At 35.9% G+C, this 57671-nt stretch carries 55 protein-coding genes (1 of these 55 cut by a window edge); 30 read left to right on the top strand and 25 right to left on the bottom strand.

All coding sequences use genetic code 11. The annotated features are described in order from the left end of the window. The 3 genes from ACMAYL_RS01910 to ACMAYL_RS01900 all read right to left on the bottom strand — a co-directional run. A protein-coding gene (locus ACMAYL_RS01910) for a hypothetical protein (RefSeq protein WP_412470658.1) crosses the window boundary here: on the bottom strand, positions 1–973 show its 5' portion. It extends 179 nt beyond the left edge of the window; 973 of the gene's 1152 nt are visible here — the first part of the coding sequence; its start codon is at positions 971–973; its stop codon lies beyond the left edge, outside the window. Beyond that, positions 973–2307 (bottom strand): aminopeptidase P N-terminal domain-containing protein, encoded by a 1335-nt coding sequence (locus ACMAYL_RS01905; protein ID WP_158246821.1) that lies wholly within the window; start codon positions 2305–2307, stop codon positions 973–975. Before ACMAYL_RS01905 ends, ACMAYL_RS01910 begins: the two co-directional genes overlap by 1 nt. A 132-nt stretch (positions 2308–2439) precedes the next feature. After that, the gene (locus ACMAYL_RS01900; RefSeq protein ID WP_103217289.1) at positions 2440–3102 is read right to left on the bottom strand and encodes a hypothetical protein; all 663 of its coding nucleotides are present in this window, start codon (positions 3100–3102) and stop codon (positions 2440–2442) included. A 264-nt stretch (positions 3103–3366) separates the two neighbouring features. Here ACMAYL_RS01900 and ACMAYL_RS01895 point away from each other — a divergent pair, with 264 nt between their 5' ends. Further along, positions 3367–3876, top strand: coding sequence for a hypothetical protein (locus ACMAYL_RS01895; RefSeq protein WP_412470657.1), 510 nt, complete (start codon positions 3367–3369; stop codon positions 3874–3876). A gap of 6 nt (positions 3877–3882) precedes the next feature. Here the strand turns inward: ACMAYL_RS01895 and lysS are convergent, their stop codons facing one another. Continuing rightward, positions 3883–5460 carry a lysine--tRNA ligase gene (lysS, locus tag ACMAYL_RS01890; RefSeq protein WP_103217287.1) on the bottom strand — a complete coding sequence of 526 codons (1578 nt, stop codon included), beginning with the start codon at positions 5458–5460 and terminating at the stop codon, positions 3883–3885. A gap of 114 nt (positions 5461–5574) precedes the next feature. Between lysS and ACMAYL_RS01885 the strand changes: the two genes are divergently transcribed. Continuing rightward, positions 5575–5793, top strand: coding sequence for a hypothetical protein (locus ACMAYL_RS01885; protein ID WP_103217286.1), 219 nt, complete (start codon positions 5575–5577; stop codon positions 5791–5793). 80 nt (positions 5794–5873) lie between these two features. Beyond that, complete coding sequence (locus ACMAYL_RS01880; protein WP_103217285.1) at positions 5874–6584, top strand: hypothetical protein; 711 nt, start codon at positions 5874–5876, stop codon at positions 6582–6584. Positions 6585–6642: 58 nt separating this feature from the next. Here the strand turns inward: ACMAYL_RS01880 and ACMAYL_RS01875 are convergent, their stop codons facing one another. Then, positions 6643–6975 (bottom strand): hypothetical protein, encoded by a 333-nt coding sequence (locus ACMAYL_RS01875; RefSeq protein ID WP_103217284.1) that lies wholly within the window; start codon positions 6973–6975, stop codon positions 6643–6645. A gap of 148 nt (positions 6976–7123) precedes the next feature. Continuing rightward, complete coding sequence (locus ACMAYL_RS01870; RefSeq protein ID WP_103217283.1) at positions 7124–7333, bottom strand: hypothetical protein; 210 nt, start codon at positions 7331–7333, stop codon at positions 7124–7126. Between the two features lie 165 nt (positions 7334–7498). Between ACMAYL_RS01870 and ACMAYL_RS01865 the strand changes: the two genes are divergently transcribed. Then, complete coding sequence (locus tag ACMAYL_RS01865; protein ID WP_412469581.1) at positions 7499–9022, top strand: alanine/glycine:cation symporter family protein; 1524 nt, start codon at positions 7499–7501, stop codon at positions 9020–9022. A gap of 27 nt (positions 9023–9049) precedes the next feature. On the opposite strand, the gene ACMAYL_RS01860 is transcribed toward ACMAYL_RS01865, so the two are convergent. Beyond that, positions 9050–10234 (bottom strand): exo-beta-N-acetylmuramidase NamZ domain-containing protein, encoded by a 1185-nt coding sequence (locus tag ACMAYL_RS01860; protein WP_103217281.1) that lies wholly within the window; start codon positions 10232–10234, stop codon positions 9050–9052. Positions 10235–10357: 123 nt separating this feature from the next. Here ACMAYL_RS01860 and ACMAYL_RS01855 point away from each other — a divergent pair, with 123 nt between their 5' ends. Beyond that, the gene (locus tag ACMAYL_RS01855; protein WP_103217280.1) at positions 10358–11155 is read left to right on the top strand and encodes a thymidylate synthase; all 798 of its coding nucleotides are present in this window, start codon (positions 10358–10360) and stop codon (positions 11153–11155) included. After that, positions 11152–11640, top strand: coding sequence for a dihydrofolate reductase (locus ACMAYL_RS01850; protein WP_199177521.1), 489 nt, complete (start codon positions 11152–11154; stop codon positions 11638–11640). The genes ACMAYL_RS01855 and ACMAYL_RS01850 overlap by 4 nt, the downstream gene beginning before the upstream one ends. 1 nt (position 11641) lies before the next feature. Here ACMAYL_RS01850 and ACMAYL_RS01845 read toward each other — a convergent pair whose 3' ends face one another. Together ACMAYL_RS01845 and ACMAYL_RS01840 are read right to left on the bottom strand one after the other, a co-directional pair. Then, complete coding sequence (locus tag ACMAYL_RS01845; protein ID WP_103217279.1) at positions 11642–13258, bottom strand: YiiX/YebB-like N1pC/P60 family cysteine hydrolase; 1617 nt, start codon at positions 13256–13258, stop codon at positions 11642–11644. Between the two features lie 95 nt (positions 13259–13353). Then, the gene (locus ACMAYL_RS01840; RefSeq protein WP_103217278.1) at positions 13354–13929 is read right to left on the bottom strand and encodes a Maf family protein; all 576 of its coding nucleotides are present in this window, start codon (positions 13927–13929) and stop codon (positions 13354–13356) included. Positions 13930–14022: 93 nt separating this feature from the next. On the opposite strand from ACMAYL_RS01840, the gene ACMAYL_RS01835 reads away from it, so the two are divergent. The 3 genes from ACMAYL_RS01835 (at position 14023) to ACMAYL_RS01825 (ending at position 16734) form a co-directional block, all read left to right on the top strand. Further along, positions 14023–14877 (top strand): class I SAM-dependent methyltransferase, encoded by an 855-nt coding sequence (locus ACMAYL_RS01835; protein ID WP_103217277.1) that lies wholly within the window; start codon positions 14023–14025, stop codon positions 14875–14877. Between the two features lie 107 nt (positions 14878–14984). Beyond that, positions 14985–16403 (top strand): DUF4105 domain-containing protein, encoded by a 1419-nt coding sequence (locus ACMAYL_RS01830; protein ID WP_412470656.1) that lies wholly within the window; start codon positions 14985–14987, stop codon positions 16401–16403. Between the two features lie 10 nt (positions 16404–16413). Beyond that, the gene (locus tag ACMAYL_RS01825) at positions 16414–16734 is read left to right on the top strand and encodes a hypothetical protein (RefSeq protein WP_103217275.1); all 321 of its coding nucleotides are present in this window, start codon (positions 16414–16416) and stop codon (positions 16732–16734) included. Positions 16735–16761: 27 nt separating this feature from the next. On the opposite strand, the gene ACMAYL_RS01820 is transcribed toward ACMAYL_RS01825, so the two are convergent. From ACMAYL_RS01820 to ACMAYL_RS01800, 5 genes are all read right to left on the bottom strand, one after another. Further along, positions 16762–17412, bottom strand: a complete 651-nt coding sequence (locus ACMAYL_RS01820) for a hypothetical protein (RefSeq protein WP_412469576.1) — start codon at positions 17410–17412, stop codon at positions 16762–16764. A 100-nt stretch (positions 17413–17512) separates the two neighbouring features. After that, positions 17513–19882 (bottom strand): ribonucleoside-diphosphate reductase subunit alpha, encoded by a 2370-nt coding sequence (locus tag ACMAYL_RS01815; protein ID WP_103217273.1) that lies wholly within the window; start codon positions 19880–19882, stop codon positions 17513–17515. Between the two features lie 3 nt (positions 19883–19885). Continuing rightward, positions 19886–20857, bottom strand: coding sequence for a ribonucleotide-diphosphate reductase subunit beta (locus ACMAYL_RS01810; protein ID WP_233189698.1), 972 nt, complete (start codon positions 20855–20857; stop codon positions 19886–19888). 440 nt (positions 20858–21297) lie between these two features. After that, the gene (locus tag ACMAYL_RS01805; protein WP_412462635.1) at positions 21298–22254 is read right to left on the bottom strand and encodes a tyrosine-type recombinase/integrase; all 957 of its coding nucleotides are present in this window, start codon (positions 22252–22254) and stop codon (positions 21298–21300) included. A gap of 100 nt (positions 22255–22354) precedes the next feature. Next, positions 22355–23218 carry an acyl-CoA desaturase gene (locus ACMAYL_RS01800; protein ID WP_392991886.1) on the bottom strand — a complete coding sequence of 288 codons (864 nt, stop codon included), beginning with the start codon at positions 23216–23218 and terminating at the stop codon, positions 22355–22357. 149 nt (positions 23219–23367) lie between these two features. Between ACMAYL_RS01800 and ACMAYL_RS01795 the strand changes: the two genes are divergently transcribed. From ACMAYL_RS01795 to ACMAYL_RS01785, 3 genes are all read left to right on the top strand, one after another. After that, the gene (locus tag ACMAYL_RS01795; RefSeq protein WP_103217270.1) at positions 23368–24909 is read left to right on the top strand and encodes an FMN-binding glutamate synthase family protein; all 1542 of its coding nucleotides are present in this window, start codon (positions 23368–23370) and stop codon (positions 24907–24909) included. Positions 24910–24991: 82 nt separating this feature from the next. Next, positions 24992–25966 (top strand): DUF4423 domain-containing protein, encoded by a 975-nt coding sequence (locus ACMAYL_RS01790; protein ID WP_392991890.1) that lies wholly within the window; start codon positions 24992–24994, stop codon positions 25964–25966. Between the two features lie 135 nt (positions 25967–26101). Beyond that, positions 26102–26575, top strand: a complete 474-nt coding sequence (locus tag ACMAYL_RS01785) for a hypothetical protein (RefSeq protein WP_103217268.1) — start codon at positions 26102–26104, stop codon at positions 26573–26575. A gap of 36 nt (positions 26576–26611) precedes the next feature. Here ACMAYL_RS01785 and ACMAYL_RS01780 read toward each other — a convergent pair whose 3' ends face one another. After that, positions 26612–27175: an HNH endonuclease gene (locus ACMAYL_RS01780; RefSeq protein WP_103217267.1), complete on the bottom strand. Its 564-nt coding sequence runs from the start codon at positions 27173–27175 to the stop codon at positions 26612–26614. Between the two features lie 293 nt (positions 27176–27468). On the opposite strand from ACMAYL_RS01780, the gene ACMAYL_RS01775 reads away from it, so the two are divergent. Next, positions 27469–29664 (top strand): hypothetical protein, encoded by a 2196-nt coding sequence (locus tag ACMAYL_RS01775; protein ID WP_412470655.1) that lies wholly within the window; start codon positions 27469–27471, stop codon positions 29662–29664. 12 nt (positions 29665–29676) lie between these two features. Beyond that, positions 29677–30435: a hypothetical protein gene (locus ACMAYL_RS01770; protein WP_103217265.1), complete on the top strand. Its 759-nt coding sequence runs from the start codon at positions 29677–29679 to the stop codon at positions 30433–30435. On the opposite strand, the gene ACMAYL_RS01765 is transcribed toward ACMAYL_RS01770, so the two are convergent. After that, positions 30436–31380 carry an NAD(P)H-dependent flavin oxidoreductase gene (locus tag ACMAYL_RS01765; protein WP_412470654.1) on the bottom strand — a complete coding sequence of 315 codons (945 nt, stop codon included), beginning with the start codon at positions 31378–31380 and terminating at the stop codon, positions 30436–30438. It lies immediately after the preceding gene. Continuing rightward, positions 31370–32122 carry a tRNA (5-methylaminomethyl-2-thiouridine)(34)-methyltransferase MnmD gene (gene mnmD, locus ACMAYL_RS01760; protein WP_412470653.1) on the bottom strand — a complete coding sequence of 251 codons (753 nt, stop codon included), beginning with the start codon at positions 32120–32122 and terminating at the stop codon, positions 31370–31372. The genes ACMAYL_RS01765 and mnmD overlap by 11 nt, the downstream gene beginning before the upstream one ends. A 77-nt stretch (positions 32123–32199) precedes the next feature. On the opposite strand from mnmD, the gene ACMAYL_RS01755 reads away from it, so the two are divergent. Beyond that, positions 32200–32910, top strand: coding sequence for a hypothetical protein (locus ACMAYL_RS01755; protein ID WP_412470652.1), 711 nt, complete (start codon positions 32200–32202; stop codon positions 32908–32910). A gap of 34 nt (positions 32911–32944) precedes the next feature. Here the strand turns inward: ACMAYL_RS01755 and ACMAYL_RS01750 are convergent, their stop codons facing one another. Further along, the gene (locus ACMAYL_RS01750; RefSeq protein WP_392991900.1) at positions 32945–34705 is read right to left on the bottom strand and encodes an acyl-CoA dehydrogenase family protein; all 1761 of its coding nucleotides are present in this window, start codon (positions 34703–34705) and stop codon (positions 32945–32947) included. 60 nt (positions 34706–34765) lie between these two features. On the opposite strand from ACMAYL_RS01750, the gene ACMAYL_RS01745 reads away from it, so the two are divergent. Then, positions 34766–35374, top strand: a complete 609-nt coding sequence (locus ACMAYL_RS01745) for a tRNA-uridine aminocarboxypropyltransferase (RefSeq protein ID WP_412469570.1) — start codon at positions 34766–34768, stop codon at positions 35372–35374. Between the two features lie 13 nt (positions 35375–35387). Here ACMAYL_RS01745 and ACMAYL_RS01740 read toward each other — a convergent pair whose 3' ends face one another. The 3 genes from ACMAYL_RS01740 to ACMAYL_RS01730 form a co-directional block, all read right to left on the bottom strand. Then, entirely contained in the window at positions 35388–35822 is a 435-nt protein-coding gene (locus ACMAYL_RS01740) for a Dps family protein (protein ID WP_103217260.1), read from the bottom strand. Positions 35823–35924: 102 nt separating this feature from the next. Then, a complete protein-coding gene (gene trhA / locus ACMAYL_RS01735) occupies positions 35925–36557 on the bottom strand; it encodes a PAQR family membrane homeostasis protein TrhA (RefSeq protein ID WP_103217259.1) in 633 nt (210 codons plus the stop codon). Between the two features lie 76 nt (positions 36558–36633). After that, positions 36634–37470: a hypothetical protein gene (locus tag ACMAYL_RS01730; protein WP_412469569.1), complete on the bottom strand. Its 837-nt coding sequence runs from the start codon at positions 37468–37470 to the stop codon at positions 36634–36636. 93 nt (positions 37471–37563) lie between these two features. Between ACMAYL_RS01730 and ACMAYL_RS01725 the strand changes: the two genes are divergently transcribed. Beyond that, positions 37564–38040, top strand: a complete 477-nt coding sequence (locus tag ACMAYL_RS01725) for a GreA/GreB family elongation factor (protein WP_146037798.1) — start codon at positions 37564–37566, stop codon at positions 38038–38040. A 10-nt stretch (positions 38041–38050) separates the two neighbouring features. Here the strand turns inward: ACMAYL_RS01725 and ACMAYL_RS01720 are convergent, their stop codons facing one another. After that, entirely contained in the window at positions 38051–38779 is a 729-nt protein-coding gene (locus ACMAYL_RS01720) for an SOS response-associated peptidase family protein (RefSeq protein ID WP_412470651.1), read from the bottom strand. 70 nt (positions 38780–38849) lie between these two features. Here ACMAYL_RS01720 and ACMAYL_RS01715 point away from each other — a divergent pair, with 70 nt between their 5' ends. Further along, positions 38850–39125 carry an acylphosphatase gene (locus tag ACMAYL_RS01715; RefSeq protein WP_103217255.1) on the top strand — a complete coding sequence of 92 codons (276 nt, stop codon included), beginning with the start codon at positions 38850–38852 and terminating at the stop codon, positions 39123–39125. Here ACMAYL_RS01715 and ACMAYL_RS01710 read toward each other — a convergent pair. Further along, the gene (locus ACMAYL_RS01710) at positions 39122–39424 is read right to left on the bottom strand and encodes a metal-sensitive transcriptional regulator (RefSeq protein ID WP_158246820.1); all 303 of its coding nucleotides are present in this window, start codon (positions 39422–39424) and stop codon (positions 39122–39124) included. The two genes, ACMAYL_RS01715 and ACMAYL_RS01710, sit on opposite strands and share 4 nt — an antisense overlap. A 174-nt stretch (positions 39425–39598) precedes the next feature. Between ACMAYL_RS01710 and ACMAYL_RS01705 the strand changes: the two genes are divergently transcribed. Then, positions 39599–41254, top strand: coding sequence for a S8 family serine peptidase (locus tag ACMAYL_RS01705; RefSeq protein ID WP_392991906.1), 1656 nt, complete (start codon positions 39599–39601; stop codon positions 41252–41254). On the opposite strand, the gene ACMAYL_RS01700 is transcribed toward ACMAYL_RS01705, so the two are convergent. Together ACMAYL_RS01700 and ACMAYL_RS01695 are read right to left on the bottom strand one after the other, a co-directional pair. Continuing rightward, positions 41247–43550 (bottom strand): hypothetical protein, encoded by a 2304-nt coding sequence (locus tag ACMAYL_RS01700; protein WP_412470650.1) that lies wholly within the window; start codon positions 43548–43550, stop codon positions 41247–41249. The genes ACMAYL_RS01705 and ACMAYL_RS01700 overlap by 8 nt on opposite strands. Then, positions 43550–44023: a hypothetical protein gene (locus ACMAYL_RS01695; RefSeq protein WP_103217251.1), complete on the bottom strand. Its 474-nt coding sequence runs from the start codon at positions 44021–44023 to the stop codon at positions 43550–43552. The genes ACMAYL_RS01700 and ACMAYL_RS01695 overlap by 1 nt, the downstream gene beginning before the upstream one ends. A 95-nt stretch (positions 44024–44118) precedes the next feature. Here ACMAYL_RS01695 and ACMAYL_RS01690 point away from each other — a divergent pair, with 95 nt between their 5' ends. The 11 genes from ACMAYL_RS01690 to ACMAYL_RS01640 all read left to right on the top strand — a co-directional run bounded on the left by ACMAYL_RS01690 (position 44119) and on the right by ACMAYL_RS01640 (position 57621). Continuing rightward, positions 44119–45474, top strand: a complete 1356-nt coding sequence (locus ACMAYL_RS01690) for a hypothetical protein (protein WP_412470649.1) — start codon at positions 44119–44121, stop codon at positions 45472–45474. A gap of 169 nt (positions 45475–45643) precedes the next feature. After that, positions 45644–46090: a hypothetical protein gene (locus ACMAYL_RS01685; protein WP_103217249.1), complete on the top strand. Its 447-nt coding sequence runs from the start codon at positions 45644–45646 to the stop codon at positions 46088–46090. Between the two features lie 119 nt (positions 46091–46209). Then, the gene (locus ACMAYL_RS01680; RefSeq protein ID WP_412470648.1) at positions 46210–47190 is read left to right on the top strand and encodes a PHB depolymerase family esterase; all 981 of its coding nucleotides are present in this window, start codon (positions 46210–46212) and stop codon (positions 47188–47190) included. Positions 47191–47264: 74 nt separating this feature from the next. Beyond that, complete coding sequence (locus ACMAYL_RS01675; protein ID WP_103217247.1) at positions 47265–47840, top strand: hypothetical protein; 576 nt, start codon at positions 47265–47267, stop codon at positions 47838–47840. Between the two features lie 132 nt (positions 47841–47972). Next, the gene (locus tag ACMAYL_RS01670) at positions 47973–48905 is read left to right on the top strand and encodes a hypothetical protein (protein ID WP_412470647.1); all 933 of its coding nucleotides are present in this window, start codon (positions 47973–47975) and stop codon (positions 48903–48905) included. A gap of 12 nt (positions 48906–48917) precedes the next feature. Further along, a complete protein-coding gene (locus ACMAYL_RS01665; protein ID WP_412469563.1) occupies positions 48918–50258 on the top strand; it encodes a cytochrome P450 in 1341 nt (446 codons plus the stop codon). 25 nt (positions 50259–50283) lie between these two features. Next, positions 50284–51861: a hypothetical protein gene (locus ACMAYL_RS01660; protein WP_412470646.1), complete on the top strand. Its 1578-nt coding sequence runs from the start codon at positions 50284–50286 to the stop codon at positions 51859–51861. Continuing rightward, on the top strand, positions 51861–52442 hold the full coding sequence (locus tag ACMAYL_RS01655; RefSeq protein WP_412470645.1) for a hypothetical protein: 582 nt from the start codon (positions 51861–51863) through the stop codon (positions 52440–52442). The genes ACMAYL_RS01660 and ACMAYL_RS01655 overlap by 1 nt, the downstream gene beginning before the upstream one ends. A gap of 37 nt (positions 52443–52479) precedes the next feature. Further along, positions 52480–53049, top strand: a complete 570-nt coding sequence (locus ACMAYL_RS01650; protein ID WP_103217242.1) for a hypothetical protein — start codon at positions 52480–52482, stop codon at positions 53047–53049. Between the two features lie 70 nt (positions 53050–53119). Beyond that, entirely contained in the window at positions 53120–54037 is a 918-nt protein-coding gene (locus tag ACMAYL_RS01645) for a hypothetical protein (protein ID WP_412469560.1), read from the top strand. Between the two features lie 107 nt (positions 54038–54144). Next, positions 54145–57621, top strand: a complete 3477-nt coding sequence (locus tag ACMAYL_RS01640) for a DUF3857 domain-containing protein (protein WP_412469559.1) — start codon at positions 54145–54147, stop codon at positions 57619–57621. The last annotated feature ends 50 nt before the right edge of the window (positions 57622–57671 follow it).

Genomic DNA, 57671 nt, shown 5'->3' with positions numbered 1-57671 from the left:
CTGAATCGATAAGCTTTAAGCCTCTGTAAGCAATATAGTCTAGTGTTAGAGGGTTGCGGTTAGCTGCAAATGTTTGTCTTTCATTTGTTGGCCCTGGGTTTTTAAGCCAAGGATTTAGGTGATTAAATAATCTTCTAAGAACAACAGAACCTGGATTATTCATATAGATTGAAGTGTTGAAATCACCCATGATGATGACTCGATCTTCTTTATGAATTGGTTTTAAGTGTGCATACTTCTTTGGAAGTTTTACATTGAAGTTTGTTGCTCCCGTTACATACCACTCTAGAAATCGCAGTTGATCGCGATTTCTTTCATAGTTTGGAGTTTGGCGGTTTCCAAAGTGATAACTTGGAACAGTGTGAAGAAGAATGATGTGTACATCTTGATCGGCCACTTCAACAACTAGGTGAGTGAAGCTCTTATCAAAAAGCTCCATTTCTTTAGGCAGTTTTTTTCCTGCACCATCACGAAATTTTGAAAAGTCAGCGGCCGGGTTAAACTCTTTCCACTGAAGATCTTTTACAATAATTTCCTCTTTGATTGGATGCTTTGAGGCAAAACCAGTTGAGTACTGTCCAGGAAATAGGCCGTAGTTAACTTGATCGGCATTCTTTCTATCTTTTGAATACTTGCCATTAACTTTCTTTGCTTTATTTCCTGTGTTGGCCTGAGTGAAGCTAAAGGCAAATTCACTCGTATCTTCTTTTAATTGTCCTAAAAGTTTTTCTAGGTTTTTTCCATTTGGTAGATCGTATTGGATCTCATTTACACTAATGGCATCAAAGTCTAGCTTTTCCAGAATATTCTTAACACTTGTTAGCTGATCATTTTTTTTACTAAGTTTTGTGTTGTCTAGTTCTTTAATATTCCAATGAACGAGATGAATTTCATCATCTCGTCTATCATTAGTAGCACATGAAGCACCTAAGAAAATAAATAGTGTAACTAAAAGAAGATTTGTCGTTTTCATTACAGTAGGAAGTCCTTTACATCTTTTGCACAAGCTTCTTCAACTTCTTCAACAGTTTTAGGGATCATGTGAGATAGGTTCTCATGTCCATTATCTGTAATTAGAATATTGTCTTCAATTCTAATTCCAATTCCTTTTAGTTCTTCTGGAATATTTGTGAATTCATTTGAGAAGTAAAGTCCTGGCTCAATAGTGAAGATACAGCCTTTAGTAAATGGCATCGGATCACTTGTTCCATCAACTAGGTATGGGTTTTGATCGTGAACATCGAGACCTAACCAGTGTCCTGTTCCGTGTGGGAAGAACTTTCTGTGATTCGATTGTTCAATATTTGAGCTAACACTTCCTTCAAGAACCTTAAGATCAATTAGTCCTTGAGTTAGAATCTCACTAACTTTGTTATGAAGAATTGTAGCGTTGTTGCCTGGCTTTGATAATTCAATGGCCGCTAATTGTGATTCTAAAACAATATTATAAACTTCTTTTTGAATTCCAGTATACTTTCCACTTACAGGGAAAGTTCTAGTGATATCTGTCGCATAACCATTTAACTCACTACCAGCATCAATTAAAAGCAGATCTCCTGCATTTAGAATTTCATCGTTTTTAATATAGTGAAGGCAGTTAGCATTATTTCCACCTGCAATAATATTATCGTAAGCACTTCCTTGAGTTGGTCCTTTCATGAAAAGGTAAGTCATCAGGGCGTTTACTTCCTGCTCTGAAACACCTGGGTTTGCAAGGGCCATTGCCGCACGATGGGCGCGATCTGTAACAATCATGGCTTCTCTCATTTGTGCGATTTCAGTTTCATCTTTGATGAATCTCATTTTCTCAATTAAATGCCCAACATTCTTAAATGTCTCTGGTGGCAATTCTTGTTGTGCTCTTTTTTTGCTAAATAAAGAGGCCGCAATTTTTCTAGCTTTGTCAGCGATATCTGTGCGCTCACTTAGGTGAACGTATAGGCTTTTGTGTCCAGGAAGAAGTTCTTCTAATTTCTTATCAAGATCTTCAATTGAGTGACCTTCATCTGTTCCTAAAAGTTCACTTGCTTTATGTGGCCCAAGTCTTTTTCCGGCCCACATCTCAGCAATTTCATCTTTTGGACGAACGAAGATAATTTGTTTTTCAACACCATTCTTTTTAGAAAGAATTAGTGCACTATCTGCTTCCGTTAATCCAGTTAGATAACGAAAGTTTGAGTTTTGGCGAAATGGAAATTCCGTATCATTACTTTTATGTGCATATTTAGCTGAAGCGATAATGGCAATTCCATCATCCATCATATTTAGAAGTTGTTTACGACGATTACTATAGACATTATTTGTCATTTGATACCTCACTTTTATGATTGGCATCATATCAAATTACGCCCAAAACGCAAAGAGGGCGCCCTGGAAAAGGCGCCCTCTGCTACAACCAAAATCTAATGGAGTATTAGATTTTCTATAAAAATTGGATAATTAGTATCTTCTCATACAAGTATCACGACGTTGGCTATATCTGGCATCCATTGCACAGTCACTTGTTGCTTTTTGACAAGCACGGCTTTCAGCTTCGTATGCTGACATTGCAGTTGCACTTGACGTATAAGTTTGTACGACACGTCCTGATATTGATCCATTTGCGATTCTATCTACTGTACAAAATCTTGTTACAGTTGGGTTTGGTCTTGGTGTTGGTCTTGAACCTCCACGGATTTTTTCACATGAGAATTTCCATGGGTTTTGCTTCGTGTATCTTGCATCAAAACATTTATCATCTGCTTTACGACAAGCTTGGTGCTCGTTATTTGCTTGAGCTGTAAATGTATCAACAACTCTTCCGTTTTGTGTGTTAACTAAGTTGAATGAACAAACTTCTTTTCTCTGGTGTGGTGGTGGAACTGGCCTTCTTGAAGTTACATTACAAGTCGCTCTTGAAACAACTGGATCATATGATCTTCTATCTTGTTCGCGTGTACATTGCCTAAGGGCCTGGCGGCAAGCGGCTTCAAAATCATAATCATAAGATGAGAATTTATCGATTGAGCGACCATTTCTGGCAACCATATCAACATGACAAGTTTCGGCCATGGCCATTGCAGATGTAACGAATAAAGCAGCAGCAACTAAAAATTTTTTCATAAATAAAACCCCTCTCGTTTTTTTTTATTTTGTTAATTATGTTTTATGAACAAAGAAGAAGTGTGACAATTTCAATAATTTAGAGGCGCAATATTTAGGCCCATTGTAAGAAATTCTGAGATTTTTCACAAAAAATGACATTTAAATCGAGGAGTTTTTACAAAAAATCAAGATTTTTGGGCCCCTAATGCCACTATTTTTCCCATTGTGACCAATATTTAAGATTTATTCACATTGATTTATAACTTCACCGAAAACTTATTTATGGAAATGAGCTTCTTTGAAAGAGTTAAAATTCACGCCTTAAGTAATGAGTACGTCAATCTAAAAACTGTGGGGCAGCAGGTATACTGTAATGATCAAATGGTTTGTGGCGCTACTCGTTGGGACAAGAAATTATTAAGACACTCATATGCACTATACGGAGTAATTAAAAGGGAAGTGATGCAGATTCGCTTTCATCTGGAAGGAAATATCATTCTCGAGTCAAAGATATTTAAAGGCTCTTCTCGTAGTGTCTCTGACTATAAAACGATAATGAATACAATGCTTGAACTTGAGAGTGAGGCCAGAAAGTGTGGCCTTGCGATTATAAAGGCCGAAATAGCACATACTCATTTAAGCTCATGCTATATTGATCGCAAAAAGTTTAAACTATGCTTATTATCAAAGAATGACCTTGAAGTGGCCAAAAGATTAAAACAATTTAGAGAGTACCCAATTGAAATAAAGGCCATCGCTAAGGATGGCCTAGTATTTAAAAAGATTTTTTAAGTATTCTTACTTAAGAAGTTTAATTACACGCTCTTTCCCGATTGTACGGATGAAACCAGCAAGCTTAGGGCCTTTTTCACGTGAAATTAGTTTTTGATAGATCGGTGCAAAGATATCTGCTGGCTTAAGTTCTAGCTCGTGCATAATCTCATACATTTTATCATTGAATTCTTTATCGTCTGCAATAGAATCCCATTCAGATTCACATAGTGAAACAAGTTTATCTAAGTATGAACGAACATTACTTTCTAGCTCCATTTCAACTGCTTCTTTATTGATAGCAAATTTAAATTCTTCTGGAGCATTCTCTTGTAGCCAATGAAGAGCACAAGTACTTCTTTCTCTAAAGCGTCTCTCGTCTCTTTCAGTTTTGATTTGATCAGCATAGTAGGCACGTGCAGCTTCAATATTTCCATCATTAATTTGAAGAACGTTACAAAGGTGTCTAAAAGATGGTTGGAATGGGCACTCTGTTGGATGCTCTCCAATTTGAGAAAGTTCAATAACTCTCTTTGCCATTGCAACTTTCTTCTCATTTCCTGGCTCAAGCCCATAAGCTAGACGCTCTTGACGATCAAAGTCCTCATAAGTTTTTAGTACATCTAAATCAAATGAGATCGCAAAATCTACATTGGTCTTATAAGAAGCAAAAATCCAACGAACCATTTCTGGCTCATATACTTTTAGAATATCATTAACTGTAACAAGGTTACCTTTTGATGAACTCATTTTGCCACCAAGACCTTTAATTGATACGAAATCGTATTGAAGGTAAATTGGTGCTTCCCAATCAAAGATTTTTACAATGTCTTTGGCCGTTGTGAAAGATCCACCTTGAGAAGAGTGGTCCTTACCACCTGGTTCAAAGTCAACTTTTTCAAATGCCCATCTCATTGGCCAGTCGACACGCCATGGTAGTTTCACTAGACTTGTTGTGTTGATATCGATTTCACCTTCATAGTCGTGCTCATTGTGCTTATAACGCAACTTACTCTCGCCATCCCATGAAAGGATTGTCGTCTTATCTGTTTTATATTTTTCACAGTAGACAGATACTGGATAGTAATCATCACCATACGGCTCTTTTCTGTGTTGGTTTAAAATATCACGAATTTCAAACCTCTTATTAAGTGCAAGTTTGATTTGGTCTTTATAATCACCAGCGCGGTATTTCTTTGCTTGATAGATTGGTTCTACTTCAACTCCAACTTTCTTAAGTTGCTCTTCGAAATTATGCTCGTGGTGAGCGGCATAACTTTCGTGCTCTCCAAATGGGTCTGGAGTATCAACGATTGGTTGGAATAAGTACTGAGCTAATTCGTCTTGTTTTGGTAGATTTGCTGGGATCTTTCTAAATGTATCGTAATCATCCCATGAGAAAATAAAGCGAACATTCTTGCCGCGAGCACGAAGGCCTCGAGCAACAAGGTCAGTTGTGATTACTTCTCTAAAGTTACCAAAGTGAACAACACCAGATGGTGTGATCCCACTTGCGACTACATAGTCGTTTTTGTCGCCGTGTTGACGAATGATGCGGTCTGCCGTCATGTCGGCCCAGTGAACTAGATTCAGTTTTTCTGTCATATGATACCTACTGCTTAAATAATAATTTCGAAATCGCTCACACTATAACAAAATAATTTCACGTAGTTAAGATTTTTAATGATATTTTTGCTACTTTTATGCTAGATTTTAAGCATGTTTGCAGCATTAATTAAGGCCGCCATTTTTTATTTTATCTTTATTCAGATAAGAAAGATTCTTAGAAACACTGGCGTTTTGTCTGGTTCTAAGCCGACGACTCAAAAATACCAACAACATGAGCATACCTCTTATCGCTCAGGTCAAAATCAATCTGGTACAGGCCCAGCTAGTGATAAAGATGTGATTGAAGCCGACTATCGCATTATCGATTGATTAATTGTAAGAAATTAACAGAACTCAATTTCTTTTTATTCGTTAGAATAATATAACGATCTATTTTATTGGAGAATTTGATGTTTAAGAGCCTTTTTGTCGTTTTACTATGGCCTATATTTTTTGTTTTAACTTTATCTTCTTGTGAAGATTATGGAAAGGATGAACAAAATGATCGTGGTGTAATCCGTGCGGGTGAGGCGTTGCAGATATCGAATGTGGCCTTAAGTGAAGTTAGTTTAACTCGATTAACTAGAATGTGTGAAGGACTTGAAGAGTATCACGATAATATTTTACGTGGTGTATTTTCAGAAGACTTTATATTTTCTCGTCGTCAAAAAGTTTATGGGGACCCAACGATAAGAGATATTTCAAATATCGGTGTTTATATTGAAGTGCCTAATGACTACAATACAACTCCAACTTTCAAGGGGACGAAGGGTGTTGTTAAGAATTTTATCACTAAAATTCCAACAGAAAATAATCTCTATATGGCGTCACTATGTGATTACACGCTCAATAATGTCGGTGCGCCACCGAAAGTTCAGCAATTAGTTGGATCTCAGTATTACGTTTATAATGTCATTTCTGATGATCGATTTGATGTAGGTATCTATACAAAGCACAACGACTCTAAATACTACCTTTATCGTTCTTATCAGTATCGTTTCGATATCAATAAGGACTCTCGTTATTACGGGATGGCCATCGAACAAAGTGAAATCTTCATTAGTGATCACTCTGGTAAAGACTATCGATTAATTTATCAAAAATTTTTAAGAGCTGATTAAAAAAAAGACCGAATTAATTCGGTCTTTTTTTGTCTTATTTTTTCTTTGGGGGGAGGGGTTATCTCATCTCGATTAAATCTTGATGGATATATTCAATATCTTCTTCTAATGCTTTTAAATACTCTGGTGAAAGCTCACTTGTGTGGTCATTTAAATGAGTTAACTCAGATGCAATATTATTTAACTCTAAAGCGTAGTCCTGATCAGCTAGGTCTCTAACTTTTGCATATTCAAAAATTGCTAGATTTAGCTTTTTTGTCATCTCTTTAAGCTGCACATTCTGCATGGCCATCTTAGAGATATTGTTAATTGATCTCTCATCATCTCCACTTAGTGGAATGGCCGCTAGTGTATGAGTTGAAATGAATAGAGCTAGTAGTAGTGCTTTCATAGGTTTATTTTAGCACTTAAGCGGTTGGGATTCTTTGTTTGGTGTAAGGCTTACAAGGGTGTATAGAAAATAAGCGAGTGGGTTCAGTTTCGCAGATTCCTGTAGGTCTTTCTCATGACTTAGACAAGAATCTGCACTGATTTGAAGATTAAAGCCCTAGGCGAGCGTTCACTTCTTTTTCATCTGCTTGGCCTGCTTCGATTGAAGTCTTAATAACCATTAGCGCCTGTTGGCTAATAAATCTCTTATCGGCCGTAGCAACTGTTAGATCGATATGTTTTTGATTATCAATTGTTGAATACTTAACAAGTGGTTTTACGATTTCAATCGCTTCTTCAAGCGTTGGTAACTTACTCACTTTTTACTCCTTTTAAATCTTTATAAGAAATAAGAATACACGATTTTAATGGGCCCGAAAATAAAAAAGGTGACAAGATCAATAAAGTTTCTATAAAATTTACTGTGACACAATAAAAAACGCATACGAATTTTGAGAGAGTAAACTAAAACAAAGGATTGTTTAATGATTAAAATCGCAATGTCTCGCACGTTGATGGGGATTATTTTTTCTATCATCACCCTAAGTACCTACGCCCAAGACTACGCTCAAAGCGAGCTTGATCTACAAGATAAAGTGAATAATATTTTTGGTGTCATAAATGGAAAATACTATCCATTTCTTTTTTGGAATATTCCAATTATTGATATGCCATTAATCTTGTTCGTCATGGTCTTTGGTGGTGTTTTCTTCACGCTAAGACTTGGATTTATTAATATTCGACTTTTTAAGCACGCCATTGATGTAATTCGTGGAAAGTATGACAACCCTGAGGATGAAGGGGATATTACTCACTTCCAAGCGCTAACATCCGCACTTTCAGCAACTGTTGGTCTTGGTAATATTGCAGGTGTTGCTCTTGCCATTGGTAAAGGTGGTCCAGGAGTTGTGCTTTGGCTATGGATTATCGCCTTTTTTGGGATGTCGATGAAATTTGCTTCTTCTACATTTGGTCAAATGTTTAAGCATAAGACTTCAAATGGAGATATGTTAGGTGGGCCAATGGTTTACTTAACTGAAATGTTTAAGAAAACTAAGCTCATTTGGGTAGGGAAGTTCCTAGGTATCTTTTATGCCATAATGACTATTGGAGCATCATTTGGTGGTGGTAACTTATTTCAAGCAAACCAAACTTTCAAAATTATTGCCGATCAGCACCCTGGTACTTCACCGTGGATCGTAGGGATTATCCTTGCATTCTTAGCAGGTGTTGTTCTTATTGGTGGGATCAAAAAAATCGGAACGGTTACTTCAAAGCTAGTTCCAATAATGTGCGCATTCTATGTTTTTACTTGTCTCGCAATTATTCTTTCAAATTATAGTAATATTCCTCATATGTTTTCGATGATCTTTAGAGAGGCAATGACACCTGACGCTGTTTTTGGCGGTGCTTTCGCTGTTATGCTTGTAGGGATTCAAAGAGCATCTTTTTCAAATGAGGCGGGGCTTGGATCAGCTGCCATTGCCCACTCTGCGGCCAAAACAAGTGAGCCTGTTAGAGAAGGTGTTGTTGCGATGATTGGGCCAGTTATTGATACTCATATTGTTTGTACAATTACTGCCCTAACTCTTCTTGTTACTAACGCTCACATTGAACCTAGTGTTGCAGGTAAAGGTGTAGAGATGACGGCATATGCTTTTGCGACTCTTGGTGATTGGGCACCTTATTGTTTATTAATGGCCATTTGTGTTTTTGCTTACTCGACAGTTATCTCTTGGTCTTATTATGGTGAGAGAGCAACTTTATTTCTATTTGAAAAATGGATTGGTTTTAAAAGTGTGAAGTTCTATCGTCTTTGTTACGTATTTATTATTATATTAGGTCCTGTTCTTGAAATTGGTCACGTACTAGACTTTGCAGACTTAATGCTTCTTTCAATCGCGTTTCCTAATATTATCGGAATGGTTTGTTTCTCAAATCTTCTTAAAGCGAAAGCGGATGATTATATTACACGTTTTAAGTCTGGTCAGATGAAAACTTATAATTAATAAAAAAGGCCTCGAAAGAGGCCATTTTTATTTATAAATTTTTATTGATTCAATTTCTTCTAAGTACTCTTTATGATTTTTAATTTCAAACTCACGAAGTTCACTCATGCTACCTAGACGCTCTACCCAGTCTTTGACAAATTCACTTCCGTTAATAAGATCAATGGCCAGCTTGCCAAACGCATATTCATAGTCTTTAGCATCCCACTGGAATTTGTCTCCTAGGGCGCGCTTAAACTCACGACAAAGATATTGAGAAACTTGCCATGAATTGAATTCTTTTTCATTCGTCACGTGAATGTGAACTCCGCCACATGCATTTCCTGCATGTTTATTAAAAGTCGGCATGAAGTTTACCGGACGTAGAATAAAGCTTCCGTTATCAATTTCATTAAGTGTCTCTTTAAGTGAGTCTACAAAAGAGTAGGCTTCTATTGCTGGGTGGCCAACAACTTCAAGGGAGCGAGTTGTACCTCGTCCTTCACTTAAGTTTGTTCCTTCATAAAGAACGGTTCCGCAAAATGTAAGTGATCCTTCAGGTGTTGGTAGGTTTGGAGATGGATTAACCCAGGCAAGTCCTGTGTCTTTCCAAAACATTGCTCTTGTTAGCCCTTCAACTTCGATAATATCAAGTTCAACGTTAATACCTAGCTTCTTTTTGGCCAAGAGTGCGTATTCTCCCATTGAAAGTCCATGGCGTTGTGGAATTTCTAGTGCACCTACAAATGACTTATACTCAGTTTCTAATATATTTCCTTCTATCTTTTCAAGTCCCACAGGATTAGGACGATCAAGGATAACGACCTTAATACCGTGCTTTGAACATTCTTCAAGTAGATATGTAACTGTTGTAATATAAGTGTAGACACGTGTTCCAACGTCTTGAAGATCCACAACAAAAGTATCAATACCTTCAAGCATCTCAGAAGTCGGCTTTCTTGTTTCACTATAAAGTGAGTAAACTGGCACACCAAAGAATGGGTGAGTGTAGTGATCAGTCTCAACCATATTGTCTTGTACGTCACTAACGAAGCCGTGTTGAGGGCCAAATAATTTTTTGAATCGATCTCCAAAAATTTCCTTGAAAATAATTGGGGCAACCTTGAAGTTTGTATCGACGCTTGCGCTGTGACAAAGTAATGCAATATTTCCTGTAATTTTATTTTGTAAACTTGCGTCATCTCTTAGACGCTCTAATCCTATTTTTATCATAATATATTTCCTTATTTGTAATATTTTATGGGCCTTTTTGACGAGTTGCAAGCTATTAAAATCGTGCTTATTTCGTTATAATTGAGTTTAGAGAAAACACACACAACCTTGGGAGACACACGGATGAGACAATACTTAGATCTTATGAAACACGTGCTTGAAAACGGTCAAAAGAAAGAAGATCGCACAGGTACGGGAACAATTTCAGTTTTTGGTTATCAAGCTCGTTATAATTTAGAAGAAGGATTTCCTTTAGTTACTACTAAGAAATGTCACCTTCGTTCAATCATTCATGAACTTCTTTGGTTTCTAAAAGGTGATACAAATATTGCATATCTTAAAGAAAATAAAGTTCGCATCTGGGATGAATGGGCAGATGAAAACGGTGATCTTGGACCTGTTTATGGATACCAATGGCGTCACTGGAAAACTCCAAATGGAGACGAAGTTGACCAAGTTGCAAATCTTGTAAAAGGTTTACGTGAAAATCCATTTTCTCGTCGTCATATTTTAACTGCATGGAATCCGGCCGATGTTGATAATATGGCACTTCCACCGTGTCACTCATTTATTCAATTCTATGTTTCACCTGATATGAAATTATCTTGTCAGCTTTATCAAAGATCTGCAGATATCTTCTTAGGTGTTCCATTTAATATCGCTTCATACGCATTATTCACAATGATGCTAGCGCAAGTTACAGGTCTTAAGCTTGGTGATTTTGTTCACACAATGGGTGACGCTCACCTTTACTTAAATCACCTGGATCAAGCAAAGCTTCAGCTAACGCGTGAGCCACATCCACTTCCAAAGATGTGGGTAAATCCAGAGATCACATCTATTTTTGAATTTACTTATGAAGACTTCAAGCTTGAAGGCTATGAGGCCCATCCACATATTGCAGGAGAGGTTTCAGTTTGATCCTTTCGTTAATTGTTGGAATAGGGAAGAATCGTGAAATAGGCAAGGGCAATGATCTGCTTTGGCATATTAGCGAGGACCTTAAAAATTTTAAAAAAATAACAAGTGGCAAGCCGATTATTATGGGAAGAAAAACCTATGATTCAATCGGCAGGCCTCTGCCAAAAAGACGCAATATTGTCGTCTCTCGTGATCCTTCTTTAACGATAGAAGGTTGCGAAGTTTTTTCTAATCCACTAGAAGTCTTAGATAATTTAAAAGCTGCTGGAGTAGAAGAGGCCGTGGTTATTGGTGGCTCATTCATTTACGAATATTACCTACCAATGGTTGATAGAATCTATTTAACTGAAGTTGATTTTGAAGGAGAAGCCGATGTGTTCTTTCCTGAGTTTGACCGAAGTGAATTTAGTGTAAGTGAAGAGGTATTCTTTGAAAAAACAGAGAATTCCCCAGCTTGGAAATTCTCTGTTTTAAATCGATTGTAATCTATTTAATTAAAGTACTATCTTTCATAAGTTGAGCAAAGTTTCCATTGAGATCCTTTGCTACTTCTTTTCCGTCGTGAATCAGTAGAACTGTTGTAAATGATTTATCATCTCCAACTTTTTCACCAACGTTATCAGGTGAGATTGTATAGCGCCCAGCGGCCTTGGCCACAGGCCATTCCATATCATCAAATGTGACGTAAGCAAGTTCTGAACAAACAATTCTCTCATCAGTCTCAACATCAAAGTTAAAGTCATAGACCTTACCAACTTGTTTGAAAGCATTGATTAAGTAATCCTGTTTTTGCTCACGAGTTAACTCTCTTTGGTAGCGAACAGCAGCTAGGTCATCAATGTCCATAAAGTGATGAAGAGTATTGTACTGAACACCTGGTCTAAGTGCTTCAATAATTCGCTTTCCTTTATTTTCGATCTCATCGTGGAAAGGGACGACCTCAGGATGATCCCATATTCCTAATTCTTGAAGCTGGGCCTTATTTCCAGTCCAAATGGCAACGTGTCCCCAGTGACCAGGAATGAATTTATCTGTAAGTCTAAATGGTGTCTTTTCTAGTAAAACATCAAGAGGTTGTAGTTGTGCCTCAAGCTCCTGAATTTTTTCTGGAGATGGATCATAAAGCTTTCCACGTCTTGTTTGAACAAGACCTGCAGTGTTTCCAAAACCTTTTGAAATAACATGGGTGGCATTATTTTTACTCTCTTTAAAGTAGTCGCCAATATAGCGCCAGATCATCGAAATCTTTCTGCCAAGAATTCCTTTTTTAAATTCCTTATTTAATTTATCAAAACTAATAGATGATTGAATGAGAGAATCTAGGTAGTAATTAGCACGGTCTGTTGCAATATTATTTTCAGCATAGAACTTTAGAAGGTTTTGGTATTGTTCTAAGCCTCGTTCAACGCGATTGTAATTGTCATATTTGTTGTAGCTAAAAGTAATCTTTGCTAGTTGATTTTTTAATTCAGCATTATCGTAGTTAATGAGGTGGCGAATCTTTTTCATCTCTTGTATTTGTGAAAGTACAATCATGTAATTATCGTACATAACAAGAGCTGTAGCGATAGACATCTTCATGTCATAGATAAGGGCCTTACCTAATTCATCAGTTGGGTTAATTGTAATCTCTTTGTATTTCTGCCAACGATAATTTTCGTGGGCATCTCTTTTTTGATTATGATTCGTTCTTACTTTCTTTTTCTTCTTTAAAATTTCTGATGGACGATCTGTTGTGATAATTACTTCGTTATAGCGATCAACAATCCATTTGGTTTCATCAATTTTTGGCCATACCGAATCTCTAAATCGTTTGTAGGTTTCAGTTCCTTCTTCGTGCATTGTAGTGATTTGACTACTCTTTAAGACTTTCTGTTCTTGTATGTCGATAATGAAATCAATAGCGTTGTGGCGCCAGACTAGAATTTCTTCGATTCTATTTTGATAATTTTCTAATTCTTCATGATCATAATAGGTTTCGACCTCTGGGCCGTAGAGACTTACTGATGATATTTTTCTATTTATGTCTGCATAGTCTTTCGTACAACTCGAAACGAATAAGCTGGTTGCCATAAGAGCAACTATTGCACTCTTTCTCATCATGATAACTCCCTCATATTTATCAATACCAATTATTCATCGGCAATATAGAGGGAGTTATTTAGTCAGATATTTGTTTTACTAGTTTTTTCAGTTATTTATAGAACCTTGATACCGAAATCTTCTAAGATTTTTGAGAGTGATATAAGTGGTAGCCCGATTATTGAAGAGTGATCTGGACATTCGACTTCATCAAAAAGCGCGATTCCAAGTGTTTCAAGTTTATAAGCACCACAGCTCCATAGTGGCTCATCAATTTCGATATAGCGCTTGATCTGTTCATCTGTTAATGGTTTCATCTTCATTTTAGAGACGACAGTCTCAATCACTTGCTTTTCTTTTGAGATGACAGCAATGCTTGTAATGAGCTCATGCGTACTACCCTGTAGGCGCTTTAAGTGATTAAAAGCATTTTCTGGTGTTTCTGGCTTATTAAAAATCTCTCCATTGAAGTTTAGGACTTGGTCTCCACCGATGATAATTGATTCAGGATTAGTTTTGAGAACCTCTTGTGCTTTTTGTAGAGATAATTCACGAGAAACCTCAAGTGGAGTAAGGCCTTGTGTTTTTATGGCCTCTTCATCAATATTTGGTGAAATACATGTGAATTCTAGGCCTAGCTGTTTTAATTGTGCTTGGCGAAACTGTGATGAACTTCCTAATATTAACTGCATAATTTACTCCGAAAACGATTTCTCATAACTTAGCAAATCTATCACGCTTGGGCCATTCATGATATAATAACCCAAACTTTATTGAGGTAATCTATGTCTGATAATAATGAAAATAATAATGTAAATCCTAGCGAGTTTCCATATCTTCATGGTTTTGACCAAACTGAACAGGATCGCTTACGTGCTCAGGCCCGTTTTGCAGAACAAACTGTTTATAAGGATGTAAATCTTTCGAGGGTAAAGGAATTAATTGAGATTGGATGTGGCGTTGGTGCTCAAACGGAAATACTTTTAAGAAGATTTCCTGATATGCACATTACTTGCGTCGACCGCAGTGAACATCAGCTTGCCTCTGCAAAAGAGTTTCTCGGGAGCACTCTTAATGGTGCTTTTAAGGATCGTTTTGAACTGCATCAGATGGATGCAACAAATTTAACTTTTGATTCACGTAAGTTTGATGGAGCATTTCTGTGTTGGATTCTTGAGCATGTGCCTGAACCAGCAAAGGTTCTCTCAGAAGCAAGAAGAGTTCTTAGACCTGGCGGGCGTATTTATATTACTGAAGTTATGAATTCTAGTTTTCTTCTTGATCCATATTCTCCAAATACTTGGAAGTATTGGCAGGCCTTTAATGACTATCAATACGATATGGGCGGTGACCCGTTTATTGGTGCTAAACTTGGAAACCTTCTTATGCAACAAGGTTTTAGAAATATTAAGGTCGAATCAAAGACGTGGCACCTTGATAATCGACGTCCCGATAAGAGAAAGGAATTCATCGATTACTGGTGTGAGCTGCTATTATCTGCTGCCCCTCAACTTGTAAAAGAAGGACGTGTGGATCAAGAGACAGTTGATGAGATGAGAATTGAGCTAAAGAAAGTCTCTAATGATCCAAATGCGGTTTTCTACTATAGTTTTGTTCAAGCAAGCGCTAACGCGAACTAAAAATTCTATAATTTCATATATTTAATGGCCGTCTAGAGAGTAGACGGCCTCTAACATTCTTTCATTTCTTAACTGAATGGCCTTAATTTAGCGTAATTATAGTAATTATGAAATTACGTCTAACTTCCAAATTATTTACGACACTCATCATGTGCCTAATGATAGTGCCAGCTATTGCTGGAGAACTAGAGTTTCGTAAGTTAAGTGAGGCCCATAGGGATCAATTCCTTTCACTGACAAATTGGAAAAGAAGTATACGTACGATTCATCATGGGGGCGTAAGAAAGAGGCAAGTTATTTACAAGTCTCTTAATCTAGAATCAGATTTCAAATCACCAGCTAAAGAGTTTTCTTCAGTCTTAGAAAGTTTTTATCTCGATGAAAATTTTAAATGTGAGCGTTTTGCTATTTATGAATTCATGGCCGATGTTACAGGTATAAGGCCCACATCAAGTAAGTGTGATAATCATTTTTCAACATTTATTTTTAATCAAATGGGCCTTGTTGAAATTAGTTTTTATACGAATCGTATAACTAAGATTTCATACCTTATGGCCTCTAATGGAAAGAGTGCAATGAGCCGCTTTGGCCACAGTATGTTCTATGTTTCTGCATGTAAGCTAGATATAGAGAATTGTCCAACAAGAGATCAGGTCGAATTTGTTCTTGGTGTTGCGGCCGATGTTGATGATTTATCTCCCGGTTTTTTCAAAGGTATCTTTGGTGGTTATGCTGCAAAGATTGATTTCATGTCACTTGCCCAAGTTAAACAAAAATATAATTATGAAGAATTTAGAGACCTCTACCAATACGACTTGAATGTAACAGGACGTGATAAGAGACGATTTATCTCTCATGCGCTTAATCTATATAAGAACAAAGATATGGGACGCTACAAGTTCTTTTCTGCAAATTGCGCGACAGAATCATACAAGCTCATAAGAGCAGCTTTTGGCCACACTAAATTGCGCTCAAATATTTCTACTCCAAAGGGTCTTTTAGAAGAATTACAAGAGAGTGGATATGTAAGTACTAAAAAGAGTCGTACTTTAAAAGAGAAATCGAAAAAGGTTTTAGAGAGTCTTGCATTACTTGATGTTAAAAGCTTTGAAGATTATCTCTTACTTGAACCTAGTTTAAGGGCCGCTAAAGCGCAGATGTTTCATCATCGTCATTCTCGTCAAGATTCTAATGATACCTCAGTTTTACATGCATTTGTGTTTCTAGAAACAATGGCTTTTTCGACAGAAAATATGAATTTACTCGAGCTTGCTTCAAAAAATGAGAACGCATCTATTGCCAATGAATTTGAAGCTCTTGCTAGCGAGTATAAGGATTGGTATCGAAAGAGCAATTTACTCTTAAGACAAGGAAAGAAGCCTAAGGCAAATGATGTCACAAATAGAATTGATCAATTCTATCGTATTCACTTTATGCAAAGAATTGAGCGAATTAAAGAAGTCGCTTTGAATATAAAAACAACGAAAGAATTAATTAAAGATATCAACAAACGAAAACGTTTATAAAGGAGAGTTTATGAAAAATATCGCACTAATCGTTATGACACTTTTAAGTCTAAATGCTCATTCAGATGGTGTTTCTGAGAGAGAGCTTTCAACTATTTTAACTATTTCACCATTTGTTACGACGACTGAATCAATTAATGATGCATTAACAACTGATGAGTTTGAAGAAGCTGGACACATTATTGCTGATGGTGTTGTGACAGAAGAAGAACGTCAAGAGATGTCGATTGAACTTAAAGGAAGGCTAGAAGAGTGTATTGAGTCAGACGGAGCTGAGTTTGAATCTCCAGAAACTGACTGTCTAAAACTTCTTGCAAGCTACGATTACTAATTTAGCTTATACTTTGGGCCCGCTTTTTTAGTTGGCCCAAATATAGCGTCTTACTTTCTTGATTCCTTCTTCTTGGAATCGCTCCATTGCCTTAGAACTATCTTCATTAGTCAGCTCAATCAATGGGTAGTGCTCTTTTGTTTCTTCTTTATTTATTGCATAAGGAGGACCAAAGTCACGAGATCCATCGTGATCCATTGTAATCAATAGAATTTTGGTCTCTTCTTGGATTAGTCTCTTGATTGTAGGGTAGTACTTCTCTTCTCTCATGCACTTTGGAAGTGCTACATTTGAAGCTCGGTCGTAGAGAAAATCAATTTTACCTAAGTCTTCGATCTTGAAGAAATCCTTGTTATGAATTTCGATCTTTCCATCTTTAGAAGAATAGACTTGATCATTATTTTTAAACTCAATTTCATTCTCGTTAAAAAACTGTTCAACAGGATCTTTAACGACTTCAACGCCAATTACTTTTGCCCCCTTATTTGCAAGATAGATCATATCTAGTGATTTACCACATAAGGGGATGAGTACAGTTTTACCATTTAGATCAAGATCGCCGAAGTAATCAATCATGGCCTGATTGTATTCACTCTGATGAAAGCCTGTGAAGCCTTTATCCCATCCCTCTTGCCAAAATTTTGCGTTATCTTGTTTTTGATTTGTTTCAATTTTCATATTATCGCTCTAAATGTAGTGAGGGGCCAAATCCCTTGGCCCCTCTTTCTAGCACTTCGATTCAACCGGAGTTGGATCAAATTTAATTTTAAAGTAACTTCTAGCTTCCACACATTTGGCAATCTTCTGGATTGTCGATTGAACAAACCATTGCTGCCGCTTCTTGCTCAAGTTGCTCAGGAGTTTTCTTACCTTCATTCTTTACTGTGAACTGAACAGCGTTAACTGCAGCACGTGAACGTAGGTAGTACATACCTGTCTTAAGCCCTTTCTTCCAAGCGTAAAAGTGCATTGAAGAAAGTTTCCCGAAGTTAGGGTTTTCAAGGTGGATATTAAGTGACTGACCTTGGTCAATATAAGGGCCACGTCCAGCAGACATATCAATAACTGCTTTTTGCTTAACTTCCCAAACAGTTTTGTATAGAGCTTTTAAATCCTCTGGGATTCTTTCAATTGATTGAATTGAACCATTGTTAGCAATGATTTCATTTCTTAAAGTATCATCCCATAGGCCACGATCAATTAGGTCGCGAACTAAGAATTTATTAACAACTGCAAATTCTCCAGAAAGAACACGTCTTACGTAGATATTTGAAGTGATTGGCTCAAAACACTCGTTGTTACCAAGGATTTGTGAAGTTGATGCCGTTGGCATTGGAGCAACTAGAAGAGAGTTTCTTACACCGTGCTTTGCAACTTCTGCTTTTAGTCCATCCCAGTCCCAGTTTCCTGAGTGAGCAGTATGTCCCCACATGTCAAATTGGAATTGACCTTGTGACATTGGAGAACCTTCGTAAGTTGAGTATGGCCCATCAATGATTGCATCATCTTTTGAAGCAGTTACAGCTGCAAAGTAGATTGTCTCAAAGATGTCATTATTAAGCTGAAGTGCAGCTTCAGACTCAAATGGTAGTCTCATCATAAAGAAAGTATCTTGAAGACCTTGAACACCAAGACCGATTGGACGGTGTCTCATGTTAGAATTCTTCGCTTCAATTACTGGGTAGTAGTTGATGTCGATGATTCTGTTAAGGTTCTTCGTCATACGGTAAACAACTTCATAAAGGTGTTTGTGGTCGTATGTTACATTTCCATCTTTGTCAGTCTTAACGAATTTGTTAAGAGCAACTGAAGCAAGGTTACAAACAGCAACTTCATCAGGTGCTGTATATTCAAGAATTTCAGTACAAAGGTTTGACGACTTGATTGTACCTAGGTTCTTTTGGTTTGATTTTTCGTTAGCTGCATCTTTGTAAAGCATGTACGGAGAACCAGTCTCTGTTTGTGATTCAAGTACTGCAAACCAAAGGTCTTGTGCACGGATTGTTTTCTTAGCTTTACCTTCTGCCTCGTAGCGAGTGTAAAGAGCTTCAAATTCTGCACCATAACATTCAGCTAGACCTGGACACTCATGTGGGCAAAATAGTGACCACTGTCCATCTTCTTCAACACGCTTCATGAATAAGTCTGGCGTCCAAAGTGCGTAGAAAAGGTCACGCGCTCTTTGCTCATCCTTACCAGTGTTCTTCTTCATTTCTAGGAATTCGAAGATATCTGCGTGCCATGGCTCAAGATAAATTGCAAATGAACCTTTACGCTTTCCACCACCTTGATCTACGTAGCGAGCAGTATCATTGAAAACTTTTAGCATTGGAACGATTCCGTTCGACGTACCATTAGTTCCCTTGATGAATGAACCTTTTGCGCGAATATTGTGGATTGATAGACCGATACCACCAGCAGACTGAGAAATCAGTGCAGTTTGCTTAAGAGTGTCGTAGATTCCATCAATTGAATCATCTTTCATTGTTAGTAGGAAACAAGAAGAAAGCTGTGGCTTAGTTGTTCCCGAGTTAAATAGAGTCGGAGTTGCGTGAGTAAAGAACTTCTGGCTCATTAGGTTGTATGTTTCAATTGCAGCATCCATGTCATTCATGTGGATACCAACAGAAACTCTAAGTAGCATTTGGCCTGGTCTTTCAACAATTTTACCATCCATTCTAAGAAGGTAAGACTTCTCAAGAGTTTTGAATCCAAAGTAGTCGTAGTTGAAGTCACGCTTATCAACGATTGTCTTATCTAGTAATTCAGCATTTGCCATTACTGTTTCATATAGTTCTTTTGAAACAAGAGGAGCGTGCTCACCAGTTGCCTTGTTAACATAGTGGTACATTTCCTTAACGTTCTCAGAGAAACAACCTTTTGTTTCTTTGTGAAGGTTAGAAACTGCAACACGTCCAGCAAGTACGTTATAGTCTGGGTGCTTTGTTGCAAGGTATGCAGCTGTTTCGGCCGCAAGTCCATCTAGTTCAGTTGTTGTAATACCGTCGTAGATACCTTCGATTACTTTTTGAGTAATCATTGTTGCATCAACATTACCTTCTAGTCCAAAGGCAAGTGTATTGATTCTGTCTGTAATTTTATCGAATTTAATTGGCTCTCTCTCGCCACTTCTTGTCTGTACGTACATTTCTTAAAACTCCGCGTCTAGTGTGAATGTGTTTTCTGATTTTTCAGAAAGAATACCTGGTCTTTGGTATTCAGAAACTCTCTTCTCAAAGAAGTTTGTTTTACCTTCAAGAGAAATTAGCTCCATCCAGTCAAATGGGTTCGCTGCACCATAGTGAGTCTCTAGACCAAATTGTTGCATCCAGAAATCAGCTACAAATTCAATATATTGCTTCATCAGGTCTGCATTCATACCAATTAGAGAAACTGGAATTGCATCAGTGATGAATTCTTTTTCAATTTCAACTGCTTCAGTAAGGATCTCTTTGATCTTTTCTTTGCTACATTGTTCTTCTTTATCAAGTAGTGAGTGTAGAAGAACTGCAAATTCACAGTGTAGACCTTCGTCACGAGAAATAAACTCGTTAGAAGTACATAGACCTGGCATTAGGCCTCTTTTCTTTAGCCAGAAGATTGCACAAAATGAACCAGAGAAGAAGATTCCTTCGATGGCAGCAAATGCAACTAATCTTTCAGCAAATGTATTTTTTGAGTATAACCACTTCATTGCCCAGTCAGCTTTTTTCTTAACTGGCTCAAAGTGATCAACAGCGTGGAAAAGACGATCTTTTTCTTTAGCGTCTTTTACATATGTATCAATTAGTAGAGAGTAAGTTTCAGAGTGAATGTTTTCCATTGCAATTTGAAAACCATAGAAACATCTAGCTTCAGGGTTTTGTACATCATTGTAGAAACGTACAGCTAGGTTTTCATTAACAATCCCATCACTTGCTGCAAAAAATGCAAGTACGTGAGTAATGAAGTGTCTCTCATTGTCATTTAACTTTTCCCAGTCAGTAATATCTTGGGCCAAGTCGATTTCTTCAGCAGTCCAGAAAACTGCCATGTGTCTTTTGTACATTTCCCAGATTGAATTGTATTCGATTGGGAAAAGGACGAATCTATCGTCATTCTGTGCTAGAATTGGTGAAGTCACAAGTTCCTCCTTAACTTTTGCAATAGCGTGTGTGTGCTAAATACATGCAACTTATATTTAGTAAAAAAAATATAAAATCTCTTAAATGTTATTTAATAAGATCGTGTTGTGTTGTTCTTATTCAGTGTATGACTGCCTACTTTCTATTTCAATACACAAGACTCAATAGATATTTCTTTTTTTTTAAGGGCCGCTAATTTTTATACTTGATCAGGTTGATGTGTCTTTCTAGACCCATTAAACAAGGGGTTTCGGCACTTTTTCAAGTCTTATTTTTAGAAAAAAAATACTGTCTTAAAAATTCTGTCATCTAATTTTTATTAGCAAGGGGAGTCTTTGACACGATGTGCTTATACCATATATTGTGGCCGTAATATTTTTGACACTACTATATCTTGTTAAAATATACGAACAATGGGGTGCGAAATAAAAAAACTAACTTATTCCCAGTTTAATTTTAGTGTAGGAGATTCTTTAATTTTGTTTCTTCTCTTATCGTATTCACCTGTTGTTTTCACTGATGCGTGACCTACTTCAATTGCAATTGTGTAGATATCGACACCAATTTCCAGGAGCTCTCCGATAAAAGTGGCCCTGGCCGAATGGGGAGTAATTTTAAATCCGATACCTGCTTTAAGAGCATACTTGTCTAAAAGCTCATTAATTGTTCTCGGGTTTATAGGTTTGTTTAAATTTGTTGGATCACTTGGATTTCTAGTTGGTTGAAAAAGCCAGTCATTTTCTGCTGTGTCTCGTTCATTCTCATTCATCCATTCAATATATTCATCAAGGGCCTTTATCGCGATAGGATTCAAAACTTTCTTACCAAGCTTTCCACCTTTTGCACGATATTGAAGAATCTTATTAGCGCCTTGTATTTGATAATCTTTAAAACGTAGATTTAAAATTTCACTCTTTCTAAGTCCCGTTGTAAAGAACGTTGTAAAGAGTGCTAAGTGAAGATACTTGCTCTTTTCATTTTGTCCCATATGATAAAATAGCTCTAAAACCTGTTGCTTGTTAAGGGCATTAGTAGGGGATTTAACTTCACTTCTTGGTCTTCTAACACTTGAGACAGGATTGGCCTTAAGTAGATTTTTCTCGACGAGATACTTAAAGAATGCACTTAAACTCGCAAGCTTTCGATTGATCGTCTTTGGTGTTGAAGGGTTTTGATTGTGACCTCCAAATTCAGAGAGGTAATTTCTAAATTTGATGATATGTATACGCTCAATTGAATCGTAGTCATTAAGCTTATAGTAATCACTAATCCAGCATAAGAATTGGTTAATATCATTTAGATAAGATTTTCTTGTATGAGATGAAGTAAAGTTTTCAAAAAACTCTTCATCGAGAATAAAGTCATGACCAATATCTTCTTGCTTTAAATCGAACATATATCAATTTTAGCAAGGTTTTTATCTGGGGTATGGTGGAGGAAAAAAAAGGCACACCATTTCTATTCTGGTGTGCCTTTAACAGGTATATAAGCTTCGTTTAGGCTTGAATTTTGGCTTGAATTAACTCAGGACGTGTCCTCTTAAGATTCCACGTAAGCCCTACGAAGTTTAAAGATCGAATGAGCCACTTTGTTGGATCAAAGTGATACCATTTAATTCCATTTCTGTAGTCAGTTTGAAATGTGTGGTGGAAATTATGATAACCTTCACCATATGTGAAAAGCGCCATAATCCAGCTATCACGTGCTGTTTGTCCTTTATCGTAAGGGCGAGTCCCAACAACGTGACATAGTGAATTGATAAAGAATGTACAATGGTGAACAAAAACAATTCTAGCAACACCGGCCACAAATAGGCCACCTAGCCAAGATCCTACCCATAGGTATCCAATGAGTGCTGGCAGGGCAAAGCTAAAAAGTGCAACGAAGCCAAGATAGAATTTATGTTGAAACATAACCATTGGATCCTTTAGAAGGTCTTTAGAGTACTTGTACTCATTTTGATCTTCTAAAAGTAGAATCCAGCCCATATGAGCGTAGAAAAATCCTTCATTGATATTGTATGGATCCAGTTCGGTATCTACTTTTCCATGGTGAACTCTGTGGTCATTACACCATTTAAGTGCAGAGTTTTGTACTGCCGCAGCTCCAAATATCAGTAGTAAAAGTCTTACTGGCCAACTCGCTTGGTAGGACCTGTGAGCAAATAGTCGGTGATATCCGGCCGTTATTCCTAGCCCCGTTGCGATATAGAAAATTAACGATAACGCTAAAATTCTCCAATCAAAACCATCAATTTTAAGCCATGCAATTGTTCCTGCAATAGCAATTAGTGGTGTGATTAAAAGAAAGAGTGTATTTGTTTTATTTAGATTTTTTAATGAATAAGTCTTTTTGCACATAGGTGTCTCTCGTGTTTGTGTTTAACTAATCTTAACAATTCACGAGCAATTTCATTGTAAAACAAATGTAAATGTTGACGATAAGTAAGTCATAAATAGTAAAAACTGACAAATTAAAACATAATTTGTTCACTACGAATGAGGTATCTATGGCCTATCTTGGTCGCGGGGTTAGTCCACGTAAATTATTTTGGTTGTTTTTTCTTATTACAAACGTGGCAACGATATTTGCTGGAGTCTTTTTTAATGAGTTCTTCTACTATCAGTACTTAATCTTAGTCCCAATCTATTTACTGGGATTTTACGATTTGGTGCAAAGTGAGCATACACTAAAGAGCAACTATCCTGTTGTTGGACGCTTTCGTTATGTTATGGAAGATCTAAGGCCTAAGATCTATCAATACTTTATTGAATCAGATGAAGATGGAACACCCATCCCACGAACAACTAGAAACGTTATCTATCAAAGAGCAAAGCTAGCACTTAGTACAAAACCTTTTGGAACTCAAAAAGACGTTTATGAAACAGGTTATGAATGGATCAATCATTCAATGTATCCTAAAGAATTTTATGAAGTCCAAAAAGATCTCAGAGTCGTGGTTGGGAGCAAGCATTGTGATCAGAAATACAATCTTTCAATATTCAATATTTCTGCAATGAGTTTTGGTTCTCTAAGTTCGCGTGCAGTTGAAGCATTAAACCTTGGTGCAAAGCTTAATAACTTTGCTCACAATACAGGAGAAGGTGGAATTAGTGACTATCATCTAAAGGGTGGAGGTGATCTTATTTGGCAAATTGGAACAGGCTACTTCGGGGCACGAACTCCAGAAGGTGGCTTTTGTGATAAGAGCTTTAAAGAGAAGGCCACATTGGATCAGGTGAAGATGATTGAGTTAAAACTTTCTCAAGGTGCAAAGCCTGGGCATGGAGGGATTTTACCGGCCAGAAAGAATACTGCTGAAATTGCACGTATTCGTGGAGTTAAACAGGGCACTGAGGTTGACTCACCTCCATCTCACAAAGAGTTTAGAGATGCGACAGAGATGGTTGCTTTCATTCAACGCTTAAGGGAGTTAAGTGGAGGCAAGCCAGTAGGTATTAAATTATGTTTTGGGCGTAGAGACGAGTTTGTCGAAATGGTTGAGGCCTTTAAAGAGCTTGGAAACTATCCTGATTATATAGCAGTTGATGGTGCCGAGGGAGGAACAGGTGCTGCCCCTTTAGAGTTTTCTGACTCAATTGGAACACCTTTAATTGAAGGTCTAACAGCTGTCGTTAATATTTTAACTGAATACGGCCTAAAGGATGAAATCAAAGTCATTGCCGCTGGAAAGATTTTTACAGCTTTTGACATTGTAAAGGCCATCGCACTTGGTGCTGATGCATGTTATGGCGCGCGCTCAATGATGCTTGCAATTGGCTGCATTCAAGCTCTTACTTGTAATTCAAATAAGTGTCCAGTTGGTATCACAACGCAAAACCCTGATCTCGTTAAAGGTCTTAATGTGGATCAAAAAGGTAAGCGTGTTGCAAACTTTCACCACGCAACAGTTGAGGCCGTTAGAGAAATTGTCGCAGCTGCTGGCTATGAAAATGTTAAGGATCTAAAGCGTAAGGATATCTTTAAACGCGATAGTAATCACGGTGTAAACTCTTACGAAGATATCTATCCTTCATATAAGACGTTATAAAGGAAATGCTAGAGCTTAGGCCCTAGCATTTTTTTATCCAATATTTCACTTAAATATGAATGAAATTTGTCGATAAGAGATTATGAGTATTACGACAGATTTTGATTTTGATGAATTATCACAACAGTTAATAAGATCAATTCGTGGTGACAAAAGCCAAGAATGGGTTAATCAGAAATTAGGCGCCAGCTCTAATATTGTCCATCGTTGGGAAAAAGGTCATTCAAAGACTTCATGGGAAGACTTTTTATCTTTGTGTGACATATTTAAGATTGATCTTAAAAATATTCTTTTGTCCTATTTACGTTATCAAGATACCTTACAAGAGCCATCTAAATTACTTGATTTTATTTTTAGTAATAAATCCTTAAATGACATCTCTAGCTCATGTGGCATTACTACATCAAAATTAAGACGTTTAAAAAGTGGCGAGACAGGACTGTGTTTAAATGATTTCTTACAAATCGTATTTGGACTTGATGAGATGGAATCGATGGCCCTTGTCTTCGAATTAACTTCACACAAGTCAATTCCACTCCTTGATAATTATAATAAGATGCGCCTTGAGATTACTAAGCACTATTTTGATAACCCAAATATTGGAATTGTTCTTATTTGTTTGGATTTACCTGCATATAAAAAACTTAGCTTTCATCAGGATTCGTTTCTAGCAAAGGCCACAGGCCTTAGTATAAAAGAAGTTAATGATATTCTAGTTATTTGTGAAAATAATAAATTGATTGAAAAAGTCGATGGAATCTATCGTGCTGGAAAAATTAAAATTAGTGATCGAGGTAGCCGTCAGCAAATGAATGATATTCGTAAGTTCTGGCTTGAAAAGGCTATCGCAAATATAAAGGATAAGTCAGAAAAAGATGCTTACGGTTCTATGGTTTTTAATGCAAGCCAATCTGCAAGACAACAAATCATTGCTCTTTACTTGAGATTTTTTGAAGATTTTAAAAAGATAGTTTCTGAAGATACTGATGAAGATGTTGTTACTTTAGTGCTCAATTTCAATCTATTTAATCCTGGTAGTGATGATATAAATGACTGATTTTATTTAATTGTGTCTGAATTTGTTACTCTTGTGACAAAATCGGGGAGAGTTTTTCTAACTTTCATATCCTGAATATATTCTATTCATTTCAAAATTTATAACCTATCTTTAAATTTTCATTAGGGAGTTTTTATGAATAGAATAATTTTGACGCTACTTTTATCATTTATTTTTATTAGTTCGAATGCAAGTGCCAAGTCTACGGCAAGATTTCAATTTGACTTTGAAATTACAAATATGCTGACAAATGAAATAGTTATTTCAGCTGAATGTGAAGTTACACAAGTTCTTGAATGGAACAATAGTTTGAATGTTTTCAATTGCAATGTTGGAGAAGGTGATAACTTTCTTATTAAGAATGTTTCTCATGATCTTGGCTACGACTATACAAGATCATCTGCGTATACAAATTATTACTTAAGTGGGTCTGGTGGACTTGTAACTCAACTTTTTAAATATTCAAAACTTGATTATGCGATTACAAACGCTGGTATGATCGATGTGTACTATAAGGGCCGTAGGCCTTCAATTTCCTCAGTAGAGACAATGGTCGAAACTGAAGAGGACGTCTTTTTATTTTCAGTAACTAAAATCGAATATCTATAATTGAAAAGGGAGCCTGTGCTCCCTTCTTTCATTTGATTATGCTGCTAATTCAAATTGCATTTTTTCTTTAGTAAGGCCCGTTAGCTTGTCAAAGTCATAAGTATACCTTTCTCTTAATAACTTATTCTCCTTAATGGTATTTACTAATGCCATTAAATGATGTCCCTTGCGATAGTCGACTTCTTCTTTATTCGACTTTTCACGGTTACAACTTGGACAAAGAACCTGAAGGTTATCAATCATAAACTCTAAGTGTGGGTGAATCGATTTAGGTTTTATATGATCAATGTGCATATTGTCGTGCTCGATTCCACACTTTAGACACTTTGTGCCTTGGATACGAAAGACTTGCTTACGTAGATACTTCCAGTTTTTTTCATTCCCAAATGCTACTTGGGACTTTCTTGTGTGAATAAATTTTGCAATCTCCATCTGTGTTCTAAATTCAGCTTGCTGCGCTTGCGCTAGACCAAATTTTGGTCTGATAACAAAAACAAATAGCGATAACATCAACGAGAGTGAGCCAATATACCATACTAGTGTCATGGCCAATTCACGATAGAAACCAAACGATAATCCATTCATCGCGATTGCATTCATTGCGTTTTCCTCCGTCAAAATGTCTGTGTAATGTGCGTGTGTTGTGTGTGCCTAGTGTTAGGACTTTTTTTCACCTCCTTGCTTTATATAAAGCAAGGGCCATGCCAAAAAACATAACAATATTAGATGGTTATTATCTAAAAAAAAGATTGAACAGGTGACACAAAGTAACTGTTAAAAATAGTCAGGATCAGAGCGGCGCCACAAATATAGATTATCAAACAGTAATATATGTTTAATGAACAGGTTTTATTTGTCGATAAATAGATAAATTAATAATTGGGAAGTTTTAATTGAAAAAAAATATTATGAAATACTTTGTTGTCTTCTTATTGTGTAGTTACTCAGTTTTTGCATACAAATCTATTTATATAAAAAAAGAAGAAATAGTATATACATGTAAGGTGACATACGGTTTATATGCCGACGAATTTTTTCTTTGTGAAGATAAGGACGTTTTGAAGCTTGTCAGAAACAAAGAAAGCCAAAAGTTATTAAAAGAAAGGTTGGAAACAAATAAGAAATTATTTGAAAAACTTATAATAGACAAGCCTGAGTTGAAAGTTGGCGAAGTCACTTTTACAAATATAAAAATACCCTCAGATGAATATTTTTTTGCATTGTATTCTCGTCTTATAGCTTACAAAAGTAATTTCGTAAGCTATAGAAATAAGCAGGATGTAAATCACTATTCTTCTTCTTTTGCATATGTTTTAGAAGCGGTTCGTAGTCATAATTTCGAAAATTTAAAAATACTATTTAATCATTACAATTCAGACTTTTTAAAGTTTTTGGCGTTACGTTTAAGTTATTTTTATAATGGAAATGTCGATGAAATAACGAACGTTGTTGGAAATGATACATTATTAAAGGCATCAATGTATGATGACTACTTTTTTCCAATTTTATCGAAATATAAATTTAGCGATAAGGCAAGAAAGTCATACATGACTGATTTGATGAATATAGAACCATTCAAAAGAAAAAATAAATACAATAATATCTTTACCATGATCAAAGAAGATCAGACGTTGTTTGATAAAGCTAAGGCACTTGCTAAAGCTGGTTTTAGTGTTAATGAGTCTCTAATGCTTGTTACGAATACTTATAAGACTAGCTTTTACTTAGATAAAAATAGCATTAGTGATTTATATAAATCAGGATATTCATTTGTAGAGAGATTTGAAAACTCTAATGGAGAAGATGTCATACCTCTTCTTTATATCCTGGAGTTTTCTAATCGCAAGGATATCGGTGAATATCTTTATGAGCTTGCTCCATTTATTGCTAAAATTAAAAACACAGATCTTAATGATAAGATTATCAAAGCCGCTTTAAAGAATCCAAATATTAAGGATTATAATAATTTTGGTATTAATTCATTAACGAAACTAGCAAGTGGAGTTACAGCTATTGAGTACGCATGGGAGAATCGTTTATATAATGCATTCTTCGCTCTTTCTAGTGGCATGATTCCTTCTCAAAGAATTCAGCAAAGAAAAATTGAAGATGAAGAATTACCTATTTTGATTTCTCAGTTTCTAAAGTCTTGTGGTGATTTTGTTCGCTTCGAAAAATATTATGAATTTTCGAACTTTATTTATAAAGAATTTTTGAATCTTGAAGATGAATACAAGAAAAGATTCAATAAAGAATTTAAATATAACCGGAATCAAGATGTAACACTTGGCAAGATAATGAAACAATCCCGTGTCTATGAGAAAAGTGTTAGCGATGCTTATGCTAAATTATCTACTTTTATAAAAAATAGAAAGATTCTAAGAAATGATAAAATTAGGTTTAGTCTCAATAAAGAGGTGGTGGATATAGTCTCTACAAGAAATAAGAAATATAGTTTTCGTCCTTTAGATAATGAAAATGATTTAAAAAAACCATTTGATTTGGCATGCCTTGATGATCGTTTAAAACCTATTGATTTATTCATTGCATCTGTTGAGCCAAAGGGTGATCATGTTGTGGCCACAGATTTAATTTCCTATAAATCACTCGTAAATAATATTTCTACAGATTCATGTGTATATCTTCTCAAAGTTTCAGAAATTCAAACTCTGTATAACCTAGCTCAGTTAAATGCAGGTGAGTATGAAAAAGAGTATGCTCTTAAAGATAAGAAGAAGATTACACTTTATAATAAAGATAATTCAGAGATTGGTATCAAGCTTGAGGATTCAAATAAGGCAGTAATCTATACAAAAAAACATGGGAGTGAGGAACTAGATTATATTTTTTACGAATGTGAAAAATCTTCTTTAAGTGATGACTATGTTATATGTGACAGGAGAGTATTCGTTACTTCCTATGGTGATATCAATAATGATGGTATCGAAGATATTGTTGTTAGAGTATATCCTAGGTATAGGATGTTTAATTTGCAATACCCTACATCTGAATCCTGGACTAAAACTTTTGTCACAGCAATATTTTATTCTGATAAAGATCGTGGACATAACATGATAATGGTACAATAACGGATTTCATAAATGAAAAAAATAACTAATAGTTTAATGTTAAAAATTTTGGTTTGTTTCATTTTTGCTACTCAGGCCAATGCGATAGGTTTATTACTCTATGGGATCATTGAGAAAATGAGATCAACTCCACCAATACATGTACTATTAAAGCAGGATCTAAGTGATACGCTTAGAGGAGTTGATAAAAATGGTGATGGAATTAGAGACGATGTGTTTGATTATGTAATGGCAAATTTAAAGAATGATACTGAAGAGGAGAGGAAGATAGCTTCTTTGTATTTGAGGACCTTTGAAAGAATATTTGAATTAGAGAATATGTACCATACTCAGGTTGAACGTGAGATTCAGCTCTATAATAATTTAGAGTTTTGTATTGATAATAATCTTAAGTTTGATGATTATTATTTAAAACGAAAATTGTTAGCGCTCTACTTTAATACTCCACAAAGAAAAAATTATTATAATAATTTCTTTTCTAGTCTTAGAAATAGGTTTAAAAGTCCTGAGTATGATCGTTTTAAATTTACTGCATATTTTAAATATTGCTCTGGTTTTAAAGGAGTTGATTTATTTCCATATCAATTCGAGTTGTATCGTGAATACTTCGATAATGATCTAACCAAGGCAAAGCGCTTTACGCAATTAACTTATACAGAGCTTATGGATGCTCGTATAAAAGTAGAAGATTTTCAATATATGAAAATCTTCTATAAAGAATTAGATCGTCGTTATAGGGCCGGCCAATTTCAAGATTATAAAGGTTGGTAATTAATTAAAAACCGATGATAGTTTTAACATAACCTCGTCCACACTTGGAAGATCGTCAATGGCCCCCGAGGCCTGGCCAACTTCTAATTCACCTTCATCAATATCGCCATCAAGCATTCCAAGCTTGGCGCGGCCTTTTCCTAAATGTTCAACGAGCTTTTCAACTGATGCACATTCGAGTTCTAGTTTAAGTGACTCCATGGCAAATTTATTTTTTAAAAGTCTTACGGGAACGTATGGTTTCATCTGAAGGCGAGTGTCTCCAGGGCCTGCTTTTAAAATAAGATCTTTATAATTTTGGTGGGCGCTACTTTCTTTGGTCATAAGAAAGCGAGTTCCAAGTTGGACACCGCTTGCTCCAAGACAAAGGCCTGCGGCAATTGTGCGCTCATCAAAGATGCCACCGGCCGCAATAACAGGAATATTAATTGTGTCACAAACTTGTGGGATAAGACACATTGTTGTAATTTCGTCTCGTCCATTGTGGCCACCGGCCTCAAAGCCCTCTGCGACAACTGCATCAACGCCCGCATCTTCACATTTTTTTGCAAGGGCAGGACTTGAAGTGACATGGACAACTGTACATCCCTGATCTTTTAAAAACTTTGTATATTTCTTAGGTGAGCCTGCTGATGTAAAAAAGATTTTAATGCCTTCATCAAGACAAGTTTGGATTTGTTCCTCTGCAAGACGATAGAGAAGAGGGACATTGACTCCAATATGCTTACCATCATCTAAAAGTGATTTAGCTTTTCTTAAATGCTCCCTTAAAAGATCCGGTTTCATTGAACCTGCACCAATAAGGCCTAAGCCTCCGGCATTGCTTACTGCTGCCGCTAATTTTGAGCCAGAGACCCAAACCATCCCACCTTGAATGATAGGGTATTCAATGTTGAAGAGCTTACAAATCACATTATCTTTTAAGTTAAACATATCAAATTTCATTTAAATCCTTATCTGAAAAAGGGGGAGTCTTTGATCGACTGAGCTCTCCCTCTAATTTCTCGTCTTTGAATAGGCCGTCAGTAAAAGCACGAGTGGCCGTTCGTTTATTGCCAAAACCTTTCATATTGGTAACGTGAAAATCTGCTTCGAGCATGGCCTTTCTAATTTTGACTGATGCGCTATATGTTGTCATTACGGAATTATTATTACATAAGCTACGCAGATTCCTGAACCATTCTTTTGTCCATAAAGAAGGATTTTTTGTAGGCGAAAAAGCATCTTGAAAAATACAATCCACTTTAATTTCTTCTAGGATAAGTTTCTTTATAGTTTCTCTGGCATCACCAATTAGAATTTCAACTTCAAATTTATCGTCTATATTAAACTTGATTTTATCATTTGAAATTTCGCCATTTGAAAAACCATGTTGTCGACAAACCCATTGAGCTAGTTCAGGGTCAATTTCTGTTGAGATAAATTTGATCTTATTTTGACAGTTTTTTGCTTCATTGAATGTTGCAAGAACTCCTAGGCCTACCCCAAGGCCAATCTCTAAAACCGTTATAGGTGAGTTGTTTGCTCGGTCAATGACGCTGCAGCCATAGACGTAGTTATGGAGGGTTTCTTCATAGGCACCAGCAGTTGAATGACAATTCTCATCATAGAGGCCACTGTGTAGTGTTAGATGTCCATCAGCGGTTTCTACTGCTTGGTATTCGCCTAATTTTGTTTTGAATTTCATAGGTAAAATTTAACACTTGAGCTATTTCACGGCCATGGAAATTTAAGTTTAGTTAACCGAATCCGAATAGTTAGTTGATGAAGACGGTTTTAAAATCTAAATTCTTTCATATTTTATTGGCCATCACCGGCACATTTGTGATGTCGTCATGTGGTGAGTACGGTGGTGGTCCTGCACCTATTTCTAGTTCTCAAGTTGGTAGTATAGTTGAAGTTCAGCCATCTTTAGATGAACTTTCTTTATCTAATGCTCGCTCTGCTTGTTCTCGTTTAAGAGCAATGCGTATGAATTTAGCAAGTACTGATGATATCGAGACTGTTAAGTTTGAAGTTAGAAAAGGTTCTTGTAGTGCTAACCCGAGTGTTAGAAATGTAAGGGCAAGTATTGATGCTGTTTATAATAATAAAATAAGCCTACAAGTTGTATCTGGTGCCTTCGATGTACCTGGTGAGCTCTTAGAGACTCAAGTGCAAACAGATGAAGATGGATTTATGCAATTATTTTGTCAGGCCTTCTTCAATAATGGAAATCCTAACCAGGTTTACGCAAATTTTGCAGGAATTGGAATTGTTTATTCATTTCCAAATTCAAATATCTTTGTAAGAAGTATCGTTACTGATCGATCTGCAAACGAAAAGGTCTTGTCGCAAAAGTATACTTATACAATTGAAGCCAATTCAGCTGCTTCTCGAAATGCAATGATCGAAAAAATTGAATATGAAACACAATGCTCAAATAACAATGTTAAGTATGATTATCAAAATATTGAAGAATATACTTTAAAATAAGAAGCCTCTCACTTTTAATAAGAGGCTTCATTCATTATCTTAAATCCCAATCATTATAAATTGCTGTTAGTCTTGGTGTAACAAGTCTTAAGTAGCGAGAGAATAAATCATATCTCTGTTTATCGATTGAAGCGTGATTTGCAAGAACTCTTAATGTTTCAAGATATGAAAGTCCTTGGCAGATCGTTTCAGCGTGGATCATTAGTTTGTCGACATTTTCTTCATTCATCCATGCCTTTGGGTTTGCAAGATCTGAAAGGCTATCTGGCTTGAGACATTTGATGATTAATTTCACAAGACTTTTCTTAAAAGTATATTGTGTAGAAGTAAGCTCTTTTTGTTCTTTGCTTTCCGCACTAACCCAACTAAATGCAGGGTGCTTAATAAAGAGATTCTTAAAGTATTTGTCAGGGTTCTTTGCAATATATTTAATCATGTCTTTAAGGGCCATGAGCGCTTGAATTTGACTTGTTCCTTCGTATAGAAGTGGACCAAACGAATCACGGTGATAGCGACTCATAGGATACTCTTCCATAAATCCATAACCACCAAGAACTTGAATGGCCTTAGTTGAGAGGTATGTATAAGCTTCACATGAATAGTACTTAACAAGAGGAGTGCGTTTTCTTGTCCAAATAGAAGCATTCTTAAATTGAGCTTCTTCTTCGCTTGTAAGCTCTCCTGTTATTTTCTTTTTTAGATCTAACTTTTGAAAAATATCATATGAAGAAATCGTATCAACAAGTAGTGCTCTAATTGCATCTCTTTCAGTTTCAAAGTCTTCAAGATTTCTTTTCATAAGTGGTAATTCTGAAATTGGCTTATCAAATTGCATACGTTCATCAGCATATTTTCTAGCATAGCCAATACAGCCTTCAATTCCACCAAGTGCCTGCATACCTACAGCGATACGAGCTTCATTCATGAGGTGAAGCATATACTTGAATCCTTGACCTTCTTCACCAATTAGGCGAGCAATAGAATTTTCATAAACGATTTCACAAGTAAATGATCCATGCATTCCCATCTTATGTTCGTTTTTGGCAACGATAAAATTAGGGCCTTCAACACCTGGCTCATCTTGCTCACATAGAAAGAGTGATAAACCTGAAAGTCCTTCTGGTGCACCTTTTACTCTGGCCAATACAAAGCCAATACCGCCACCACCATTAGTGATAAATATCTTCGAACCATTTAGCTTATATGTGCCATCTCCAACTGGAGTTGCGGAAGTTTTAATCATACCAAGATCTGAACCACAGCCAGGCTCTGTTAAATTCATTGATCCTGAAAGTTCTCCTGAGATAATTTTAGGAACAATTCTTTGTGCTGTTTCGTGGTCACAAAAACGGTGAACCATATCTGCGATTGAAGTAAAGAAAGCAAGCTGTGTACATTGAGAGTTACACGCTCGTGATAGTTGTTCAAGTAAAACCATTAGTGCAACAGCAGGAAGTCCCATTCCTCCAAAATCAGTAGGAAGACTTACTCCAAATGCTCCCAGCTCAGTTGCCTCTTGATAGAATGCATTTAATTCTGGGCCAGGAATCGTTCTACCATCTTTAACTTCTCCAGCACCATTTTGATCAATGGCTTCTGCTCTGGCATAGACTGCATCAGCTGCCCAGCTACCTGTTTGAGTAAGAAGCTCTTCCATAAAGCTTAGGATTTCTTCTTCATTATTAAAGCCGTCTTCAGTAGGGAAGTTAGGATAGTACATTGGAATAATAGTTTTCCAATCAATTGCGTTTCTAAGCATCCACTTCCATTCACTTTCATCACTAAAATAATTCATTTTTTACCTTTCCTTTATTTTAAAATCGAATAAATGCACTAATTATGATAAATCAAACCTATGTCAAAGTCACGCCGAGATACAAGAGATTCCCGCTGTCCAAATTGTCGCATCAATACTCATTGGTGCTTTTGTGACGTGCTTAAACCGTTTGCTAACCAAACTAAAGTCATCATCCCTATGCATTATACTGAGAGATGGCTGACGAGTAATACGGCCTATTTCGCGACCAAGGTACTTAAGAAATGTGAAATTTTCGAAAGAGGAAATGTTCATGAGCCTTTTGGGCCCCAGCTTTTCGACTTTGATACCTTTGATTATATCTATCTTTTTCCAACACAAGACTCACTTCCTTTGCAGGATTATAAGGCCGAAGAAGGTAAGCAGACTTGTCTTGTTGTGCCTGACGGTTCTTGGTCAAAGGCCAAGAAATTTCACAAGCGTGAAGAAGTACTTGGGCGTATGCCTAAATATCACTTAATTGATGTGGGACACAGTATCTACGAATTAAGAAAGTCTCCTGGTGAGAATTTTCTGTGTACATATGAGGCCATAGCACACGCTCTAGAGGTTCTTGAGGGATCTGAGGTTAAGGATCATATGATTGAAGCTTTTAAGGTGATAGTGGAAAGAATAAAAAAAAGCCGAAAGGGTGACTTTCGGCTTTAGTGGATATTTTAGACTATTCTAGCATTGCTCTTAATTGCCAATTTTCTTTCTCTAGCCAAGCAACTTTTTCGTCTGCATAAGCGACTGTTGTAGCATCGTTTTCATCACCAGCTGTTGCCGATAACTCTTTGAAGGCTTCTAGGAAGTATTGATTGTCTTTTAGTATTAGCTCTAGCGCTTGCGTACTTGTAAAAGATGACTCATTCGTCTCTTTTATGCGGCTTATTTCGAGTGCGCCTGACATCGTTAAAACAGGTTTCTGATGAAGTTGTAATTGTCTTTCTGCAAGGTCATCAAAAACGATCGCAAATTCGTTGTATAGAGCTTCAGTTAGCGCGTGAATTGGTTGAAACATCATTCCTGTTACATTCCAGTGAATGTTGTGAAGTTTCATAAAGTATACTTGTGCATCAGCTTGAATTAGTTTTAATTGGTTAATCGTGTTCATACGTTCTCCTTTATTTTCTAAAGTATAACAATAATAATTATACGAATCCAATAAAGAATCTATGTCAGCTCATAGTAAAAATCTATTGAAGTTTATGAAAGATTAGACGTATGCATACACTGCGTAAAAGTGAGAAGTAGTGCCTAAAAGGACACAAATATGCCAAATTGCATGACCCAAGTATAGACTTTCACGCAGGTAGAAGAGAACTCCTGTCATATAGCAGGCGCCACCAATGACAATCCATTTGAGGCAATCAAAGCTTAGATTTGCGATCATTTCTGTGCGAATAGCAAGAACCATCCAACCCATAATCAGACACAGAATTATCGTAAGAACTTCAGAACGATTAAAGGCAAAAAGCTTAATCAGAATCCCAATAAAGGCCAAGGCCCAAATATTGATCATCATCCACATTCCTGTTTCACCTTTAATGGCCAGCATAAGAAATGGCGTATATGAGCCGGCAATCAAAAGATAGATGCCAATATGATCCATTTTACGAAAAATATTCTTAAGCTTCTTATGGGCCGTCCCATGATAGAGAGTGGACATTGTATAAAGGAAAGTGATTGAAAGTCCAAATACAGTATAGGCGAAAGTGTGAATGCCAGACTTGGCCTTCAAAACCATCATAATTGTTCCAACTATTCCTAGGATGATACCCAAGCTGTGTGTTGTTGAGTTGATGATTTCTTCAAACTTAGAATAGAGTTCGCCGTTACGTTCGTGCATATTGAAATTATATCAGAAGTTAAGAAATTATATAGATACGGCAAACTTTCTCTTAACTCGTTAGAGCTATTTTATGTCAATGGATATGGGAAGTAGCTGAATTTGCAAACCAACATGGCAAGCGCGATTCGAGGTTTTTTATTGATATTTCGTCCCCGCTAAATTCAAGAAGTGCCCCGTTTTTGATGATATCCATACGGCACTGTAATGTTGGATAGCTATCAAGAGTCTTGGTAACAGTCGTAGGATCTGAGTTCGTTATTTTAGCGTGCTTATTTGGGTCAGAACTCATATGAGCAATGGCCTTAGGGAAGTCTTGAGCAACCTGCATTGTCTCAAAACAAAGCTCTTGGTTAAAATTATCAGAAGAAAACTTCTCTAGACACAATGAGGCCGCATATGGGTCAAGCTCTATTGGAGAGTCAAAGTAGTTTGGATTATTAATGACAAATTTCTTATAACAACTTGCTGCTGCAAAGAAGTCCGATTGTCCTTCTGTACTCATTTGTGAAAAATGCTTATTTTCCATACGCGGTGCTTTTCCAAGAACATGTCCTATCTCATGACAGGCAGTAAAGGCGTATGCTCTTTTTGTCATATTAGGCATGCGAGCAAAGCCTCCCCAGAAATTAATATTAAAGTGATTTGCCTTGTCATCGTATAAGGCCCAAGCACTAAAATACGGAGTTTGCCAGTCGAGGGTTTTCACTGAAATACCACGCTTTTGTTTTATCGCTTCGTCTTGATACAGCCTCAAGGCTTCAACAACGACAAAGTAAAAATCTTGTTCTTTTACTTCTGAACCAAGGTCTTCATGAGCAAGAATCTGATACTCATGAGGATTTCTCTCACTAGTTGTAGCAAGGGCCGAAAAAGTTAATAGTGCACATAGCAAGGTAAGCAAGATTTTCATATGCCCAATTTATAGTACAAAAGGGGATTTTGAGGTATATTGTTGAAAATAATACAACCATTTCTTAAAGGTAATCTAGCGAAATTATTTATTATGAATAAAGAATCTATCATCTCTACACTTATTGAAAATTTAGAAACAGAACTGACAAAGGCCAAAGCTGCATTTGAGACGACTCGAGTGATGTCTCAAGAGCCTGATATGGCCCAAGAAGGTAAGTACGATACTCGCGCTATTGAAGCAGGCTATCTTGCAGGGGCTCAAAAGAAGCGTGTTGATGAGCTAGAAATCGATATCAACATGATTAAAGAGCTTTCTGAAGATCTTCCTAAGGGAGATAAAATCGCACTAGGCTCACTTGTTGAACTTAAATTCAATGATCAGACAAGGCATTACTTCATCACACCAACTGCAGGTGGAACAATGCTAAATCTTGATGGAACACCACTTCTTGTTATTTCAGTTTTCTCTCCCATTGGAAATGAGGCCTTAGGGATGGAAGTTGGAGATTTCTTTGATGTTGAAACGGGTGATATTACTCGTGAATACGAAGTTATTTCAATTTCTTAAAATAAAATCATTAGGCCCATTCGTAATCATAATGCTCTTGGTACGGATGGGTAAGAATCTCATATGTATCATTTTTGCTTAAGCCTTTTGGGTTAAGCCAGTCGTTTAAATACTCTTCTTTTAAAAAGATAGGGCAGCGATCATGTCCCATCTCCTCAATTTCCTTTGGTGGATCAGTTGTTATGATAGCAAATGATTTAAAGCTTATTTGCTTATCATTTGATGTCCACTCATCCCACAAACAAGGTGCAAGAATGAGCTTTCCATCTTGTGGAAGAAATTTAATAAGAGTTTTCTTGCCGTTTCTTTCAACCCATTCGTAAAATGCTTCAAAGGCAATGACTCCATGGTTTTTCATAAAAAGTGGTGCCCATGTTTGTCTCTTTTCGAGTGAATCAAGTCTGGCATTAAAGACATTGAATTTGGTCGGAATTTCTTCTTGCGATCCTCTTGGGCGAACACGGTAGCGCATTGGTGAAATGCTTCTCTCTTCGTATTCTTGCGTCATAACATTCGCAAAATAATTTGGAAAAATTCGCCCTTCTTTATCAGCTGACTTAAAGATATCACTACTTGGTTTTCTCTTTAGGCCCAGTATTTTCTTTATTTCTTGCGGATCAAGAGAAGCTTCTAATTCTTGCAACAGACGAAATGACTCATAAGCCTTCGTGTTTAAAGGAGTATTAAGCTTTTGTGAAAGCACTTTCAAGTTTGTTTGCGCTTGTATCGAAAAACACATGGTAATATCTTAACATATAAATTAAGAAAAATTACATCTTCAAGATGTATGAACATGCTAGGATGGATTTATGATTAACAGAAGATACCGCGTTGAAGGCGTCGTTCAGGGTGTTTGGTTTCGAAGAAGTACATACGAGTATGTTCTTAAACATACACCTACAATTACTGGTTATGTAAAAAATCTCAAAGATGGAAGCGTTGAGGTTATGGCCAGTGGCGAATTAGACGATATAACCAATCTTGAAGAATTTTTAAAGGTCGGCCCAGAGACGGCCAAGGTTACGAATGTGACAATTATTGAAGAGCTGCCAGTCTCAAATTTTACAGAATTTCAGATTGGTTAGTCCTTTCTGATAATTGTACAAAGTTGATCAATTTTTTCATCAATCAGTTTCGTATCTTGTGATTGGATCGCTTTTGCAACACAACCTCTTAAGTGATTTTCCATGACTGAACTTTCAAAACCTCGAAGGGCGCCGCGAATTGTTTTTGAGCGGTGAACGATATTGATACAATACTTTCCATCTTCAACCAGATTTATGAGGGATTCAAGTTGTCCCTGAATTCTTTTAAGACGATTAAGGTGCGAGCGGTGATCTGCCCCTGGTGTATTGATAAATTTCTCTAACTCTATTTCGTTCATGAGCGCCATACTAGCGAAGAGGCCAGAATCCGTCCATATAAAGTGATCAGAAATATAGGTGATGGGGTATTAAAAAGACATTTAACTCATTGAAACTATATGGTCTTAAAAATTTTTCATGTAATCTATTCAAGCATTGTTTGCGGTGTGTCTATGTGTGGTAAAAACCGTGGCATGAAATATATCACAACAGCAACAACTCTTATTTTATCTCAACTTTCACTTATGGCCGCTCCTTGTCCAACGAATAAAATCGTAATCGATGGAAATTGGAAAACGACCTACCAATGTGAAAATAATAAACTGACGTCTTCTTTTGAAACATATTTAAAGACGGGCTCAAAAACGGGAGCTAGCACATACGATGAACAAGGGCGTATGCTAACAAATGACTCCTGGAGTTCTGATGGTATCTATACATATCATGCTGAGTTTGAATATTTTGACAATGGAGAGCGCTTAAAAAGTGTCTACGTTATTGATGAAAATGGCATTGTCTCAGACAAAATAAAAGAAAAGATTCTTATGAAAGGTGATGCCGAAGATCCTACAATTTTAAAACAATGGGTAATCTCACAAAGCTCATATAAGCAAATTGGAATTAAACATTACCGTTACGATGAAACTAATGATGATGACTTCTTTGTTGTAAAGCCTTATCGAATTGATGTTCTTGGTAAAGATGGCGAGGTCTCAAAATACTACGAAGTTGTTTATAATATGAAAGCGCCTCTTGCTAATCTCGTTTCAGAGTTTAAGGCATTCACACCATCTGGGGAATTGATCGGCCAGTATAATGAAGTTGCACCTTTTAATGTTAGTGATCAGCTTAAGAAATTTAATCTTTCAAATGAAGAATACGAGCGTAGATTAAGTATCTTTGAAGACAAGACTCGTGAGCCTGTTGTTATTATTGATACAGGCTTTGATATTATGCACCCTTCATTAACTCATAAATTATATAACTCGCCATTTGATTTAGTAGGTGATGGTATTGATAATGATGGAAATGGGAGAGTCGATGATTCTTGGGGTTGGCAAAGACAAGATGATGCTGGCCTAAGCCTCCTGTTAGACAATAACAATATTCGTGAAACGCATTCCCTTATTCATACTCCATATCCTGTTTCTCATGGAACCCACGTAGCGGCCCTTGCTTTAAAAGATTTAGATATGTACGGCCTTGTTGGTTTTGCTGGAGATGTGGCCATCTCTGATCACTTAGAGAAAGCTGCAGAATATATTAAAGAGAAGAATGTTAAATTTGTTAATATGAGCTTTGCTATTGGTTATCCTGGTGCGCCAATGTCGGCACCACGTGAATCATTCTATTATCTAGAAAATACATTCGTTGAAAATCCAGAGACTATCTTTGTTGTGGCAGCAGGGAACGCTCGTGGAAATCTTGATCTCGATTTAAAAGGAAACGACAATTACCCAGCAAGCTATGATTACAATAATATGATTAAAGTTGGAGCACTAAATACGGCAACACTTGAAAAGGAGAAGATGGACACATATAAACCTGCTAGCTTTTCAAAGTTTGGAAACAAGAAAGTACAAATCTTCGCCCCGGGGCAAGGTGTTGTCTCTGCTCAGTCAGGTGGTGGAACAATTCCATTAAATGGAACTTCTATGGCCGCTCCTTTTGTGACAAACGTACTGTTAAAAGGACACAAAATTAATCCAGAGCTTTCTCCTTTAAAATTAAAAGAGCTGCTTCTATCAACTGCCTATATTCCAAAAAGCGGAAGGCTTCCATGTGAAAGTGGTGGGATCGTTGATCCTGAAGCCTTTTACAAGGCCGTGTTAAAAACAAAGTCTAATTAACACGACCTTTTGTAGCTTGCGAGAGCTGGCGTGACAGCTCTCTAATTTCTTCTAAGCTTTTGTTAGAGTAATCAGTATTTTTAACTGCTTCTTTTAATGCCTTTGCTCTTGGCTCAATTGAACGAATGAGATTTCTTCTTTCATTGTTTTTAGCAACCACATCTCTTAGAACAGTTTTTAATTCACTCGCAATAGTATTCATATCATTTGTTTGAGCTGCATTATCTGCATTTCTGATGAAGTTTCTAAGCACATTTTTTGAGTTTTCTGATGTCATTGGTACCGTGTGTTCGACATCATCATCTTTTAAAACAATCGAGAAATAGTTATTATTATCTTTTATTATTTTAACATAACTATCACTCCCAACATTTATCTTATACGTGCCCTGATCTCTAATAGGCCTACTAAGTTGCGAGGGAAGAATTCTCGACATTAAGTTCAAGTTAAGAGAGTCGTTTTGTACTTTGAATCCTTTCGCAATATTGATTATCGTATCTGCCTTTGCAGCGACCTTTTCTAGTGTGAAACCTATTTGAGGGTCTTTCTGAATCTTTCTTGTCACACTTTGAATATCTTGTGCGTGGTTATAAAGCTCTTCCATTGAAAAATAATTTGTATAAGTTCTTCCATCATGAAGCTTGCCGTCTGGTTTTAAGTGTTGAACACGTAGATCGTAAGCTGATTCTTTTCCGATTGAGCGATTATATTCAAACTTAGCATGTCTAAACTCATGAGGTAGAGTATTAGCATGGCCTCCATTAATTAGCTCTCTTAAGTTTGAAAAATTAAATGAGACAGTTCTAGTTCCTCTATTTGAAGAGCCTTGCGCTTTCTTTAGGTCATCTGGATAAAAGACTATCTTTTGTCTGAAATCTTCATTTCTGAATCTATTTAGTCTAATTACTGCTGGGTTGTCTTGATCTGCAGCAAATTTATTAAATTGTAGGGCCTTTTTAGTTACATTCTGATTCGTCTCTTTATTAACGGCCTTTCTTTCTATAACACGAACTGAGAAGCCTTGATCATTTAACTCTTTTGCAAGTCTAATTATGTTTTCATCTGATGAATCAATCATCGTTGCCTCAATTGCTGCAGAGGCCCTGTTCTGATTCAGACTATTCTTCTCATTAAGGCGTAGGATATTTGCAAGACCAGTACCTGAGACGAATGTTGTTTTATCTGATGCAAGAAGAGCACTACTTCTTTGATACATCTCTTGAGGTGAGATAACGATCTGACTTCTTCCCGTTTGTTTCATGTATGCAAGTAGTTCTTTGGCCGCATCTGATTTTGCTGCTACAAGATCACCTTCATAAAGAACAATTCGTTTTGTTTTCTTTCCTTGAATTTCAATAATATCTATTCGATGTGGAAGCTCAATTTTATTGATTACCTTTAATATTCCTTCTGTCTGCGCATTTGAAATCTCTGTGATCTGCTCAGGTTTTTCAAACGCTCTTTTGGCCAGTGATAAATCGAGTCTTGCTAAAAAGCTTGATTCTTCTGAATAAGGCCCTTTTGTTTCAACGACATCTTCATCATCAATATCTTTTTTCTCGTGAATATTATTTTCGAGTTCTTCTTTTGCAAAGTCTTCGCGAGTATAGCGATTTATACCAGTTTTTGACTTTAATAGAAATTTCGCAACCTTTGCTATCACAATTGTTGGTGGAATAACATAAGAACCCGCAAATTGACATATTGCTTTTGTTCTTGCCGCTGGTGAAAGACAAGCGTAGTTTGCTTGCGTCGAATAATAAGCATCTTGGAGCATATTAAAAATAATTGTTCCCATTGTTTTTGAGAAGTGCTTTGCTGCATTGATATAATGCAAAGGCCCTATACCATCAGTTTCACTTAGTGAGCGCGACCATTCCATAGCGAGCATGTGTTTGGCGCTTTGAAGGGTATTAAGGAGCTCTTCATTCTTTTCTCCACGATACTCATCATCAATAATATAATCGACGACTGAACCAATGAACTTCATAAACTCAACCGCAGAACCCCAAAGACCCTGTAGGCAAGAGATAAAATCAACAGCAACATTGCTCTCGACTATAAGGCCCGGATCACATTTTCTTTTATCTATTGCTTCAACATCTTCGCAGGCAGGTGAGTTTACAACAATTTCACATAATTGTTGTGAATTTGCCTCATCAAGAATATTAAGGTTTCCAATTTCTAAGCATTGAGTCTGTGCAACACTAAGATCCAATTCATAATTACTCATTGGGACAAATGCGTGAATTGACATATTTATAATTAGAGTAAGTACGGTACAAAGTTTTCTCATTATCTTTGCTCCGTAACAAATTTGAATTTTTCATTTAAGTCTTTTATATCTGATTTTGATATCTTTTTTTCAGAGCTTAGCATTGTGATAATCGTGCGATTTTTATAAAGACGATGTATCTCAGCTAAGTAGATTGTTTTGGATCTTGAGTTTTTATAGCTACCAAGCTTATAGACTTGAATATAGTTTTTCTTTTTCGTGAAGTCTAAGGACTCTGTTTTAAATTGTGAGAAATCGCTATACTTGAGTATTTTATTTCTTTGATCTAAGTATTTTCTTATTTTTTCTTTATTATAATTCTCAATTTTATTCGATGAATTCTTATCCTCGACTGTTAGTCTCTTATGAGAATTCTTCCAGACCTGAATGTTGTCAAAACTGAAGTCATGTTCCCATTCTAAATCTTGATTTTTATTAGCTTGGCCCGTGAAATTAAATAGTAGTAAAAGTGTAATTATAATAGCTCTTCTCATACCTTATATTATCGGTTGGTTAATGAAGTGCTTTACGTCTTTTAGCGCTTTTTTAGCACGTAGACAGATATTTTGACCCAAGTTATTCTATTGTCATGAGACAAGTCTTATCAAAACTAAATCATTCTTTTAGTAGTGTTTATAGTGCTATCACTTTAGTCATCATTTTTGTCCTTTATTTGGTCATAGGTGCGGTTGTCGATTATTTATATGGCCCGAAGATTTCAAATTCCCTAATTTTTAATGGCCCATTTTTTATCTTCTTACTTTCACTTGTAACATTATCATTAGTCGTAAGTTTTCTTAAAAAGTTTCCAATAAGAACTAGGTTACTAGGTATTCATTTAACACATATTGGTTTAATTACTATTTGTGTCTCGACGATAGTCTCAACTTTCACATCAGTTAAGGGTCATATAGAACTCTTAGAGAAGTCGGAAGTTAAAACTGCTATGCTCGATCAGTATCAAGCTCAATTAAGAGAGCGATCTAGCGGAAAAACTTTATATATTGATCTAAATTTTTCAGTAAGACCTCAAGGCCTTAATCTCGATTTTGGTCCGGTTTATCTAATTTCATACCTACCTTATAGCGAAAAATTTCACGCAAATTTTAAAAGTACAGGAGATAATAGTGCTGTCGTTTTGAAGGAGTCTCGCTACCTTTCGGGAGTTAATAGTGAGTTGATTTATCTTTCTTCAAGTCGTCTTGATCATCCAACTAGTATGAAGGATGGTAATTTGGAGATTGTTCTCTTTAATCAATCAATGCTCAATTGCTTGGAAAATTTATCAAATGTGAACCCTGCTTGTTCAGTGTACACAAGAAGAAAGTCAATATCATTGCTCAAAAAAGAATACTGTTTAACTAATAAATATGCTCTTAAAGAAGATGGTTTTTATTCTTTAGGTAATGAATGCAAAATGCAAAAAGTTAAGTTAGAAGTTGTTGGTGATAGTTATAAGTACCGCTTAAATAAATTTCTAGAGGATACTGGCCTAAAACTAGAATATCGCTATAGCAGTAATTTTAAAAAGCATGATAGTGACATTCTTAAGTTTTATGAGAAGGGAAATACTCAAAAAATTTATCAAATGAAATTAGGTGAAACGAGAGAGATTATTGATAGTGAAGGAAGATTCTATGATCTTAAATTTCATAATAAGGAATTTAAACTTCCTTTTGATATTCGTTTAGACAAAATCTCAAAACAAAATAATGAAAGTAGTTATGAACTTTCAATTTCAGATCAAAAATACATTTTAAACTTGAAGAATTCAAAAGCTAATATAAGTGGCTGGTTAATTTCTCTAGATCCACTAAGCCCACATACACCCAAGAAGGTTAAGTTAAATGTCTCTTTTGATCCAACTCGTATTTATAAAGTTATGGGGCTTGTCATCTTCGGTTTTTCCCTTTTGGTACTAGGTTTTCAACGACGAATTAGCTAAATATCCGAAATTACCAACAAAATTCCAGAGATAATGTAAAGTTAAGAGAGTTTATACATTTTCACTTTTAACTTTACCTTTCTTAAACTGACCTGAGTAGTCTCATTGGCTATAAGTTTCTCAAGAAAAAACATTATTTTTTAACAATTGAAAAACAGAGGGGAAACTTATGAAACACCTACTTTTAATTTTATGTGCAGTATTTTCTTTATCATCTTTTGCAAAGCTTCAATCATCAAGCATCGAAATAGATCGTTATGACACAGAGGAGCAGGCCAAGAAAGCATGTCTTGACGCAGAAGTTGAGTATGATGAAATCAAAGATATCAAAGTTGAAGGTATTGAATTTGAATTTATCACTAGAAAAAGTGGTAGCCATCACATTTGTGAAATCAGAACAACTCTTGATAGTTACGAGCAAGTACTATCTAAGAAGCAAATTAAACAGAAAATCACTAATAACTACGATAAGTCATATACTGAGTGTATGAAAATGAGAAACAGAATCATCAATACAACTATCGGATATGTTTTTGGAGATGTTGATTTCTACAAAAAAGGTATGTTCGGTGGCGGAAAATACGTATGTGAATTCAACTTTATTGTTGTGGAATAATCAAGAATTCTTAGGGGTTTGCTGATTGTTCTAGCATAATTGGGGGCTTTGTGAGGAGGCCCCCCTTTACTTATTTCATGCTCATTTAAATTCGATAGATTTTGTTCTATAAAGCAAAAATGAAAATAATCTTAGCTATTTATATAATCTTAGTTTCAAATGTATTCGCTCTTAACCTGAGTGAGAAAATTACTGTATCAGGGATCTCCTCAGGAGGCTTCTTTGCTCATCAGTTTCACATTGCCAATAGCAACCTAGTAGAAGGTGCAGCTATATTTGCAGCAGGCCCTTATTACTGCGCAAAGGGCTCTGTGGCCTTGGCGACAAATACATGTATGAAGGGAAATGGTTCCTGGGGCAGTGCTTATCAGTCGTATGTATTTGCCAGTGGATTGGCCATGATGGGCCTTATTGATCCTACGACAAATTTAAAAGATGATAAGGTTTATATTTTTTCTGGGCAAAACGATAAAACAGTCGTTTCTAGCGTAAGTGAAGAACTTAGAGACTTGTATGCTTTCTTTGGTGTTAAAAATCTCGAGTACGAAGGTACATTAGCAGCTGGCCATACTTATCCTACTGAAAATAAAGGAGTTGAGTGTGAGCTTTCAGAAGTTCCTTATATTGGAAATTGTAATTACAATGGTGCTTTGAAGTCGCTTAGTGCGCTCTATCCTGAAAAGAAGCAAAGGCGTTTTACTTTCAAAGGAAAAACAGTTGAAGTTGATCAGGCCAAGCACTTTACAGCTTTTGATGTTGGAGCATTCACGCCACTATTACAAGACAAGGCATATCTCTATATTCCTTCGCGTTGTAAAGGTGACAGAAAGTGTGACCTGCATGTAGCTTTTCATGGCTGTAAGCAAACTGTAGACCATATTGGCATGAGTTATATTAATGATACTGGAATAAAAGAAGCTGCTGATAAGCTTGATGTTGTTGTTCTTTTTCCTCAAGCAAAGAAATCAGTAATTCCTGGAAGAAATCCACACGGTTGTTGGGACTGGTGGGGACATTCAGGAGCAAATTATCACCTGAAAGATGGCCAACAAATGCGTATAATCAAGGCCATGGTCTTAGATATTTTACAAAAACCTTAAGTGTTTATTGAAACACTATATTTTTATGGTAAACAAACAGTATTGTGAGATATTTTGCTAAGTTAATATTTATTTTGATAACTATTTCGACTCCTGTAATAGCAGGCGAAGTCGTTGTCGATTTCTATGAATATTCAACTTATTCCAACGATCACATTGTTGACCAGGTCTATGAAGTAAGGTCTCAACTTGCTGCTACAACCAGAGGTAGCTTCTTTAACAAAGAATGCTTTAAAGAATATTATTCTAACTATCCAGATACCCCGACTACAGTTTCTTATCTACTTAAAGAGAATATCGCTTTTCCTATGATTGGTAAGAAGCGCTTAAACTTGGGGGACTTGCGCAAAACCTATTACAACGCAAAAAGCGAACTTCTATATCGTCTTGATAAGAAATGTAAAACAAGTGATTATCTCCTCGTACTCCTAAAGGGAAAGACATTAAAGGGACATTTATTCCAATCTGATTTTTATATTGAATTCGATAAAGATAAAATGTTTCTCATCTCTGGCCTTGAGAAAATCGAGCTCAAAGAAGATACACCTAATCAAGCAAGACTTACGCCGTCAACTCTACTTAAGGATGACTGGAAAAGTGTATGGCGTGAATTAGAGTTTAAAGAAAGCGGTTACGAAACAAATTTCTAAATTGGCCCATCCCTTGCAACTTATTACCTTGAATACTTAATTTGTTAAAGAATTTAGCACTTTAGAGGACTATGCCTGTTTCATTTTTGGACAGCTGGCCTATAGGTGTACAATTTTTAAAGGTAATGACTTATGAAAAAAACACTATCACTACTTGCATTCTTCTTGCTAAATTCTATGGCCCATGGAGCGATCTCAATTGCTGATCAGGCAATGGATAGTGTTGAGTACCAAGAGATTCGCCTGCATGAATATGGTGATCGTGCAGATCTAAGTCTTCGCTCACAAGGTGAATCAAAAGTTGAAGGAAAACTTTTTGCTGAAACTAAGGCAAAACTGGCGGCAACGAAACAAGCAAAGGCCAATGCTACTTTCAGTATAAAAAGAATTTGTGACAATAATGAAAAAATAGATTTTAGTAATTCAGACTGTTATATCGCAGGTGATATGGCCTATTGTTCTGTTGATGCAGATGTTGAGTGTATAGGTGTCAATAAGAAGGAACTTATTATTCAAAAAGTAAAGGCCGGACTACTTGATGCTTCGCCTGCTTGTGTGGATTACTTAAAAGAAGACTTTAATATTGATGATAAAGTCGTTGAATATTGTAATCAAATTTCTTCAAAGCAACAGTTTACTTGTGTTAGCTACTCAACAAGTTATTCGTCTTTTAAGGTTGCTAGTATTGCTGCCTGTTCTGCTTATGAGTTGGATGATGAAGAGGGGGCCAATTACGGATTATCTGTTCTTAGAAACTATGTTGGAAAAGGTGAGCTTGATATGAAATATCCTGCACCAACAGTTTCAGCTGTTCTTCTTACTGCTGCAATTAATACGAAAGAAGAGAAAAATTGTGTTGAGAATTACTTAAAAACAGGCACACTTAAAATAGATGAAGTTGAAAAATCTTGTATTAAAGACTCTCTTGTTGAACTAGATGCAAGAGAATATGAGGCACTTGGATTTGTTACTTCTCCAAGAACAGTTGAATACGGCCTAAAGAAGCCTGTTGCTGATACTGCAAGAGGAATCTTTGATCGAATTGGCGATATTTTAGGACTATAAAAGAAGGTTAATATGAGTACAATTCCAAGCTTAAAAACATTACCTGTAATCGGCAGTATTGGAGAGTTAGACTTCAAAAAGTGTCTATTTGATCAGCTTAATGAGAAAAGCAAGGTGCTTGGAGATTCATATCGTTTTAAAATTTTTCATAAAGATATTGTGGTAATCGGAAATTATGATCTCTATAAAGAAGTAATTGTTAAAAAAAGAAATACTTTTTTAAAAGGAAGTACCCTTAATGAGATTAAACACATCAATAAAGGGAGGCCCTCAATTCTTGATGCCGATGGGAAAACGTGGCAGGATTTAAGAGGGGAGTTAGTCCATTTCTTTACACCTAAGGTATTAGAAAACCTATATGATATTACAAGCAAGCGACTTGAAAAGTCACTTCCACTATTTGATGATCATTCAATTGTTGATGATGTTGAAGTATTGATGGGGAAAATTGCTTTGGCCATCACAAGTGAGTTCTTTATTGAACATAATTTTCAAATTAATAAAGAGGAAATTACAAATTCAAATGCAGATAGCGATAGTTTCTATTACTTTCAAAAATTTCTTATTGCTGAACTTACTAAGCGAATGAACTATGGCCCAATGTGGAAATACTTACCAACGCTTAGCAACCTACGATTTTCTAAATTTATTAAGGAAGGAAAACAATTTGTTCGTGAAAAAGTTGAGAAAGGAACAACTAGTTATACATTAATTACTCACTTAAAAAATCAAGGCCTAGATACTGAAGCAATTATCGGTCAAATATATGGCCTAGTAGGAGCTTCTTTTGAATCAACAGCGGTCTCTTTAACATGGGCCCTTTACTTTCTAGCTCAAAATCAAGAATTACAAAATGAATTATATCAAGAGTTAGCTACACTAGATCTTAACGATTCAAATTCAATAATTAAAAATGAATTCTTGGAAAATTATGTTGCAGAAACCCTTCGCTTAAGGCCGGCCTTCCCTATCTTGTTTAGAGAAGCAGCAGAAGATGAAGAGTTAACAAGCGAAGATATTACATTCAAAGTTAAGAAAGGGACAATCGTCTTTTCACTTCTGGGTAAAATCCTCAATAATCAAGAAATTTGGGGTGAAGATCACGATAAATTTAATCCAAAGCGTTTTAATCATTTAACAAGTGAGCAGAAGAAAGCATATATTCCTTACTCAACAGGAACACGTACTTGTCTAGGGCGTGAAATGGCAAGTATTGAAGTAAAGCTCATTCTTGCCCATATATTAAGAAGTTATCATATCAGGCCAGCATGTGATTTAGCGCAAGTAAAACCAAAGCAAAAATTTGTTTTCAGTAGTGATCGTGAAATTTCTTTAGAATTTATACGTCGATAAATCCAATTTATGTTAAAATTTAGGAATGAGATTTATTATAGTCCTTTCCTTATTTTTTAATACTTATGCAGCTCAAAAATTACGCCATAAGAAAGTTGATATCAATAAAGATGGTAAGATCGATCGCATCGAAATAAGTCTTGGAAAGAAAATTGTTGAAATTCAAGAAGATCGAAATGGCGATGGAAAATTTGAGTTTATCACGAAGTTCAACCTAAAAGAGATATACAAACAAACATTACAAGATACCAACGGTGATGGGAAAATTGATCGTAGGGTTAGTTATCGAAAACTAAATGATTCTCAATTTCAGGCAACAATTGAGGTTGATAAGGATTTTGATGGCGTCTTTGAAATAAATTATAAAAACACCCAAAGCTTAATTCAGAAACAAGAATGCCATTTACCACAATCGAAGTCTGTAATTGGCGAGCTATCTGCTCTTGTTAATAAAGTCAGTGCAAGCTTTGATGATGGATTCCTACCTACTGATTTTGGTTATCGCATTGAAAATGCTTGTCTTTCTAAATGGGGACAGGATTTTCCAAACTTCTTAAAGAGCTCTATTCATGACGGTATTGCATGTTTAAAAGAGCTAGGAAAAGATATTAAAAATCCCGTGGGTTCAACTCGCATTGCATATGATTTAGAACAACTTCTAAGTAAAAATGAAGTTACTGTAATGTGTACAGATCGTGCCGATGACATGAAGTACTGGGAAGGAACTCTGGCCTATGCTTCTGTTTCAGAAAAAACACAGGACGCATATGGTGGGAAAGTTAAACACCCTTATATGGCCATCAATCCTGGTCAACCCACATCTCTAGAGTTTACTCCTGAAGGTGATGCAGAAAGAAATGAACTTAGAAAAACTCTCTTCCATGAGCAACTTCATAACCTAGGCTATTCTCATGGCGAGGGATTTGAGTTTTCTTACGCTTGTGAGGACTGTTGCTTGTCTTATAATAGTGACGATGAAAAGGCACGAGTTGAAGCTGCTTGTCGAGTATGTAAGGGAGATTATAATAATGAAGGTGACGTTCGTTATGTAAGAGATTTCTTAGATTATTCAAAACATGCTTACCTATCAAGTAATGGAATGCGTGCCACAATAAACTATATAAAGGAAAATCCAGGAAGCATTGAAGCACAAGCGCTTCTTGCTCGTGCTCAAGGTGAATATTTTAATCCGATAGGATTGCACTTATCGACTTTAATTGTCTCTGATTGGGGGCCAAAAATGTATGATAATGAAATGGCCAATGAACTGATTGATAAAATTGAAGCAGAGAGTTCTGCTGATTATGCGGCCTACCCTTCAGCTCGAATTGTTGCTTCAGTATTTCATGAAGCCTATATTAAGCAAGATCCTGTAAAAACCTTAGAGCTACTTAAAAATAATATATCTGCGATAAAGGATAATTTAAATAAGAGAATGAAAGATACTGATATGTATAACGACTATTATGCATCTAGTGTTAAAGATTCGTTAAGTATTGTGATTGATGATCTCTACTTAAATGATCACCTCGGTCTCGGGACAGGACACACTCTTGAGCTACAGGAAATACGAAATAGCTTAAAAGAGGATGATTTTTACTAATGTCACAAAAGAAAATTCTGGTAATTTTAATACTAATATTTGTCACGACAATTATCGCGGCCATTGGCTTTGGAAAGTATAAAGAATATGTTGATTCTCAATTACTTGATAAGAGTCTCTTTGATGGATATGCGCAAAGGCCAATTGCTGATCTTAATAAGGCCATATCAACATTACAAATTTCTGCTGAAGCTAAGAAAACGATGACCGATTCACTTCATAAGGTTGTTGCCGCAATTGAGAACCTATACACTAGCGATGATAAGCAAAGTAATATCATGTCAGTCAAGATTTTACGCTGTTTCTATAGAGAGTTAATGTACACGCAAAAAGAATTTCAGTTAGATATTTACAAACTTATGCCGTTAAAGAAATCTTGGGATGAAATTCAATATCCAAAAAATACCTCAAAGACTTTCTTACAAAAGAAGATTGGAAAAATTGGTGTTGCGGCAAAGATCAATAATCAGTTTTGTTTTGAACAAGGCCTAGCTTCTAAGCAACGAGCGGAACCTAGTAGGAATACCGATAGCTTTAAGGGCCTATTTCATAAGTTAAATATTCTTAAAAAAGTACTTTGATGGTTGTTTAAATACACTTATGCCCGATGAGCTTCTTATGATTAAGTATCTCACTCTCCTTATATTTATAATTTGCTTTATCTTAGTCTCGGCTTTCTCTTGTTCTAGTAATAAGAAAGATGATGAGCGAAAGCCTAGTTCAGAGGAACTAAGTGATTATGAACGCCTCGATCAGAATTGGCGTGATAGGGGAATTGAGGCCCGAGATAACCTTGGTATGATTGAAAATCGTTTTGGCCAACAAGATATGTGTATCAAGGATTTTGAGCGAGCTTTTTATTACTTTGCAATACCTGAGCATGCCTATGTGCTAAAGGCCAAGCAATCTTCTGGTATGGTTTATACATTTAATATCTTACACGGTAGTGAGCTTAGAGATGACCCATCTTTTTTAAAAATGACTATGGTTAATTTCTACTATGACACTAAAGGTGCGCTGATAAAGGTGGATGTACCAATTCTTGCTAGAGGTTGGCGTATGCAAATGTCTTCTAAAACACCTAATGGTTTCATGATAGATAATTCGAAATGCTATTACTTTATTAATATAAATGATCCTTTTGAGTCAGGAGTACTTTCAGTTACGACAGAGGGCAAGGACATTTAATAATATACGCAGTTAGAAAATTAAGATTTTTTAAATATTTTGATTGTTACCTGTGGGCTAGCATCGTTTCATGAAATTTCTTATTGTATTTATTTGTTTCAATTTTAGTTCATATGCCTTGGAAGTTGATAGCTTCACACATCGCGATAAGGCCCTTGTTAAGGATGATGCTTTAGATGAAGTTAATAAGTACGTTAATGGAAAAATTAGATCGGCGGTTGCTGAAGCAAATCATGCGGATGAGATATTTGGACAATCATGTAGCGAATATACAATACGTCGAAAAGTTAAAAAGAAATTAGTTGCAAGTTTTAAAGGTTTCTTTGTCAGCGCTCCACTTCAACGCTATATCGACAAGGGAAGAATTGGAAAAGAATATCTGGTAAAGACAAAAAAGAGTGAGTCCATCTTTCGCTATATTCCACTTATCTATAAACCAATTTTGAATCTAACTCCTTACTCTCCATTACTAAAAGTAAATGATGCTCTAGTTGGAAGTGACAAATTTAGCCATCTATTTAATGTCGGCTACCTCTATTATCGAAAGTTAGAACATGGCCTATCAATTAAAGAGATAATTCACTATGGTAAGAATGCAGAAAATATCATGTGGGGAGGATTCTTTAATGGCATTGTTTCAAATGGTGATCTTGTCGCTAACTTTCAAGGGATGCGCTTTTATCAGAAACTCTTTGGTAAAGGAATTGATCCTCTTACTAATGAAGACCTCACTGGAACCGGTGTGATAAAATGTATAGACGGGAAATTTAAAGCAACTCGTGATATCGATATGGCCGATTTTGTTGATGAAGGAATGGATGAAGGGATAAATTGTAATTCCTATACATCGAAATTTATGCGTAAAAATATCAAGAAGGCCATGGACCAAATACCCATGTCTTGTCCAGTTGCAGTTGATCGCTGCTTAGCTATGGGAGAAAAGTATGCGGCCTTTAGTAAGTATCTTATTTATGGTGAGTGTCGCTAAAATCATGAACTTATCTAGTTTTTCTATTGTTTCCCTAAATATAAAATATTTTTAATGATTATTGTTGTTTCACCGATAAGTAGTAGTAATTACAGAGAGGTGACGGTTTGAAACTCAGAGTTTACATAGTTATTATTGTATTTATATCATGTTTTGGGTTTAGCTCATTTGCTAGATATGCCATAAAAAAAGATTTAAGTTATCAGATCCTTGATAGTCACTCAGATTACAATATTAAAAGCTCAGGTCATCAAAAAGAGAAACATACTCTTGTTTATGAGATCTTAAATACTCATGGGATCGAAAATTTTAAAATATTTAAACTTCCATATAATAAACTAAGTGTAAATCTTGATGTTCATTCTATTACTGTTACGAACAAGGGCAAAGAGGTTTCAGTAGACCTCTCTAAGGCACAAAGAACACCTGCATCACAATCAAATGATGGCCTAAATTCTAATTTCTACTATGCTATTCCTATTCCTAATCTTCAGGTGAATTCAAAGCTAAAGGTTGTTTATACAAAACAAACAAAAATTCCTCGTAACTTTTTCGATAATGTATTTACCTATGGAATGAATATATTAGAACAAAACTCAGTTGTTGAAATAAGCTCACAGGTTCCCATTCACATTAAAGAAAATGATCCTTCAGACTCTGTATTAGTTGAAACGACTGAATTAGACGGGATCTACAAAGTAAAGATTGTTCAGTTGAAACCATTACTTACAGTTCCAGTTAACGAGTATGGTGCAATTATGGAATATAAGGATGTTCATTGGGTGGTCTTAAGCTCTATTGATAATTGGTCTAAGTATTCTCAAATTTATTATAAAAAGTATGAGGATCGTTTAAAAGATGAGTTACCAAAAAATCTAAAATTAATAAAGGATAACGCAAGTAAGATTAATGGACTGGAAAAACAAGTTGATTATATTCTTGCCGAAATTGCTAAGAAATTCAATTACATTGGTGATTGGCGTGCTATTGGGAGTGGATATGTACCACGATCACTCAAAGATATCGCTTCTTCTGGCTACGGTGACTGTAAAGACTTCTCAATTAGTGTCATTAAAATATTACGAGAATTAGGTTACGAAGCACATACAGCTTTTGTAAAGCGTGGTGCCAGCGGTCACAGTGAATATATAGACATGACTCTTCCAAGAAGTAGTGCATTTAACCATGCAATAGTTCACATAAAGCATAAAGGTCAATCTTATTGGGTTGATCCAACTAACCCTAGCTCTTTCGGCCTATCTATTCGTGATGATATCGCAGACAGAAAAGCACTAGTTCTTTGGGACAAAAAAGATGTTATTCACAGTATTCCTGAGATTAATGGCAAGGATAATCTTATTAGTATTGATAAGAACTACGACCTTTTTGATGACCTAAACTTTGCTGTAAATGGAAAAGTTAAGTTTACTGGTTCAAATAAACTTCTACTTAGTGAGATAAAAAAACAAGGTGGAGACACTTTGGTGAATAAATTTCTTGTCGGTATTATGCGTGATATCGATACAGTAAATGAGATTGATTTTAAAGGCCTAGATGTCGATAAGTATAGTTTCAATAAAGATGTAGAAGCAAGTTTTTCATATAAAGATGTGTTAACTGATAGTGATAAGGATGGTGTCCCTATTAGCACTAAGGAAGCGAAGCCACTGACGACATTATCTAAGGCATTTTGGAGTAAGCATAGTTTTGCACGGTATCTTGGGCCAAAAATTTCATTTGAAAGAAATATTACAATAAATAATGCAAAACTCGGAGAATTCAACAAGTCTAACTGTTTAATTAGATCGAAATGGATCGATTACGAAAGCAAGATTAATTATAAAAACAATACTCTTAGTCTTTTTGAAAGTTATACAGTTAAAAAAAATGTGATCAGCAGAGCTGATATTAAAAGTGAAGAACACAATAAGCTTAATACTGAAATAGATAATTGCTTCTTTGGAGATATTGCCAAGTTTACATCAATGAATAGAGAAATTAAAAAAAGTGATCTCGTTGAAGTTGCAAAAATGAATGTCGATGAACGTTTAAAATACGTTAAAAGTAAAATAGCTGAAAAAGATGGTGGTGGGTTTAAGGAATTAGAATTGTTAATGGGTATCATAAATGATGATCCAAATAATAAGGAGGCCTTTTATCATGCAGCTAAAATAAATGAATCATTTTCTGTTGTTCGAGGGCCAGCTGATGTAGCAAAAATTAGATATGCCGACGCCCTTATTAGCAAGGCCATTAAGATTGATCCTGATTATACTGATGCAATTGTTGAGAAGATTTGGTTAACACATCGTTTAACACCAAAAGCAGATATGATACCTGTTGCTAAACAGATGATTGAAAAGTATCCGAAAGATAGGAATAAGTTCTATGCACTCATCGGAAAGATTTATAAGGATAAGAAGGATTATCAGAAGTCGATTGACTACTTCGAAAAGAGCATTGTCGATGAAGTTCGATATGAAAAGCTTTATAAAGCCTATAGTGATATTGGTATTAATTACGTTTACTTGAAAAAGTTTGAACTTGCTAGAGAGAAGCTTAAACAATGTTTAAGCCTAAGACCCAACTACCAGAGATGCGCTATAAGTATGAAGTATAGCTATGCTGATGAAAAGGACTTTGAAAATGCTATAAAGTGGGGAAAGAAGGCCTATGAGATAAAACAGAACGGATATGGAGTTGATGCGTATACTTATGCTCACATTGACTATGGAGCGCATCTAAGAAGAGAGAAGAAGTATGAATTGGCAATTACTCAGTACAAAAAAAGCTTGAAAATTAGGCAAACTGGTAAAGCATACCTTGGTCTGATCAAGTCATTAAATAAACTTAAAAGATATAATGAGGCATATGAGAATTTAAACCTCGCTTTCAAGAACCCTGAATATACTTACTATGTAAATGCTTTTAATAAACAGATGGTAGATACTTTAATAGCTCTAAAGAAGGATAAGGAGTTATTAGAGTTTTCACAAGAGATGAATCCAGAAGAGAATGATCCTGTTTATCAAACATATTTGATGGCCACTGCTGCTCATTACTTCGCTAAAAATAATCAAAAAGAAGAAATCTCGGTTTTCTACAAAAAAATGAAAATGCTCTTTAAAGTTAAGGAAGTTAAGGAGGATTACGAGTCAGTAAACTTTATTCTAAGTGTTGTTTATAACTATGCCTTCATGAGCTTTGATAAAGCCGCAATTCAATATGGAAATAATGTACTAGGTACACTATCAAAGTTATCAAAATCTGATGCACAAAAAAGTCTTACACAACAATATCGTGATCGATTTGCTATGTTTACTCCAGAACGTATAGAGCAAGAAAAGCAAAGACGAAATATCGCATCAGTTCTCGGTGATGGTGATAATCAAAATCTAAATTTGGTAATAAATATTATTTTACATTACAAAAAAGAATTTTCTTTGATTTGCGTATTACTTTTAATTCTAGTGTTACATAAAAGACACAAAAGGATCATGGCCGAAAAAGAAAGGCGTAGAAAAAGAAGGAAGAAAAAAAGAAAAGCACTAACTAAATCGACTAAAGACAAGATTGCATCGTAACAATAGTGTCTATTGCTATAATTTTAATGTCGCTTAAAAATATTTACCGT

Origin of the sequence: Halobacteriovorax sp. RT-2-4 (genome assembly GCF_047085445.1) — a bacterium.
Taxonomy (GTDB): Bacteria; Bdellovibrionota; Bacteriovoracia; order Bacteriovoracales; family Bacteriovoracaceae; genus Halobacteriovorax_A.
Note: the sequence above shows the minus strand (reverse complement) of the source record. Positions and strands in the feature narration are given on the sequence as shown.

Coding starts and splice junctions, on each gene's coding strand:
- ACMAYL_RS01880 (WP_103217285.1), top strand. CDS start 5,874: ATGTTTAAGAGCCTTTTTGTCGTTTTACTATGGCCTATATTTTTTGTT.
- ACMAYL_RS01730 (WP_412469569.1), bottom strand. CDS start 37,470: ATGAAAATCTTGCTTACCTTGCTATGTGCACTATTAACTTTTTCGGCC.
- ACMAYL_RS01780 (WP_103217267.1), bottom strand. CDS start 27,175: ATGAATGCAATCGCGATGAATGGATTATCGTTTGGTTTCTATCGTGAA.
- ACMAYL_RS01795 (WP_103217270.1), top strand. CDS start 23,368: ATGGCCTATCTTGGTCGCGGGGTTAGTCCACGTAAATTATTTTGGTTG.
- lysS (WP_103217287.1), bottom strand. CDS start 5,460: ATGACAGAAAAACTGAATCTAGTTCACTGGGCCGACATGACGGCAGAC.
- ACMAYL_RS01745 (WP_412469570.1), top strand. CDS start 34,766: ATGTCAAAGTCACGCCGAGATACAAGAGATTCCCGCTGTCCAAATTGT.
- ACMAYL_RS01705 (WP_392991906.1), top strand. CDS start 39,599: ATGAAATATATCACAACAGCAACAACTCTTATTTTATCTCAACTTTCA.
- mnmD (WP_412470653.1), bottom strand. CDS start 32,122: ATGAAATTCAAAACAAAATTAGGCGAATACCAAGCAGTAGAAACCGCT.
- ACMAYL_RS01700 (WP_412470650.1), bottom strand. CDS start 43,550: ATGAGAAAACTTTGTACCGTACTTACTCTAATTATAAATATGTCAATT.
- ACMAYL_RS01770 (WP_103217265.1), top strand. CDS start 29,677: ATGAAAAAAATAACTAATAGTTTAATGTTAAAAATTTTGGTTTGTTTC.
- ACMAYL_RS01755 (WP_412470652.1), top strand. CDS start 32,200: ATGAAGACGGTTTTAAAATCTAAATTCTTTCATATTTTATTGGCCATC.
- ACMAYL_RS01820 (WP_412469576.1), bottom strand. CDS start 17,412: ATGAAAATTGAAACAAATCAAAAACAAGATAACGCAAAATTTTGGCAA.
- ACMAYL_RS01670 (WP_412470647.1), top strand. CDS start 47,973: ATGAAAAAAACACTATCACTACTTGCATTCTTCTTGCTAAATTCTATG.
- ACMAYL_RS01840 (WP_103217278.1), bottom strand. CDS start 13,929: ATGCAGTTAATATTAGGAAGTTCATCACAGTTTCGCCAAGCACAATTA.
- ACMAYL_RS01860 (WP_103217281.1), bottom strand. CDS start 10,234: ATGATAAAAATAGGATTAGAGCGTCTAAGAGATGACGCAAGTTTACAA.
- ACMAYL_RS01875 (WP_103217284.1), bottom strand. CDS start 6,975: ATGAAAGCACTACTACTAGCTCTATTCATTTCAACTCATACACTAGCG.
- ACMAYL_RS01845 (WP_103217279.1), bottom strand. CDS start 13,258: ATGATGAGAAAGAGTGCAATAGTTGCTCTTATGGCAACCAGCTTATTC.
- ACMAYL_RS01855 (WP_103217280.1), top strand. CDS start 10,358: ATGAGACAATACTTAGATCTTATGAAACACGTGCTTGAAAACGGTCAA.
- ACMAYL_RS01835 (WP_103217277.1), top strand. CDS start 14,023: ATGTCTGATAATAATGAAAATAATAATGTAAATCCTAGCGAGTTTCCA.
- ACMAYL_RS01740 (WP_103217260.1), bottom strand. CDS start 35,822: ATGAACACGATTAACCAATTAAAACTAATTCAAGCTGATGCACAAGTA.
- ACMAYL_RS01665 (WP_412469563.1), top strand. CDS start 48,918: ATGAGTACAATTCCAAGCTTAAAAACATTACCTGTAATCGGCAGTATT.
- ACMAYL_RS01690 (WP_412470649.1), top strand. CDS start 44,119: ATGAGACAAGTCTTATCAAAACTAAATCATTCTTTTAGTAGTGTTTAT.
- ACMAYL_RS01725 (WP_146037798.1), top strand. CDS start 37,564: ATGAATAAAGAATCTATCATCTCTACACTTATTGAAAATTTAGAAACA.
- ACMAYL_RS01720 (WP_412470651.1), bottom strand. CDS start 38,779: ATGTGTTTTTCGATACAAGCGCAAACAAACTTGAAAGTGCTTTCACAA.
- ACMAYL_RS01655 (WP_412470645.1), top strand. CDS start 51,861: ATGTCACAAAAGAAAATTCTGGTAATTTTAATACTAATATTTGTCACG.
- ACMAYL_RS01865 (WP_412469581.1), top strand. CDS start 7,499: ATGATTAAAATCGCAATGTCTCGCACGTTGATGGGGATTATTTTTTCT.
- ACMAYL_RS01895 (WP_412470657.1), top strand. CDS start 3,367: ATGGAAATGAGCTTCTTTGAAAGAGTTAAAATTCACGCCTTAAGTAAT.
- ACMAYL_RS01805 (WP_412462635.1), bottom strand. CDS start 22,254: ATGTTCGATTTAAAGCAAGAAGATATTGGTCATGACTTTATTCTCGAT.
- ACMAYL_RS01645 (WP_412469560.1), top strand. CDS start 53,120: ATGAAATTTCTTATTGTATTTATTTGTTTCAATTTTAGTTCATATGCC.
- ACMAYL_RS01800 (WP_392991886.1), bottom strand. CDS start 23,218: ATGTGCAAAAAGACTTATTCATTAAAAAATCTAAATAAAACAAATACA.
- ACMAYL_RS01790 (WP_392991890.1), top strand. CDS start 24,992: ATGAGTATTACGACAGATTTTGATTTTGATGAATTATCACAACAGTTA.
- ACMAYL_RS01885 (WP_103217286.1), top strand. CDS start 5,575: ATGTTTGCAGCATTAATTAAGGCCGCCATTTTTTATTTTATCTTTATT.
- ACMAYL_RS01650 (WP_103217242.1), top strand. CDS start 52,480: ATGATTAAGTATCTCACTCTCCTTATATTTATAATTTGCTTTATCTTA.
- trhA (WP_103217259.1), bottom strand. CDS start 36,557: ATGCACGAACGTAACGGCGAACTCTATTCTAAGTTTGAAGAAATCATC.
- ACMAYL_RS01900 (WP_103217289.1), bottom strand. CDS start 3,102: ATGAAAAAATTTTTAGTTGCTGCTGCTTTATTCGTTACATCTGCAATG.
- ACMAYL_RS01710 (WP_158246820.1), bottom strand. CDS start 39,424: ATGAACGAAATAGAGTTAGAGAAATTTATCAATACACCAGGGGCAGAT.
- ACMAYL_RS01830 (WP_412470656.1), top strand. CDS start 14,985: ATGAAATTACGTCTAACTTCCAAATTATTTACGACACTCATCATGTGC.
- ACMAYL_RS01825 (WP_103217275.1), top strand. CDS start 16,414: ATGAAAAATATCGCACTAATCGTTATGACACTTTTAAGTCTAAATGCT.
- ACMAYL_RS01695 (WP_103217251.1), bottom strand. CDS start 44,023: ATGAGAAGAGCTATTATAATTACACTTTTACTACTATTTAATTTCACG.
- ACMAYL_RS01815 (WP_103217273.1), bottom strand. CDS start 19,882: ATGTACGTACAGACAAGAAGTGGCGAGAGAGAGCCAATTAAATTCGAT.
- ACMAYL_RS01785 (WP_103217268.1), top strand. CDS start 26,102: ATGAATAGAATAATTTTGACGCTACTTTTATCATTTATTTTTATTAGT.
- ACMAYL_RS01680 (WP_412470648.1), top strand. CDS start 46,210: ATGAAAATAATCTTAGCTATTTATATAATCTTAGTTTCAAATGTATTC.
- ACMAYL_RS01715 (WP_103217255.1), top strand. CDS start 38,850: ATGATTAACAGAAGATACCGCGTTGAAGGCGTCGTTCAGGGTGTTTGG.
- ACMAYL_RS01750 (WP_392991900.1), bottom strand. CDS start 34,705: ATGAATTATTTTAGTGATGAAAGTGAATGGAAGTGGATGCTTAGAAAC.
- ACMAYL_RS01685 (WP_103217249.1), top strand. CDS start 45,644: ATGAAACACCTACTTTTAATTTTATGTGCAGTATTTTCTTTATCATCT.
- ACMAYL_RS01765 (WP_412470654.1), bottom strand. CDS start 31,380: ATGAAATTTGATATGTTTAACTTAAAAGATAATGTGATTTGTAAGCTC.
- ACMAYL_RS01660 (WP_412470646.1), top strand. CDS start 50,284: ATGAGATTTATTATAGTCCTTTCCTTATTTTTTAATACTTATGCAGCT.
- ACMAYL_RS01905 (WP_158246821.1), bottom strand. CDS start 2,307: ATGACAAATAATGTCTATAGTAATCGTCGTAAACAACTTCTAAATATG.